Origin of the sequence: Vibrio sp. BS-M-Sm-2, assembly GCF_041504345.1 — a bacterium.
Lineage (GTDB): Bacteria > Pseudomonadota > Gammaproteobacteria > Enterobacterales > Vibrionaceae > Vibrio > Vibrio satsumensis.
Genome location: NZ_CP167894.1, coordinates 1,903,158 through 1,960,828, shown reverse-complemented (window position 1 = coordinate 1,960,828; position 57,671 = coordinate 1,903,158). Strand labels below are relative to the sequence as shown.

The following is a 57,671-nucleotide window of genomic DNA, read 5'->3' as shown; positions in this document are numbered from 1 at the left end:
GGTATCGCCGCCCCAGCGAGTCGACCATACTAGCTTCTCAACTTCTTCTTCAATCGAAGAGCTAACTGAAGAGTTACCGATATTGGCGTTCACTTTCACTAAGAAGTTGCGGCCAATAATCATAGGTTCTGATTCTGGGTGGTTGATGTTCGAAGGGATGATAGCTCGGCCTTCAGCGACCTCTTTACGCACGAACTCAGGGGTAATTTCTTTAGGTAGGTTGGCGCCAAAGTTATGGCCAGGGTGTTGGTGATTAAGTTGTTCGTCAGCAAACTTCTGACGTCCCATGTTCTCGCGTATCGCAATATACTCCATCTCAGGAGTGATAATACCCTGACGAGCATAATGCAGTTGAGTTACACATTGGTCGCCAGTAGCACGACGAATTCTAGGCAGGTTTCCGTAACGAAGGTCGTCTAGGGTTTCATCTTCTAAACGTTCTTTGGTGTAAACAGAGCTTACATCATCGAGCAATTCCGTATCGCCACGCTCTTCAATCCATTGCTCTCGCAACTTAGGAAGGCCGCTATAAAGGTCTATTTCATGCGTAGGATCGGTATAAACACCGGAGGTATCGTAGACATGAATAGGCTCATTAGATTCGAATACAGGCTCTTTTTTGGTGCCACCGACAAGGCTATCTGCGAGTGATATTTCTCGCACAGGGACTTGGATATCTTCTCGAGATCCTTGGATGTAAGCTTTTTTTGAATTTGGATAGGGTTGTACGGATAAAGAATCAATGAAATTCTTCGCTTCCAGTCTTGCTTGTTTACGACTCGACATAGCATTTTTCCTTGGCTTTTAGCCATTATTTATTGGGATAAAAATGCTTGACGGATTAGATGCTACAAGAGGGATCACGGTAAGAAATACAGTTGTGATCTGGAGATAGATCTCTAGAAGGATTCTAGTTAGATATCTACTCTTGTTCCCTTCGCAGGTATTAGCCTGATCAGGTTCAACGGATCCCGAGTTAACGGTCTCAGCCATATGGCACTCCGACAAGTTCGATCGAGTATATAAAAACGGCTTGGATAAACCAAGCCGAGTTGTTAACAAAACGTAAGAAAGTTTTAAGACTTTATCAAAAGTTGGAAGCCGATCCATGCTGCTGAAATACTGAGAACCACGTTGAGCAACACATTAAGCCCCATCTTAAAGAAAGCGCCCTGCTGCATAAGAAGCACGTTATCCATCGAAAATGTAGAGAACGTAGTCAGTGCTCCAAGGAAACCGAGGCCAATGATCTGTCTCCATGGTTCAGTCGCAATCATCTCATTTTCGAATGCGGCGATGAGCAAGCCCATAATCAAAGAGCCGATCACGTTAACGGTCAACGTACCGTAAGGAAAGCCACGCCCTAACATCACTACACATAACTCTGAAATCAAATAGCGCGAACAAGCACCAAATGCGCCACCAATGGCAATAAAACCTAAAATAGATAGCTGACCCATGAATCCTCCCAAATAACAATCCCTATATTCTAGCTTTACCGCCGATAAAAGCGAGGGTAGAAACTAAGAATGCATGCGCAAAAATTAAACGTTACAGGTGTCACTTAACTTCAATATATCCCATTAGTCCCGTTTTCATGTGCTCAATGACATGACAGTGGTACATCCAACGTCCAGAGTTGTCTGCAACAAACGCAGCTTTCGCTCGACCATTTTTCCCAAGTAACACAGTGTCGGTATGGAAAGGTTCTTCAATTTTTTTACCATCAAGTTCCAATACAGTAAATGTATGACCATGAATATGAATCGGGTGATGATATTGAGTGACGTTCTTAAGATCGAATATGTAAGTCTTACCTAACTCTAAAGTCGCCAACGGCTCTGGAATATTGTCTTTGCTCATTCCCTCCCATGCTCGCTTATTAGTAAGCCAAAACTTAGGCATGGACTTACCATCTTTAGATACTGGTGATACCGCCCCTTCCCACTCAAACACAAATTCGATTTCTTCTGCGTTGGCGAGATCTAAGTTAGGCACGGGATTCAGAGGCAATGAAGGAAGTGTTTGGCCTTCTATTAACGTTGAATCTACAACCTCAAACTCACACAAGGAGAACGGAAAACGCCCCTTCATTTGAAGGACACTCACTTGCTCGCCCACCTTAGGAGCAATCAGCCCAAGGTCGACACGCATACCTGGGCCAATTTTATGTTGAGTCAGCTTATAAGGTGTCTTTACAGGGTTACCATCAATGGCAATGACCCATGCTTCTGCCCCTTCAATAGCAATCGGATAGGTAATCGTGTTATCAACATTAGCGATACGGAGCCTAGTCGTTGCATGCTGCTTCAATTGATAGATAGGTTCATGTACTCCATTAACGCTACTCCACTCTCCTGGCGTGCCCATACGAGCGCTGAGGCGGGGAATCATTAAGTCTTTCCACTGACCTTGTTTGTCGATATGCCAATGTTTAAGCATCAGAGCATGCTCTTCATCGAACTGAACTGGCGCGCTCTCTTCAACAATAATAAGGCCGACTAAGCCCATACCCAGTTGTTTAACGCTGTTCATGTGTGGGTGATACCAAAAAGTACCCGCATCTGGTGGGGTAAACTCATAGACAAACGTTTCACCGGGCATAATAGGAGGCTGACTTAAGAAAGGAACCCCGTCCATTTCGATTGGAATTCTCAGTCCATGCCAATGAATTGTCGTCGGTTCTGAAAGCTTGTTGGTAAATCGGATCGTTACCTTTTCGCCTTGTCGACAGCGAATAATCGGCGCTGGAATCTGTCCATTAAAGGATAAAACATTAGTATTAAACCCCTTTACCAACTCAGCAGTTGAGGGCTCAGCAGTTAAGTCATAAACGAACTTTCCTTGCTCATCAACAGACTGCTTCATTGAACAAGCCGGCAGGACGGTTAGTGCAGATATAGCGAGAGATGATTGAATAAACTTACGACGGGAAATATCCATATTTGTTGCCTTTTAGTAATAACGACCAAAATGTAACAAAATATTGAGAATAATTCTCATAAAGAAGTGTGGTTTGTGCTATCGATTGTTTATAAAAGAAGCTGAGATAAGTAAGCACTTACACTTTTAAGGCTAAGTTCTGTTAAAGATACGAATTATCGAATAAATAGAAAGCAAGAAGATTCCAAGTTTTCTGCGGGGACGCGTAGTCTGGAGCCTTAAATATGCCAGGGGCGCCTAGCTATCCCAACATTACTTTTCAGAAGCAACAGACGTAAAAAAGCCCCAGCATTTCTGCTGAGGCTTTAGTATATGGCAAGGATGGAAGTTTAGACTCCCAACACGCGCTATTTTGGTAAGTCGGGGAATCCGCTGCTCCGCTAATAGCGTATATTTGATTCAGAAAATAAAAAGGCTCTAGCATTTCTGCTAGAGCCTTAAATATGGCAGGGGTGGAGAGATTCGAACTCCCAACACGCGGATTTGGAATCCGCTGCTCTGCCAATTGGAGCTACACCCCTAAAACTTTCATTACTTCAGATTCGAAAAAACCTCGCACTAGGCGAGGTTATCGAATAAGTGGCGGAGTGGACGGGACTCGAACCCGCGACCCCCGGCGTGACAGGCCGGTATTCTAACCAACTGAACTACCACTCCGCAGTGGAAGACTTGTCGTCGCTGACAAGTGTTCAAATTTAAAGCCTGGCGATGTCCTACTCTCACATGGGGAAGCCCCACACTACCATCGGCGCTATTGTGTTTCACTTCTGAGTTCGGCATGGAATCAGGTGGGTCCACAATGCTATGGTCGCCAAGCAAATTTTAAAATTCGGAAAGCTGCTTCTCTATTTAATAGAGCTATAAAAGTTATTTCTCTTCAAACTCATTCAAGCGTTTGGTATTTCTTTGAGTCCACAAAACCCCTTGGGTGTTGTATGGTTAAGCCTCACGGGCAATTAGTACAGGTTAGCTCAATGCCTCGCAGCACTTACACACCCTGCCTATCAACGTCGTAGTCTACGACAACCCTTTAGGACACTTATAGCGCCAGGGAAAACTCATCTCAAGGCTCGCTTCCCGCTTAGATGCTTTCAGCGGTTATCGATTCCGAACTTAGCTACCGGGCAATGCCATTGGCATGACAACCCGAACACCAGAGGTTCGTCCACTCCGGTCCTCTCGTACTAGGAGCAGCCCCTTTCAATTTTCCAACGCCCACGGCAGATAGGGACCGAACTGTCTCACGACGTTCTAAACCCAGCTCGCGTACCACTTTAAATGGCGAACAGCCATACCCTTGGGACCGACTTCAGCCCCAGGATGTGATGAGCCGACATCGAGGTGCCAAACACCGCCGTCGATATGAACTCTTGGGCGGTATCAGCCTGTTATCCCCGGAGTACCTTTTATCCGTTGAGCGATGGCCCTTCCATTCAGAACCACCGGATCACTATGACCTGCTTTCGCACCTGCTCGAATTGTCATTCTCGCAGTCAAGCGGGCTTATGCCATTGCACTAACCACACGATGTCCAACCGTGTTTAGCCCACCTTCGTGCTCCTCCGTTACTCTTTGGGAGGAGACCGCCCCAGTCAAACTACCCACCAGGCACTGTCCGTAATCCCGATTCAGGGACCAACGTTAGAACATCAAAACTACAAGGGTGGTATTTCAAGGACGACTCCACCACATCTAGCGACGCGGTTTCAAAGTCTCCCACCTATCCTACACATGTAGGTTCAATGTTCAGTGCCAAGCTGTAGTAAAGGTTCACGGGGTCTTTCCGTCTAGCCGCGGGTACACTGCATCTTCACAGCGATTTCAATTTCACTGAGTCTCGGGTGGAGACAGCGTGGCCATCATTACGCCATTCGTGCAGGTCGGAACTTACCCGACAAGGAATTTCGCTACCTTAGGACCGTTATAGTTACGGCCGCCGTTTACCGGGGCTTCGATCAAGAGCTTCGACCGAAGTCTAACCCCATCAATTAACCTTCCGGCACCGGGCAGGCGTCACACCGTATACGTCATCTTACGATTTTGCACAGTGCTGTGTTTTTAATAAACAGTTGCAGCCACCTGGTATCTGCGACTCTCGTCTGCTCCATCCGCAAGGGACTTCACTGATAAGAGCGTACCTTCTCCCGAAGTTACGGTACCATTTTGCCTAGTTCCTTCACCCGAGTTCTCTCAAGCGCCTTGGTATTCTCTACCCGACCACCTGTGTCGGTTTGGGGTACGATTCCTTACAATCTGAAGCTTAGAGGCTTTTCCTGGAAGCATGGCATCAATGACTTCACTACCGTAGTAGCTCGACATCGTATCTCAGCGTTAGTAGCGGTCCGGATTTACCTAAACCACCCGCCTACGTACTTGAACCTGGACAACCGTCGCCAGGCCCACCTAGCCTTCTCCGTCCCCCCATCGCAATTGTAAGAAGTACGGGAATATTAACCCGTTTCCCATCGACTACGCCTTTCGGCCTCGCCTTAGGAGTCGACTTACCCTGCCCCGATTAACGTTGGACAGGAACCCTTGGTCTTCCGGCGAGGGAGTTTTTCACTCCCTTTATCGTTACTCATGTCAGCATTCGCACTTCTGATACCTCCAGCAGCCCTTACAGACCACCTTCAACGGCTTACAGAACGCTCCCCTACCCCACGCACCCTAAGGTACGTAGCCGCAGCTTCGGTGTATAGCTTAGCCCCGTTACATCTTCCGCGCAGGCCGACTCGACCAGTGAGCTATTACGCTTTCTTTAAATGATGGCTGCTTCTAAGCCAACATCCTGGCTGTCTGAGCCTTCCCACATCGTTTCCCACTTAGCTATACTTTGGGACCTTAGCTGGCGGTCTGGGTTGTTTCCCTCTCCACGACGGACGTTAGCACCCGCCGTGTGTCTCCCGGATAGTACTTACTGGTATTCGGAGTTTGCAAAGGGTTGGTAAGTCGGGATGACCCCCTAGCCTTAACAGTGCTCTACCCCCAGTAGTATTCGTCCGAGGCGCTACCTAAATAGCTTTCGGGGAGAACCAGCTATCTCCAGGTTTGATTGGCCTTTCACCCCTAGCCACAAGTCATCCGCTAATTTTTCAACATTAGTCGGTTCGGTCCTCCAGTTGATGTTACTCAACCTTCAACCTGCCCATGGCTAGATCACCTGGTTTCGGGTCTAATCCTAGCAACTGTACGCCCAGTTAAGACTCGGTTTCCCTACGGCTCCCCTAAACGGTTAACCTTGCTACTAAAATTAAGTCGCTGACCCATTATACAAAAGGTACGCAGTCACACCACGAAGGTGCTCCTACTGCTTGTACGTACACGGTTTCAGGTTCTATTTCACTCCCCTCACAGGGGTTCTTTTCGCCTTTCCCTCACGGTACTGGTTCACTATCGGTCAGTCAGTAGTATTTAGCCTTGGAGGATGGTCCCCCCATATTCAGACAGGATATCACGTGTCCCGCCCTACTCGTTTTCACTGATGATGAGATGTCGATTACGGGGCTATCACCCTTTACTGCGGCACTTTCCAGAGCCTTCATCTGTCTCATTAAAAGCTTAAGGGCTAATCCAATTTCGCTCGCCGCTACTTTCGGAATCTCGGTTGATTTCTCTTCCTCGGGGTACTTAGATGTTTCAGTTCCCCCGGTTTGCCTCCTGTTGCTATGTATTCACAACAGGATACTTACTTATGTAAGTGGGTTTCCCCATTCAGGAATCCCAGACTCAAAAGGTTATTACTACCTAATCTGGGCTTATCGCAAGTTATTACGCCTTTCATCGCCTCTGACTGCCAAGGCATCCACCGTGTACGCTTAGTCACTTAACCATACAACCCGAAAGGGTCTTATGTATGGCAACTAACCAAGGTTTTTGGTTGTCATCAAGAAGGGTTAATTCTTGATGACTGTTTGCCGGACTCAATGTGATTCAAATAAGTTTGAATCGAATACAAGACACTTGAATGTGTTTGTTGTGTTTACCATAAAGATAAACATTGAGAACTTTTAAATTTGATTGAATTACTCGTAAGTAATCAATCAGTCAGCTTTCCAAATTGTTAAAGAGCAAGAGTTTCAAAGTATTAAACTTTTAACCCATTTTTAAACACACTCGTAAGAATGCTTAAAGATGGTGGGCGATACCGGGCTCGAACCAGTGACCCCCTGCTTGTAAGGCAGGTGCTCTCCCAACTGAGCTAATCGCCCATAAAAGTTTCTTTTTGTCTTCACTTTTTAAAAAGTGAAAATAAAAGCCATTCTTATGGAAGGAATGGTGGAGCTATGCGGGATCGAACCGCAGACCTCCTGCGTGCAAGGCAGGCGCTCTCCCAGCTGAGCTATAGCCCCATATTTTTATTTCCTTGGGAGGAAATGGTGGGTCGTGCAGGATTCGAACCTGCGACCAATTGATTAAAAGTCAACTGCTCTACCAACTGAGCTAACGACCCAATGGTATCCCGTAGGGGAGTCGAACCCCTGTTACCGCCGTGAAAGGGCGGTGTCCTAGGCCTCTAGACGAACGGGACACTGCTAATTTATCTCCACTTTAAAAAGTAGAAACAAACTTTGAAGAACTTGGGAGTTCTTCATCTCTTTGCTTTTCTAAACCTAATCAATCTGTGTGGACACTTATCGTGAATATCTTCGTATAAGGAGGTGATCCAGCCCCAGGTTCCCCTAGGGCTACCTTGTTACGACTTCACCCCAGTCATGAACCACAAAGTGGTGAGCGTCCTCCCCGAAAGGTTAAACTACCCACTTCTTTTGCAGCCCACTCCCATGGTGTGACGGGCGGTGTGTACAAGGCCCGGGAACGTATTCACCGTAGCATTCTGATCTACGATTACTAGCGATTCCGACTTCATGGAGTCGAGTTGCAGACTCCAATCCGGACTACGACGCACTTTTTGGGATTCGCTCACTATCGCTAGCTTGCTGCCCTCTGTATGCGCCATTGTAGCACGTGTGTAGCCCTACTCGTAAGGGCCATGATGACTTGACGTCGTCCCCACCTTCCTCCGGTTTATCACCGGCAGTCTCCCTGGAGTTCCCGACATTACTCGCTGGCAAACAAGGATAAGGGTTGCGCTCGTTGCGGGACTTAACCCAACATTTCACAACACGAGCTGACGACAGCCATGCAGCACCTGTCTCAGAGCTCCCGAAGGCACACCTGCGTCTCCGCTGGCTTCTCTGGATGTCAAGAGTAGGTAAGGTTCTTCGCGTTGCATCGAATTAAACCACATGCTCCACCGCTTGTGCGGGCCCCCGTCAATTCATTTGAGTTTTAATCTTGCGACCGTACTCCCCAGGCGGTCTACTTAACGCGTTAGCTCCGAAAGCCACGGCTCAAGGCCACAACCTCCAAGTAGACATCGTTTACGGCGTGGACTACCAGGGTATCTAATCCTGTTTGCTCCCCACGCTTTCGCATCTGAGTGTCAGTATCTGTCCAGGGGGCCGCCTTCGCCACTGGTATTCCTTCAGATCTCTACGCATTTCACCGCTACACCTGAAATTCTACCCCCCTCTACAGTACTCTAGTTCACCAGTTTCAAATGCAGTTCCGAGGTTGAGCCCCGGGCTTTCACATCTGACTTAATGAACCACCTGCATGCGCTTTACGCCCAGTAATTCCGATTAACGCTCGCACCCTCCGTATTACCGCGGCTGCTGGCACGGAGTTAGCCGGTGCTTCTTCTGTTGCTAACGTCAAGAGATAGCGCTATTAACGCTACCCCCTTCCTCACAACTGAAAGTACTTTACAACCCGAAGGCCTTCTTCATACACGCGGCATGGCTGCATCAGGCTTTCGCCCATTGTGCAATATTCCCCACTGCTGCCTCCCGTAGGAGTCTGGACCGTGTCTCAGTTCCAGTGTGGCTGATCATCCTCTCAGACCAGCTAGGGATCGTCGCCTTGGTGAGCCATTACCTCACCAACTAGCTAATCCCACCTAGGCATATCTTGACGCGAGAGGCCCGAAGGTCCCCCTCTTTGGCCCGTAGGCATTATGCGGTATTAGCCATCGTTTCCAATGGTTATCCCCCACATCAAGGCAATTTCCTAGGCATTACTCACCCGTCCGCCGCTCGACGCCCATTAACGCACCCGAAGGATTGTTAGTGTCGTTTCCGCTCGACTTGCATGTGTTAGGCCTGCCGCCAGCGTTCAATCTGAGCCATGATCAAACTCTTCAATTTAAGATTTTGTGACTCAACGAATACTGACTTCAAAACTAATATTCATTCGAAAATGAACATGTAATTCTAAAGCTATTATCATTCCAACAGAATGATAATGAATTGACTGTGCCAAATAACCGAAGTTATTCGTATTGGTCACTCAGTTCATTGAAATCAATTTTGATTCCGAAGAATCTGTTTTATCTAACGATAAAACGTTTTGATATTCATCAACGAGTGCCCACACAGATTGATAGGTTTAAATTGTTAAAGAGCTTTTCCTTTTTGAGCTTCGCTCAAATCGGACGGCCATTTTAGCGATTTAAGTTTTAGTGTCAACCACTATTTTCAAAACTTTTTTCAAGCGCTTAGCTTGGCTAATTTGACCTGCTGATTCGTTTTGGTTTCCTAAGAAGCCATCCCGTGTCAGCGAGGTGGCATTATAGAGATTTCGATCACACTGGCAAGCCCTTTTTGAAGTTTTTCTTACTTTTTTGATTGTTCGAGCGTTTTTTGTTCAAAACGCCCCATTTTCACTAGTATTCCCCTTAATTAAGGGCTTAAGGTGCCTATATAAAGGAGGACTTATGAGTTCAATACGCAGTTATAAAGGAGTATCCCCTCAGATTGGACAAGGTGTCTATATAGATACAAGTTCGGTACTGGTTGGTGATATCAAAATCGGTAACGACTCTAGCGTGTGGCCTTTGGTTGCTGCTCGAGGAGATGTAAACCACATCCATATTGGAAAGAGAACGAATATTCAAGACGGAAGCGTTTTGCACGTCACCCATAAGAATGCAGAAAACCCTGAGGGTTATCCTCTACTAATAGGTAATGATGTCACTATCGGACATAAAGTAATGCTGCATGGTTGCACCATTGAAGATCGTGTACTTGTTGGTATGGGAGCTATCGTGCTTGATGGTGTAATTATTAAAGAAGAAGTGATGATTGGTGCTGGTAGCTTGGTGCCGCCTAATAAGGTACTGGAAAGCGGTTATCTCTATGTAGGAAGCCCAGTAAAACAAGCACGCCCATTAAATGATAAAGAGCGTGCCTTTTTACAGAAGTCAGCTGACAACTATGTTCAGAATAAAAACGACTATCTAGACTCTGTGTTGCCAGTCTAAAACACTTTGATCTGAATCCGATTAGAGGAGTCATACTCCTCTTCTTCTATTAACTCTTCCGCTAACTCTTCAATATCGAAACGTAACCCTGAAAAGATAACTAAAGCTTGATCGCCTTCTTTTATATATCTACCTGCCAATCGTGATAATTCTTCAATAGACATGACACATTCGATCAATGCACCCGACTGTTGTGCTGGGAAGGTGATTGTTCGGCTCTCTTCATCCCAATCTTGGATATCAGGAAATAGAATTGATTGATTCATTTTTATAAATACCCCATTACATCTCTAGGTTTTTACGTAATTCTCTTAAAATCTGTTTTGTTCCCGGACGAAGGCCACGCCAAAGCATAAAGCTCTCTGCTGCCTGTCCCACTAGCATCCCCAAACCATCATAAACAGCATGAACACCACTATCTAATGCCCATTGATTGAATCCCGTGGTTCCCGATCCGTAAACCATGTCATAAACGGCGCTATTAGAGTTGAAAATAACCTCAGACACTTCAGGAAGCTGCCCGCTTAGACCAGATGAGGTAGAGTTAATAATGACATCAAAGCCTTCATTAACATCACTTAGCCCCATCCCCTTGATGTTGCCATGCGACGAAAACATCTCAGCCAGAAGTTCAGCCTTGGAGCTAGTTCGATTAGCTACCACCAGTTGTAGTGGCTTTTGGTCGAGAAGAGGTTGAATCACTCCTCTTGCAGCACCACCAGCGCCAAGAAGAAGAACACGTGCTCCTTTTAGTGTGACTTGATGTTGAAGCAGGTCTTGAACTAAACCCTCACCATCGGTGTTATCACCAATAATCTCTCCGTCATCTAACTTCTTAAGGGTATTTACGGCACCAGCTAGTTCAGCCCTCTCAGTTAGGCGATTGGCAAACTGATAGGCATCTTCTTTAAAAGGCGCTGTGACATTACATCCTCGACCACCTTCACTGAAAAAGGCTTTGGCAGCAGTGATAAATTCACCATGCTCTGGCTGTAATGCTGTATAGGTAAGTTGTTGGCTGGTTTGGCGAGCAAATAATGTGTGAATGAATGGCGATTTGCTTTGCCCAATAGGGTTACCGAAAACGGCATAACGATCTACTTGCTGTGTCATATCCTTACCTAACAGAAATAAAAAAGGGTCATCTATATAGATGACCCTATCACTATCCCTATAAGGAAGAAAGAACTACCAAACTCGAGGTTTTAGGTAGTCGCTATAAAGCAGAGCTTCTGGTGAGCCCGCTTGTGGTTCATAGCGATATTCCCAACGAGCCAACGGTGGCATAGACATCAATATTGATTCTGTACGCCCGCCACTTTGCAGGCCAAATAGGGTGCCACGGTCATACACTAAGTTAAATTCAACATAGCGACCACGACGATAAAGTTGGAAGTCACGCTCGCGCTCACCGTAAGACGTCTCTTTGCGTCGTTCTACAATCGGTAGATATGCGACTGCAAAGCCTTCACCGACCGCCTGCATATAAGCAAAGCTCTTTTCAAAGCCCCACTCGTTTAAGTCATCAAAGAACAAGCCACCAACACCACGCGTTTCATCGCGGTGAGGTAGATAGAAGTACTTATCGCACCACTCTTTGTGCTCTTGATACACGTTATCACCAAATGGCGCACACAGATCTTTAGCAGTTTGATGCCAAGACTGGCAATCTTCATCGAAAGGATAGAATGGCGTTAAATCGAAACCACCACCGAACCACCAGATAGGGTCTTCGCCTTCTTTTTCGGCAATAAAGAATCGAACGTTAGCATGAGAGGTTGGGATATAAGGGTTTTTAGGGTGGATAACTAACGATACGCCCATTGCCTCAAACTTACGCCCGGCTAATTCAGGGCGATGAGCAGTAGCTGAGGCAGGCATTGCATTACCCGCTACGTGAGAGAAGTTAACCCCACCTTGCTCAAATACCGTACCGTTGGTCATAACACGAGTTCGACCACCGCCACCAAGGCGATCGCCAGGTTCGCGTTCCCATGCATCTTCTTTAAATAGTGCGCTACCATCAGCTTGTTCAAGCTGTTGGCAAATCGAATCTTGTAGGCTCAGTAAAAACTGTTTTACTGCTTCTTTATCAATTGCTGACATCTTTCTTCCTCTGCAGGGTTTAACCCTGTCTTAATATTTTCGACGTTTTTGCATCTCTAATTTCGCTTGGCTTGTCACGACCACCCGTTTGACCTTCTAAAATAGCCACCAAATGTTGACCCAGTTGCTGTTGAACTTCTTCAGTCGTCATACAAGGCGGTTCACCTGTCAGGTTAGCACTGGTCGAGGTTAACGGCTTACCGAATTCATTACACATTCTTTGAACTAAAGGGTGATCCGTCACTCGTACTGCAATGGAATCAAATTGGCCGCTGACCCAGTCAGTCACTTTGCTGCTGGTTGGCATGATCCAAGTAACAGGGCCAGGCCACGTTGCTTTTACGGTCGCTAACTGCGCTTCCGTCAACTGGCTTTCATCAATATAAGGCAACAACTGCTCATAACTAGCAGCAATTAGGATCAACCCTTTCTCCATCGGTCGCTGTTTTAAATCGAGCAACTTCTTGATGGCTTGTGGATTATCGGGATCACAACCGACCCCAAAAACGCCTTCGGTAGGGTAAGCAATGACTTCACCTTGCTGTAATGCCTGCAATGTATGTTGAAAGTTATCCACGGGTTACCTCGTTAATTCAGTTATCAAACTCGCTAAGTGTACAAATTATCATTCACTGTGACTAAAGCTATTTGTTTATAAAATGTATCAATTAACAACTTAGACTGACGCAAACGTTTTCCTTAAGCAATTTTACCCGTATAATGCGCGCAAAATATCTAATCACTAATTAAATCGTACCTGAAGGAGTTTGAGATGACTGTCGGTATTATCATGGGTTCTAAATCTGATTGGCCAACAATGAAGCTAGCTGCAGAAATGTTGGATCAGTTTGGCGTGGCGTACGAAACAAAAGTGGTTTCTGCTCACCGCACACCTCAGTTGCTTGCAGACTACGCAACCAGTGCGAAAGAGCGCGGTATTAAAGTGATTATTGCGGGTGCTGGCGGCGCTGCACACCTACCAGGCATGGCGGCTGCTTTCACAAGCGTCCCTGTACTTGGTGTTCCTGTTCAGTCTAAAGCACTGAAAGGCATGGACTCGCTACTTTCTATCGTACAGATGCCAAAAGGTATCGCGGTAGGTACTCTGGCTATCGGTGAAGCTGGTGCTGCTAACGCTGGCATCCTAGCCGCTCAAATCATTGGTACACACAATGAAGAAGTGATGGCGAAAGTAGAAGCGTTCCGCTCTGAGCAAACAGAAACTGTTCTGGCTAATCCAAACCCTGCAGAGGACTAATTCCCATGCATGTTCTTGTGTTAGGCGCGGGCCAACTTGCTCGCATGATGTCCCTAGCTGGGGCACCGCTGAATATTGAAATTTCTGCTTTTGATGTTGGCAGCAAAAATATTGTTCACCCATTAACGCAAGCGATTCTAGGCAACGGCTTAGAAAATGCGATTGAGCGTGCGGACGTCATTACTGCAGAGTTCGAACACATCCCTCACGATGTACTTGAGGTATGTGAGCGCAGCGGTAAGTTCTTACCGACAACAGAAGCAATCAAAGCTGGCGGTGACCGTCGTCTTGAAAAAGCCCTGTTAGACGAAGCAAACGTGAAAAACGCTAAGTACTACGAGATTAACTCTCGCGAAGACTTTGACGCTGCGATCGCTCACGTTGGCTTACCAATGGTATTGAAGAGCACACTTGGCGGCTACGATGGCAAAGGTCAATGGCGCTTAAAGACATTAGACAATGTTGACGCGACTTGGGCAGAAATGGCTGAGTGCATCGCCGCAACAGACAACCAAGCAATTGTGGCTGAAGAGTTCGTTCCGTTTGATCGCGAAGTATCACTGGTGGGTGCTCGTGGCGCCAATGGTGAGATTCAAGTGTACCCACTGGCTGAAAATGTTCACACCGATGGCGTGTTGAGCTTATCGACAGCGATTGATGACATTGAACTGCAAGAGCAAGCTAAAGCCATGTTCACTGCCATTGCTGAGCGTTTAGATTACGTTGGCGTGCTAGCACTTGAGTTCTTTGATGTTAAAGGTTCACTGCTGGTTAACGAGATTGCACCACGTGTTCATAACTCTGGCCACTGGACACAGCAAGGCGCAGAGACTTGTCAGTTTGAGAACCATCTACGTGCCGTGTGTGGTATGCCACTAGGCAACACCAAACTGATTCGCCCGACTGCAATGATCAACATCCTTGGTGAAGATACCCTACCTGAAGCAATTCTTGCTCAAAGTGGTTGCCATGTTCATTGGTATGGTAAAGAGAAGCGTGCAGGTCGTAAGATGGGCCACATTAACGTGAGCGCTGACTACAACGCAGAGCTGCAAAGAGCGTTATGCTCACTGGCAGACATTCTCGATAAGCAAGCCTACCCTGCTGTGCATGAATTTGCTGAGCAGATGAAGTCAGTCTACATTGCTTGATGAATATAGAACGTTTATTGGATATAGAAACGGCGCTCATTGAGCGCCGTTTTTTTATTTCTGGTCATTCACTTACTGCAATTAGCATCACTACTGAGATTGAATGTGATGACACTTGCGGTCCGCACATTGCTTTTTCATCCCGTGAGCTGTTTTCTTCTCAAGTAACAACGGGAACTGGCACTCTTCACAACGACCTATAACTGGTGGCTGATTAACGGCGAACTTACACTTAGGGTAGTTATCACAAGCATAAAAGATTTTGCCATAGCGAGATTTACGCTCAACCAGATGACCTCGGCCACACTCAGGACAGGCAACAAGTGGCTGCTCTTCAGGTTGTTCTTTCGGTTGATCTAAAGATTCGATGTGATTACACGTTGGGTAGCTACTACAACCAATGAACATCCCAAAGCGACCTTGCCTTAATACCAACTCGTTTTGGCATTTAGGGCACGGTACGCCCAGCTCTTTCACCACATGACCATCATTTTGATGAAGAGGCTTGATGTAATCACAGCTCGGATACTGCTTACAGCCTAAAAATGGGCCGTGCTTACCATGGCGAAGCTGAAGCTCCCCACCACACTGTGGACAAGGTTCATGCTCTAACGCATGTTCATGTGCTGAAAAAAGCTGATTATCAATCTTACTACTCATGACAAGCCTGTATTAATGCAAGATACCTTGCTCTTTGGTGTACAACAGCTCTTCCATTTGCGTGTAAGCACTTTCATTACCCGGTACATTGAATAGCACCATTAAGATAATCCATTTCAGATCATCCAATTCAAATTCGTTGGTCTCAAGCCCCATTACACGATCAATCACCATTTCACGAATCTCTGTCGTGAGCACGTTGATCTGCTCTAGGAATAGTAGGAAACCTCGACACTCCATATTAATACGTGAAATCTCTCGACTGGTATAAACACGCATCGAGGTATTGGAGCACATAGTAATCGCCGCTTGGTTGTCGGTATCTTGCAGTGCCGCAAGATCTTCTAACCAATGGAGGGCCTTATAAATATCGTCTTGGTGAAACCCTGCTCGAAGAAGCTCATCTTCCAGCTCGTCTTGATCCACCTGCAATTCAGAATCGCTATGGATGTAGGTTTCAAACAAGTACATCAGTATGTCCATCATCATAGCTTAGCCTCTCCCCTTTCGAATATAGCCACCGGAAACTGCAACAACATGCCCTGAGAGCTCAAGCTCTAAAAGCTGCATCATGACTTCATGCACAGGTATATGGGTTCTCTGTGCCAAAATATCAACGGGTGTCGCCTCTAATCCTACGTTAGCTAACAGCTGTGGAAATGGCAATTGTTCATTTTCACCCTTATTCTGCGTAGGTTCGAATAAGCTCGGCTGCTGATCTATAGACCAGTTTAACAGACTCTTTATTTCAATCAGAACATCTTGAGCATTTTGCACTAAACATGCTCCAGCTTTGATGAGACTGTTACCTCCGCGGCTGGTTGGGCTATGAATAGAACCGGGAAGCGCAAACACTTCTCGACCTTGCTCCATCGCATAACGAGCCGTAATCAAAGAACCACTCTTTTCTGCCGCTTCAACAACGAGAGTTCCCAAAGACAAGCCACTTATAATACGGTTACGACGGGGGAAATGTTCAGGTCTCGGTTTAGCACTTGGGCGAAACTCTGAAATCAGCGCGCCATTCTCACAGATCCTCTCCGCTAGATTTCGGTGGCGGGCAGGATAAATGGAGTCCAAGCCAGAACCCAACACTGCAAAAGTTTCCCCTCCTTTATCCAGAGCACCATCATGAGCATAGCCATCGATACCTAAAGCTAAGCCACTGGTGACAATCAAACCGTTTTGGACAAACTCTTTGGCGAAGGACTTCGCTGTCTGCAGCCCTTCAAGACTGGCATTGCGACTGCCGACCATAGCGATTTGAGGTTCAATCAGCTTTTCGACGTGACCTTTAACGAAAAGAACACTGGGCGCAGAGGCAATCTCATTGAGCAGTTTGGGATAATATGAGCAATTCGGGGTAATAATGTGATGGTTAGGCTGTTTTGCTTGCCATGATAAGCAAGCCTCCACTTCTCTTGGGGCTTGCTCTCTTAGATAGGATATTTGCTTAGCTGACAAACCCATCGCTTGCAGCTGCTGACTTGAGTAGCCAACAATGTTCGAAGGGGAATCGATACTCAGCAGGCGAGAAAGGCGTTTGCCACCCCATTGCGGAACAAAACTTAGAGTTAACCAAGCACTCAGTTGTTGCTCATTCACTCGGTACCCTTAATCTCTTCCGTCAAAGCAAGGTCCAAAGGCGATACCGCCAGAATATCATTACTAACAGGCTTAGAGCTCTGAGTAATCAACGCGAGGCTAAAATATTGATAGGGACGAATAACCATCAAGCTACCCAGCGAGGTACTTGGCAATTGCACCTTATCGCTCGCCGCCGACTCTTTATAGCTGTATTCACCTTGCTTACCAAACACCACTGCACCGCTTTCGCTGAGGGTAAACATAGAGCCTTGGCGAAGGTTATCCTGTGAACCTTTGTTGATCACTACCACCTGATTCTTCGCGCTGTATTGGCTGCCATCTAACGAACCCAAGATATTAGCAAACTGACCCGCCGCACTAGGTGCAGGGTAAAACGTGGTAGAGAGCTTCACCTGATCAACACCAAGTTCAGGGAGCACCAGGTCGTTAAGCAATACCTCTTGCAATTGAGTGTCTATCTGCAAGCTACTGAACTCAGCATCCACTTCTTTTAAGCGCGCAGTGGCAACCAAGCGCAACGAGGTAATAGTCGCTTGGGGTTGCTGCCGTTGGTAAGTTTCAACGGCGCGGTAGATACCCCATTTTTGATGCTGCTGGTTACCTGAGATAAATAACCGGTCTGCACCCGATAAGAATCTCTTTCCATCACTGGTTCCTAATACCCGTTGCGCCGATTCGATATCTTGCTGCTCTACCAAGCGATCAGACTGTAAATACGGCAAAACTAGCCCCTCATTGACGGTAGGTACTGCTTTCTTCTCAGAGACACGAATCTTAGGGCTCAGCTTGATAACAGGCTTGAGGCTCAATACAGGCTCGCCATTAATCCAAACCAAAGACAGTTTATCTCCGGGGTAAATAAGATGAGGGTTTTCAATCTCTGGATTCACCTGCCATAACCTTGGCCACAACCATGGATTATCGAGATACATCGCAGAAATATCCCACAAGGTATCACCCTTAACCACCACATACGCCTCAGGTGCGCCCTGTTTAATGGTTAAAGGTTGCTCACTATTTTCCGCCGTAGCGGCGAACGAAATCGAGGCACAAACAAGAGATAAAGCAGGGAATAAATGACGCATGACCTAGGTTCCTTGGTCTGAATATATGACATCTGATTGGAGAATTACCTTCAGGATGCTGTCATTTGGCCTCTAAAATGTCTAGAATTGAGCCAACAAGGTTTAAGCTGTTTCGGCACAGTTCAATATTTCGAGTGTATATGTCTGTATTACAAGTATTAACATTACCAGATGATCGTCTACGTACCGTGGCGAAACCGGTAAAAGAAGTTACCCCAGAGATTCAAAAGTTCGTTGATGACATGATTGAAACCATGTACGACGAAGAAGGTATCGGCCTTGCGGCAACGCAAGTAGATTTCCACCAGCGCATCGTTGTTATCGATATTTCAGAGACGCGTGATGAGCCTATGGTTCTGATCAACCCTGAAATCACTGAAAAGCGCGGCGAAGATGGTATCGAAGAAGGCTGTCTATCTGTACCTGGCGCTCGAGCTCTAGTACCTCGCGCTGCAGAAGTAACGGTTAAAGCATTAGACCGTGACGGCAACGAATTCACATTCGACGCTGATGACCTTCTGGCTATCTGTGTTCAGCACGAACTTGACCACCTAGAAGGCAAGTTGTTTGTTGATTACCTATCGCCATTAAAGCGTAAACGTATCCAAGATAAGCTAGCGAAGATTAAACGTTTCAACGAGAAACAAGGTTAATCACCGCTGCTATTACTAAATTAGAAGGAAGCCTACCTTGAGTCAGTCTTTAAGAATTGTCTTCGCAGGTACTCCGGATTTCGCCGCCCGTCACTTGGCGGCGTTGTTGTCTTCGGAGCATGAAGTTATTGCTGTTTACACACAGCCAGATCGTCCAGCAGGCCGCGGTAAAAAACTGACTGCGAGCCCAGTAAAAAACATCGCACTTGAAAACAATATTCCGGTTTACCAACCTGAAAACTTCAAGTCAGATGAAGCTAAGCAAGAGCTAGCGGATTTGAATGCTGACATCATGGTTGTTGTAGCGTACGGCTTATTGCTTCCACAAGTGGTTTTAGATACGCCTCGCTTAGGTTGTATCAACGTGCATGGCTCTATCCTGCCGCGCTGGCGTGGTGCTGCTCCTATCCAACGCTCTATTTGGGCGGGTGATAAAGAGACAGGCGTGACGATCATGCAGATGGATATCGGCCTAGATACGGGTGACATGCTCAGTATCGCAACACTACCAATTGAAGCGACTGATACCAGTGCTTCAATGTACGAAAAGCTAGCTGGTCTTGGCCCTGATGCGCTTGTTGAGTGTTTGTCTGACATCGCTTCTGGTAAAGCGGTGGCTGAAAAACAAGACGACGAACTTTCTAACTACGCGAAGAAGCTAAGTAAAGAAGAAGCGCGTATCAACTGGAGTGATGACGCAGCTCATATTGAGCGCTGCGTTCGTGCTTTCAACCCATGGCCAATGAGCCACTTTGAAGCTGCGGAAAACAGCATCAAAGTATGGCAAAGCCGTGTAGCAGAGCAAACCTCTGATAAGCCTGCAGGTACTATTCTGCAAGCCGATAAAACGGGTATCTACGTAGCAACAGGACAAGGTGTACTTGTTCTTGAACAGCTGCAAGTGCCTGGTAAAAAAGCCATGTCAGTTCAGGATATCTTGAACTCTCGTGCAAGCTGGTTTGAAGTTGGAACTCAACTTTCTTAACCGCTTTTAAAGCTGCCATAAGCGCAGCTTAGAAAACCTTTACGAGGGCAGAGATGCCCTCATGTATTCAAATAAATATTCGGTACCCCTCATGAATGTTCGCGCTGCTGCTGCAAATGTCCTATTTCAAGTTGTCGATAAAGGCCACTCTCTTTCACACGCTCTCCCTGCGGCTCAAAAAACGATCCGCCCGCGAGACCATGCTCTACTGCAAGAGATTTGCTACGGCGCACTTCGTTACCTGCCTCGTTTAGAGTCAATCGCTAACGAACTAATGGAAAACCCGCTTAAAGGTAAAAAGCGTGTATTCCACCACCTAATCTTGGTGGGCATTTACCAACTGAGCTTCATGCGTATCCCTTCGCATGCTGCCGTTGCGGAAACAGTTGAGGGCACTAAAACACTGCGCGGTCCAAGCCTAAGTGGTTTGATCAACGCGGTATTACGTAGCTACCTACGTGACCAAGAAGAACTAGACGAGAAAGCCGTTAGCCACAATGCAGGCAAATATGGCCACCCAAGCTGGATCCTAAAAATGCTTCAAGAGAGCTACCCAGTTCAATGGGAGCAACTGGTTGAAGCAAACAACAGCAAGGCACCAATGTGGCTGCGCGTTAACCGCCAACACCACACTCGTGACGAGTATGTTGAACTGCTTAAAAACGAAAACATTGAATACACATTGCACCCTGAAGCAGCAGATGCCATAAAATTAGCTGCACCTTGTGATGTTACTTTACTTCCAGGCTTCGACAGAGGTTGGGTATCAGTACAAGACGCTGCCGCTCAGCTTTCAGTTGATTATCTAACACCAAAAGATGGTGAGCTAATCCTAGATTGTTGTGCTGCGCCAGGTGGTAAAACGGCACACATTCTTGAACATACCAATGACACTGAAGTGGTTGCGATTGACTGCGACATTAAACGCCTAGACCGTGTTTACGATAACCTTGAACGTCTACAACTGCGTGCCGACGTAATTTGTGGTGATGCTCGCTACCCTGAAGAGTGGTGGATGGGTGATAAGTTCGACCGTATCCTACTTGATGCACCTTGTTCAGCGACCGGCGTAATTCGCCGTCATCCTGACATCAAGTGGCTACGTCGTGCATCTGACATTGATGCGCTGGCTGAACTGCAAAGCGAAATTATGGATGCCATGTGGCGTCAGCTGAAAGAAGGCGGCACCATGGTTTATGCGACATGTTCTATCACGCCGCAAGAAAACGTGCTGCAAGTGAAAGCATTCCTAGAGCGTACTGAGAACGCAACGCTGGTTGGGTCTGATATCGAAAATCCGGGTCGTCAAATACTACCTGGAGAAGAAGATATGGATGGCTTCTACTATGCAGTTCTAGTAAAACAGGCATAACAACTAACAGCGGCTAAGAATTTATTTCTTAGCCGCTGTTTCTTTCTAGTGCATTATCAAAACAAAGTTAGATAACTAGAATTACCACGGTAAAGAAAAGAGAAAGGCTATGAAGATCATTATCCTAGGTGCTGGACAAGTTGGCGGTACCCTTGCTGAAAACCTGGTTGGTGAAAACAATGACATCACCATTGTCGACCGTAATGCTGACCGACTGCGTGAACTTCAGGATAAGTACGACCTTAGGGTTGTAAACGGTTATGCCAGCCACCCAAACACACTACGTGAAGCGGGTGCGCAAGATGCCGACATGTTGGTTGCAGTAACCAACATGGATGAAACCAACATGGCTGCATGTCAGGTTGCCTTCTCTCTTTTCAATACACCGAACCGAATTGCCCGTATTCGTTCTCCAGAATATCTGGAAGAGAAAGAAGCGCTATTCAAATCAGGCGCGATCCCAGTCGATCACCTTATCGCACCCGAAGAGTTAGTGACCAGCTACATTGAGCGCTTGATTCAATACCCAGGCGCACTACAGGTTGTGAGCTTTGCTGAACAGAAGGTTAGCCTAGTCGCAGTAAAAGCTTACTACGGTGGACCATTGGTTGGTAACGCACTGTCTGCTTTGCGTGAGCACATGCCGCACATTGATACTCGTGTTGCCGCTATCTTCCGTCAAGGTCGCCCTATTCGCCCACAAGGTACTACCATCATTGAAGCCGATGATGAGGTTTTCTTTGTCGCGGCGAGTAACCATATCCGCTCAGTAATGAGTGAACTGCAACGCCTAGAGAAACCGTATCGTCGCATCATGATTGTTGGCGGTGGTAACATTGGTGCAAGCTTGGCAAAACGCCTTGAGCAAAGCTACAGCATAAAGCTTATCGAGCGCAGCTACACTCGCGCCGAGAAGCTGTCTGAAGAATTAGAAAACACCATCGTATTCTGTGGTGATGCAGCCGACCAAGAACTGCTGACTGAAGAGAACATCGATCAGGTCGACGTGTTCATTGCCCTAACCAATGAAGATGAAACCAACATCATGTCAGCCATGCTGGCTAAGCGAATGGGTGCCAAGAAGGTAATGGTACTGATTCAGCGCGGTGCTTACGTAGACCTTGTTCAGGGTGGTGTGATTGATATTGCGATCTCTCCACAGCAAGCGACCATTTCTGCGCTGCTTACTCACGTTCGTCGTGCTGATATTGTAAACGTATCATCTCTACGTCGCGGCGCTGCAGAGGCGATCGAAGCGATTGCTCACGGTGACGAAACCACATCTAAAGTCGTTGGCCGAGCGATTGGCGACATCAAACTACCACCGGGCACCACTATTGGTGCGATTGTTCGAGGAGAAGAGGTACTTATCGCGCACGATAGAACTGTAATCGAACAAGATGACCACGTAGTAATGTTCCTAGTGGACAAGAAATACGTGCCTGATGTTGAGTCTCTTTTCCAACCGAGTCCGTTCTTCTTATAGCCTTGTTCTCGTAAGCTTCTTCTCACAACCTTCTTCGTTGTGAGAACGACGCTCCGGCACAAAGCGATGGTCTATTAAGCTATGGTCAACTTTCGTCCGATATTATTAGTGATAGGGTTAGTGTTATCAAAACTGGCCCTGTTCATGTACATCCCTACATTGGTTGCATTTTTCACAGGCACCGGTGGCTTCCTCGAGTTTGGTCAGTCGGTAGTGATCACGCACATAGTGGCGTTCATCTGCTTGAGCTTAGGCCGTTCAGCTAAGTTCCGGCTTGGTGTGCGGGACATGTTCCTGATCACCTCTCTGGTATGGACTATAGCCAGTGCCTTTGCTGCACTGCCGTTTGTCTTCATCAACCACATCAGCTTCACCGACGCCTATTTTGAAACCATGTCTGGTATCACCACGACAGGCTCAACCGTATTAAGCGGCTTAGACAGCATGGCACCAAGCATTCTGTTGTGGCGTTCCATACTGCAATGGTTAGGTGGCATCGGCTTCATCGTTATGGCGGTAGCGGTTCTGCCAATGCTCAACGTCGGTGGTATGCGCCTGTTCCAAACCGAATCATCCGATTGGTCAGATAAAAGCAGCCCACGAGCGAAAACGGTCGCGAAGAACATCGTGGCGGTTTATCTGGTTCTGACTGGCTTGTGCATTATTAGCTACCTGTTTGCAGGCATGGGCATCTTTGACGCGATCAATCACGCCTTCACAACACTGTCGACGGGGGGATACTCAACATCCGATGGCTCGATGAACCACTTCTCTAACAGTGCTCACTGGGTGGGAACGCTGTTCATGTTCCTTGGCGGCCTGCCTTTCCTATTGTTCGTTAGCGCACTGCGTGGTAGAAAACTCTCAATCCTCTACAAAGATGCGCAAGTGAGAGGTTTCACGTATCTATTTTTGGTCACCAGTGCCGTAATATCGACATGGTTGGTGGTTAGAGATGGCTACACAGTCATGGATGCGATGCGTGTTTCGATGTTCAACATAGTGTCAGTCGTCACCACAACCGGTTTTGGCTTAGAAGACTTCACCGCGTGGGGCGCACTACCAACCACTTTATTTGCGTTTCTAATGATGGCGGGCGCTTGCTCAGGTTCAACCTCTGGCGGTATCAAAATCTTCCGTTTCCAGATCGCGATGACCATGCTTCATAAACAAATGATGAAGCTGATTCACCCGTCGGGTGTCTTTGTTCAACGCTATAACCAACGACCAGTAAATGACGACATTGTGCGTTCACTGGTCGCATTTGGTTTGATGTTCTTTATTACGATTATCTTAATTGCAGGTGGCTTGAGCACGATGGGACTTGATCCCGTGACCAGTATATCTGGCGCTATCACAGCCGTTGCCAACGTTGGTCCAGGCATGGGCAGTGTGATCGGTCCAACGGGGAACTTTGCGCCGCTGCCAGACGCTGCTAAATGGCTATTAAGTTTAGGAATGCTGATGGGGCGACTCGAGATACTGACGCTGATCGTTCTATTTTTCCCAGCCTTTTGGCGACGCTAACCAAGCACAAAATCAAGGAAACAGAGATGAAATCATACGTACTTCTCGCAGGCGCATTGCTTAGCAGTTCTGCATTCGCCGACCAGTTGGTGACTCTACCTGATGGTAAAGAAATTTTACTGAAAGACGATTTCACATGGCAATATCATAGTAAGACCTCATCTGACGGAGAGCCTGCACTAAAAAGTATTCCGATAGCCAAAAGTACGCGCGGGACTACAATCACGATTGGTGATACAAAACCAAGCTTACAGGTTTCTAAATCAGGTGTGGATGTTTTGATTGGGGCTGGACTCTACGAAAATGCGCAGTTGATTCTACCGATTTCTATTACTAACCAGAGCACGCAAGCAGTAGTGTTAGTAACCTTAAAAGTTACGGTCTATTCACCAACGGGTGAGCTACTTCATCAAGAAAGCATTAATACATGGCAATCTATCAAACGTATGGCAGACACTTACCTTCGTCCACAAACTTCTGCCGAAGGTAAGTATTTAGCAATTGATGTTGATAAGTACCCGGAATATAAAATCGATGTCGATATTACCGACGTTTCAACACGTTAGAAGTCTATCGTAGTAACGCTAAACCGGAGTCACGTACAAATAAATAGCGAAGAAATGGCAAGCGCAGCCCGCCAAAACAAACAAGTGCCAGATGGCGTGGTTGTACGGGATGCGTTTTGTCACATAGAAAATAACACCCAACGAGTAGATCACGCCACCGAGCGCCAATAACACCAAGCCGCCTATTTCGATATTCATCGCCAGTTGATACACCACAATCAACGACAGCCAGCCCATAGCTAAATAAATGAACAACGATAAGCGCTTAAATCGGTAGACGAAGGCAATCTTCATGGTGATACCGACCAGCGCAATTCCCCAAATAACCGCCATCAAGCCCATCGCCAGTGGGGTTCTTAAACCAACCAATAAAAACGGGGTGTAGCTACCTGCGATCAGTAAATAAATCGCACAGTGATCGAGGGTTTTCAATAAACGCTTGGTCTTCTCTGTGGTGATCGAGTGATAGAGCGTGGAAGCAAGAAAGAGCAGGATAATGCTGCTGCCATAGATTGCCATACTAGCAACAGTCAACATGTCGGCTTGGTAATCAAACGCGCGAACCAGCAACAAGATCAGACCAACCACGCCAAGCACGACGCCCAAGCCATGGGTTATCGCATTAGCGCGTTCTTCGATGTCGCTGTATTCGCTGGCTGATGATGCAGACATGAGTATCCTACTAGAGTATATGTTCAATTGACCTAGTATTGCACATTAAGCTTACACGTGTAAGCTTAAATTTTTATGACATCTTTTATGACATTCATAACGCCTAAACTGTGTGATGAGGCTCGGCTCTCTAAAGCTAAATAACCAAAGAGCTGACTAAGAGGCGCTATCTAGATACTCAAGCACCATCTTGCCGGCATCTTCTGGTGAGGTATCAAGCGGGACGCTCAATTGGCGTTGTAACTGACCAATACCAAGCAAGCTCGCTAACATGCCTTTGGCACCATCGCGATTTCTATCGATCTCAAACCACAGCTTGAGCTCTGTTTCATCGTGGTATGCAACCACCTCCAATTCACGCCAGCGGCCATGATAAGGGCCAGTCGTAGGAACAAATTCGAACTCTTGCACAAATGGTAACTCAAAACCTTCCACCGCTTCACACTCGACTTGGCGAATGCGCAGGCCTTGGGCTTCAAGTTCGTTAAAAATACCATCGAGGAGTGCATCAGGACGAACCGTTAAGATATCTTTATCCGATGGATCAATCGCCATCGCAATGTCCAGCCCGGTTTCAAGCCACACCTTTGAGTCACCAATCGTGACCGGTGTATTCAGCGGGACATCAAACTCACATTCAAAATCACGGGTTTCACCCGGTTGAATAACAAAGGCATACGGCAGACTCCATTTTGCTAATGAATAGGTCTGGTGCATACGGCGTGTTTGACCGCCCTCTTGCCTTTGTGAGTTCATGGTGACTTCTTTTACGTAACGACAACACAGATTAAGATCGATATTGTCGATCTCCTGTGGCTGAGCGCCACCATACACATGCACAATAATGCTCGCCTTCTGCCCTGGATACAGCACTTCCTGTTGCAACACAGAATCGACCTTGGCCGACCCAATACCAAAACTTGCTAACGTTTTCTTTAAGAACGACATATGCACCTCCTTTAAAGCATCATCTTAAGCCTGAAAGAGGTTCAAACTCAAATATACTGCTCACACTATTTTAGCTCTAATATCGTTTAATTATCACTCAGACGTCGATCGATAACTTAGATAGTGATAATCTAAGCCTTGATATGCATGCATGTCATTATCCTGATTTATTCTTCGGATTGGCGAAAGCCAGACGAGTGACGCTTCAAGCAATTGAGGTAGAGCTCATGGTAAATCAGGCCATTAGATTGGCAATGGATATGCCTGACCGTTAGGTAAATTAATGCGCCCAACAGCTGTCAGGTTCTCGCACACCAACCGTAGTGCGATGCGTCGTCGTAGTGGCTTTGCTGCTGCTCCAACGGCTAAGAAATTGGCTCCTACAATGACTCTAGTTGAGAAGACTGCTTTATTAGCACCGACTACAACAAAAGTGATTAGAGCCGCTTAACAAAAAGCGCAGTTTTTACTGCGCTTTTTTCTTGCCCAGACCCGCCTTGAAATGTGTTTACACATTGGTATTCCCTATCCGATTTGATACCTTAACCACAAATCATTATAAAATTTGTGGAGAAGTAAAGTATGAAGTGTCACCGCATTGAAGAACTGCTTGAACTGATGGAGCCTGAATGGCAAAAAGATCAAGAGCTTAACCTATTAGAGTTCATCATTAAGCTATCAAAAGAAGCAGGCTACCAAGGCAAACTTGAAGAACTGACTGATGATGTTCTTATCTACCATCTTAAAATGCGTAACAGCGAAAAAGATGAAATGATCCCGGGTCTGAAAAAAGACCAAGAAGATGATTTCAAAACCGCAATTCTAAAAGCGCGTGGCCTTCTTTAGTCGCCGATTTGTTTAGAACTCAATTGCTGTTATAGATAAAACACTCAATTTTAAAAAGCGACCACTCGGTCGCTTTTTTGTTTCTGTTCGCTATTTTTTCGTCACAACTGTTATGACTTTTGTTGTTAAAGGTTGATAGCGTTAAAGAAATGAGAACAAGATTGTCGCTATAATCGCCATCCATAAGAATCTTCTAAAATAATAAGAGTGAGTGCGATAACAACAAATGCACCAAGCTCTATTTCAACAGGTTCTCTAAACCATACTTTCAAGTAATGTCGTCATGCCCAACTTAACCGGGCAAACAAGCCACAAAAAGGATAGTCCATGAGTCAGGATAAAATCGATATCAAAGATGTGACTCCTAAAACCTTTAACCCGAAAACACATAAAGGTAATGGAGATCGATTTAACCCAAGTAACCGAATCTATGTTCGAGAAAGCAAAGGTAAATTCCAACAACTGCGTCGCTATGGCGGTTGGTTCTTACTTTTACTTTTTGCGCTTATCCCATGGATTCCATTTGGTGAACGCCAAGCGATCTTGCTCGATATCGGCAGCCAACAGTTCAACTTCTTTGGCACCACCTTATACCCACAAGATCTGACCCTACTCGCGATCCTATTTATGATTGCCGCGTTTGGCTTATTCTTCATAACCACCTTCTTAGGCCGTGTCTGGTGTGGCTATTTATGTCCGCAAACCGTCTGGACCTTCATGTACATTTGGTTCGAAGAGAAACTAGAAGGGGCTGCCAATAAGCGAAGAAAACAAGACTTAGGCAAACTGACAACCAATTTAATCCTCAGAAAAACTGTCAAACACATTGCGTGGTGGGCGATTGCCATTGCGACGGGTTTAACTTTTGTTGGTTACTTCATCCCGATCAAAGAGTTAGTGGTTGGTTTCTTTACCTTTAATTCATCGTTCTGGCCAGTGTTTTGGGTACTGTTCTTTGCAGGCTGCACCTATGCTAATGCAGGTTGGATGCGTTCAATTGTTTGTCTGCACATGTGTCCTTACGCGCGTTTCCAATCGGCAATGTTCGATAAAGACACCTTCATTGTGGGCTACGATACAGAACGCGGTGAAAGCCGTGGCCCCCGATCTCGCAAGGCTGATCCAAAAGAGCTTGGTCTAGGCGATTGTATTGACTGTAATTTATGCGTTCAAGTGTGCCCAACGGGTATCGATATCCGTGACGGTCTACAATACGAATGCATTAACTGTGGCGCGTGTATTGATGCCTGTGACAACACCATGGAACGAATGGGCTATGAAAAAGGCCTGATCAACTACACCACCGAGCACAGACTTGAAGGCCACTCAACCAAGGTAATGCGTCCTAAGCTGTTGGGCTATGGAGCCATCTTAATCGTGATGCTGGGCCTATTCTTCGTGCAAATCGCGAGTGTTGATCCTGCTGGCCTAAGTGTTCTACGTGACAGAAATCAGCTGTTTAGGGTCAATAGCCTAGGGTTGGTTGAAAACACCTACACCTTGAAAGTGATCAACAAGACTCAACAAGAGCAAGAGTACAAACTCGATGTTAGCGGACTGCCCGATTCGATCTGGTATGGCAAACAGAAGATTACTGTCGATCCAGGCGAGGTTTTGAACCTACCTATCAGTTTAGGCGCCGACCCAGAAAAACTGAGCTCACCAGTTTCGACAATTCAGTTTATACTCTCGGATAATGAAGAGTTTACGATGGAAGTCGAAAGCCGCTTTATCAAGAAGCTCTGATACCTGCACCTTAGTGCTTGGTATAACAACCCAATAAATGGAAAAAGGCTCAGTAATGAGCCTTTTTTATTCTATGACGATGCAAGCCTTTAACTTTGATAACCTGACTCCTGACTTCATGTGGTACGCACTGGAGAGCATCGGAGTTCGCGCTGAATCCGGGCTTCTCGCTCTCAACAGTTACGAAAACCGTGTATATCAGTTCACCGATGAAGATCGTAAGCGCTACGTCGTTAAGTTTTATCGTCCGCAACACTGGAACAAAGCACAGATCCAAGAAGAGCATGACTTCGCACTCGAGCTTATCGAACAAGAGATGCCAATTGCACCTCCAATGCGAATCAACGGTGCAACCTTACATGAATACCAAGGCTACCTATTTGCCTTGTTTGAAAGTGTCGGCGGCAGACAGTATGAAGTGGATAACCTAGACCAACTGGAAGGCGTAGGCCGTTTTCTTGGTCGTATTCATAAAGCCAGCGCGGGAAGAACATTCCAGCATCGCCCGACAATCAGCTTAGATGAATACCTTTATCAGCCACGTAAGATTCTAGAGAATTCTCAGTTTATCCCGACGCACCTAGAAAACGCGTTCTTCAATGACGTTGACCTTCTGATAAAAGAGCTAGAGAGCCAGTGGCCGAGCAACATTGAGAATATCCGCCTGCACGGTGACTGCCACCCTGGCAATATTTTGTGGCGCGATGGGCCAATGTTCGTCGATCTTGATGACGCACGTAACGGCCCTGCGATACAAGATCTGTGGATGCTGCTCAATGGCGAGCGCCAAGATAAGCTGATGCAACTGGATATTCTGCTAGAGAGTTATCAAGAGTTTTGCGATTTTAATACCGCACAACTGAAACTAATCGAGCCGCTACGCGGTCTACGTATGGTGCATTACATGGCATGGTTGGCGAAACGATGGCACGATCCAGCGTTTCCTCTCGCCTTCCCATGGTTTAATGATCCGAAATATTGGGAGCAACAAGTACTTGCTTGTAAAGAGCAAATTGCTACCCTGCAAGAGCCACCACTTTCGTTAATGCCTCAGTGGTAACCGCAATCGCAACATACAACTAGATAAAAATTCAAACATAATGGAGATTGGATAAATGAAAAAGCTATTCGCATTTTTCTCATTGATCATGTTGAGCCTTTCAGCTCACGCTGCGAAATTTAACGAAGGTGAACACTATAAAGTTCTCAACCTAGAAGCATCAAAAAAACCAATGGTGACAGAATTCTTCTCTTTCTACTGCCCACACTGTAATAGCTTTGAGCCAATCATCCAGCAGCTAAAACAACAGCTACCTAAAGACGCTAAGCTACAAAAGAACCATGTTTCATTCATGGGTGGCAACATGGGTCTGCCAATGAGCAAGGCTTATGCGACGATGATTGCACTGAAAGTTGAAGACAAAATGGTGCCAGTGATGTTTAACCGCATCCACACCATGAACAAGCCACCACGTGATGAAGCAGAACTGCGTCAAATCTTCCTAGACGAAGGTGTTGATGCGAAGAAGTTCGATGCTGCGTATAACGGCTTTGCAGTAGATTCGATGGTTCGTCGCTTCGACAAAGCATTCAAAGACAGCGGCCTTTCTGGTGTACCTGCTGTTGTAGTTAACAACCGTTACTTAGTAGAAGCGCAAGGTATTAACTCTCTCGATGAGTACTTCGAGCTGGTTAACTTCTTGTTAAAGAAGTAAGGTAGTGATTAAAGGAAGCTTCGGCTTCCTTTTTTTCCTAGTTCAAAAATCATCATTGATAAATAATCAGCCATAAAACTCAGAGCTTTACTGGTATTAATAACCCGTCCTAAGAACCGGTGGGCAAGGAGCCCTTAAATGAAAATAAAAATCACACTTCTCGCATTAAGCGTTGTTACTTCGCCAGCCTTTGCCAAACTTGCAGACGAACAAGGTTTCAGTGGTGAAATCTCTATCAATACCGGGGTAACCTCTTCCTCCTCAAATTTTAATACCGATGCTGATAGCACCCTCTCATCAAATAAACAGAAAGCCTCATCTGAAAGCTCATTTCTTGTCGCACCTTTAGGCAGTGTCGCTTACACCTTTGGTGAAAAGCTGAACCATCAGGTTTACACAGGTACCGCGCGTGATGATGTGGCGACGGGTACTGTTGTGCTTGAGGTTGGTTATAAATACCAACTAGAGTCAGGCATGACCATCGATGCTTCGATTCTGCCAACTATTATGTCTGGCGAGACTTGGGCCGATCCGTACAACACGACGTCAGCTCGCAGCAAAACCGACGAGACGGGTAATGCCTTTCGTTTAACACTAGAGAGCATCGCTGGCTCTGCTTTCTCTTTAGACATGGCCTACGCCACCAAAGATGTGAAAGATGATCGAGTTGAAGACGCGCTAAAACGCGACGCCGATACTTTCTACCTGAAAGGTCAATATCGTCAGCCAATCAGTCGTACCATGATGTTAGTACCGTCACTGATCTACCAATCAAGTTCTGCAGATGGCAAAGCTGCCTCTTATGAACAGTTTGGCGGTGAGGTAAGCTTATTTGGCGGCATGGGACGTCATCAATACGCACTAACGGCGGGTTACAAACAACGCTCTTACGATGCGAGCAGCATTACTTTCCAAAAGAAACGCAGTGACGATAACATCAATCTATTCGCCGCGTATGAATATGATCAATTCATGGATTGGGAAAACTGGTCGTTTGTTTCTCTTGCGGGCTACGGTACTAGTGACTCGAACATTACCTTCTATGATGAGTCTCAATACATCGTCTCACTCGGCCTGAACTACAAGTTCTAACTCCAGCCAGCGCCAATAAATTATCAAACTAAAGCCTGCACACTGAACTGACCCCCAATAGTTGGACACCAATTATTGGGGGTCTTTTTATGTCCAAATATAGCCGAGAGCTAAAATGTATCATTGCTAAGCAATACTTAGATGGCACGTCATCTCTCTACTTAGCAAAACAATATTCAATTTCTTCAAGACAGATACGGTATTGGGCTCAAGTCTTTGCCATCCATGGTACTGATTCATTTTTACCAACTAACCATGCGGCTACTGCTCAGACAAAACGAAAAGCATTGAATTTAATGTGGACGAATGAATGGTCTCTCACGCACACTAGCGCAGTATTAAACCTCTCATCCCCTGGGATACTCTCAGTCTGGCTCAAACGATTTAATGAGCTCGGTATCAAAGGGCTCAAAATGCGCCAGAAAGGAAGACCCTCAATGAAACAGCAACCTCAACGTACCACTAAGCCTGATAATGAAATGACGCTTGAGGAGCTAAAAGAGGAGTTGGTTTACTTACGAACCGAGAATGCCGTTCTAAAAAAGTTGGAAGAGTTGGAGCAGGAAAAAAACCGTCGAACAAAGAAAAAGCGGTCATAGCTCTAACTCTTAAAGGCAAGTACCCGTTGAAGCACTTACTGCACACTCTACAGCTGGCAAAAAGTGTCTTTTATTATCAGGCTCAAACGAGCAAGCGCCCAAATAGCTACGAACGTGAGCTGCGGTTGATAAAGTCAATTTATCATGAGCATAAGGGCCGATACGGCTACCGCCGTATTCACTTGGAATTAAAAAATCAGGGGTTCGTGCTTAACCACAAAACGGTTCAAAGGCTTATGGCTCAGCTCAACCTTAAATCGACGGTCAGGATTAAAAAGTATCGTTCATACCGAGGAGAGTCTGGAACAGCTGCTCCTAACGTGCTTGAAAGAGATTTTAGTGCGACTCAACCCGACGAAAAGTGGGTAACTGATGTCACGGAGTTCAAAGTCAAAGAGCAGAAAGTATACTTGTCTCCCGTTGTCGACTTGTTTACTCAGGAAGTGGTTGCTTATAGAGTGGCCAAAAGTGCCTGCTTGCCGCTAGTCACGGATATGCTGACGGAAGCCATATCAAAGCTTAAACCCAACTCAAAGCCAATTATACATAGCGATCAAGGTTGGCAATATCGCCATCGACAGTATCAAAAAAAGGTAGCGGAGAGTGGGTTAACACAAAGCATGTCGAGAAAAGGTAACTGCTTGGATAATGCGGTTGCTGAAAACTTTTTTGCTTTACTCAAAACAGAGATGTATCACAACCAAAGCTTTGAAGATGCAGATGCTCTGATAGAGCAAATTAAAGAATACATCGAGTACTACAATACCAAACGTATAAAAGTGAAACTAAAAGGCCTGACTCCGATAGAATATCGAACTCAGGCCTTGAAAGCCGCTTAACAGAAATGTCCAACTTTACGGGGTCACTTCACACAAGCAGGCTTTCTATTTACTACTACACAGCTTGAGCCGTGAGTTGCTTCAACAATCGGTCCATCGCTCGATAGCCCAGCGCTTCCGATAGGTGTTTCTTTTCTATCTGCTCGTTACCGTCAAGGTCAGCAATGGTTCGCGCTACCTTAATGATTCGGTGATAGGCACGAATCGACAGCCCCAATCGATGGAGTGCTGTCTCAAGAAACTCCGCATCTTCACGTCGCAGTGGGCAATACTTCTCAATTTCTCGACTGCCGAGTAAAGCATTTGATTTATGGTTGCGAGATAACATGGTTTGACGAGCCTGTTTGACCCTGTGCTTTACGACTTGGGTGGTTTCACCTCGGTCACCTCCTTCGGCCAACATTCCCTTGGGCAATAGAGGTATCTCCAATGACATATCGAACCTATCTAGCAAGGGGCCAGATAAGCGGTTGAGATAGCGCAAGATTATCTGTGGGTTAGCCCGCGCTTGATTACCTTCGTAGTAACCTGTTGGACTTGGGTTGAGTGCACCGACCAACTGAAAGCGCGCAGGGAAACGCGTCTTGCCCGCTGCACGGGAGATAATAATCTCGCCCGACTCTAGTGGCTCACGTAATGAATCGAGCACCTTACGCTCAAACTCTGGCATCTCATCCAAGAACAATAAGCCGTTATGCGCCAAAGAGATCTCTCCGGGGCGAGGCACTGAGCCTCCTCCCACCAATGCCGCCATTGAGCTTGAATGGTGAGGGGATCGAAAAGGTCGTTGCTTCCAGTTGTACTGATTGATCTCTTGCTGCGTTAACGAAGCGACCGATGCAGTTTCCATCGCCTCGTCATCACTCATTTCAGGTAACAAATCACGCAGACGAGACGCCAACATAGTCTTGCCAGTTCCTGGAGGGCCAAGGAAAAGTAAGTTGTGATTTCCAGCGGCTGCTATCTCCAGAGCTCGCTTACCTTGTTGTTGGCCGATAATATCTTGTAGGTCGCGAAGCACTGAAACATCAGCCTGATGATGTTCCGTTCTATATAGGCCAAGCTGAGTCTGTCCACACATGTCAGCACAAACCTCCAACAAGGTTTGCGCAGATTTATGGGCTCCCTTGCCCACTAGCGCAGCCTGATCACCGTTATGGTGTGGAACAACTAAGCATCGTTCGACGCTATCGGCAGCTAACGTCGCAGGCAACACGCCCTTTACTGAACGCAGCTCTCCAGACAGCGCCAACTCACCGATGAATTCATGCTGTGCGATCTTTGATGTCGGAAGCTGATCAGATGCCACTAAAATCCCAAGCGCGATTGGCAAATCGAAACGACCTCCTTCTTTGGGTAAATCGGCAGGAGCGAGGTTGACCGTGATTCTTTTTGATGGAAATTCAAAGCGAGAATTGATGATCGCACTTCTTACTCGATCTTTAGATTCCTTAACCGTTGTTTCAGGTAGACCCACTAACGTAAAGCCAGGCATTCCATTGCTTATATGCACCTCAACAGTCACTTCTGGCGCCTCTACACCAACACTAGCTCGACTATGAATTATCGCGAGTCCCATAACTTTCCTTTGTCTTTGATTTAAAAGTATTCGCTCTGGATATTCGTTGCTCACCAAAGCTATAAGGTTGTTATATAGCTTGATGGAATGGTGTTTTAATGTGAAAAAAGAATGACATTTTCCTTGTCATGCGGCAGATTTGTGTGATAACACTAGAGATATAGACTTTTACTGAAGACAATAAACGAGAAAACTCGAATATTATGATTTTTAACGCTCGCATTTACGCACTGATTAACCTGATTATCGTAGTCATTATTAAGACTGCGCGGGGGCGAGTGGGAAGAAAGTAACCACGAATTAGAAAAAACCCCCGCACTGACAAGTCCGGGGGTTTTTTCTAATTTAAACATTCGATTTTTATATTTTTGAGCATTTTCGGCTTTGCCGATTTACAGGAAGAATGGGAGCACAAGATGTGCAGAGACAAAGGAAACAGTTACCAAAATAAAGGTAATACGGGAGAATTCCGATGAAAGGCGCAGAACTAGTCGTATCCGCACTCAAGCAACAAGGAATTGAGACCGTATTTGGTTACCCAGGCGGTGCCATCATGCCAATCTACGATGCACTTTATGATGGCGGGGTTGAGCATATCCTATGTCGTCATGAGCAAGGCGCTGCAATGGCCGCGATCGGTATGGCTCGTGCAACACAAGATGTCGCTGTTTGTATGGCAACCTCGGGACCAGGTGCAACGAACCTAGTCACTGGCCTTGCAGATGCCTTTATGGATTCAATCCCATTGGTTGCTATCACAGGTCAGGTTGCAAGTTCCCACATTGGTACCGATGCATTCCAAGAGATGGATGTGATTGGTATGTCTCTGTCATGTACCAAGCACAGTTACCTAGTTACCGACATTGAAGAATTGGCTCCAACCCTAGCTGAAGCCTTTGTAGTAGCGAAGTCTGGCCGCCCAGGTCCAGTTATCGTCGATATTGCTAAAGATGTTCAACTAGCAGAAGCTCCTGTTAAAACTCTCCCAGAATTTACTCCACCAGCGATTCCTGTTGCAACAACCGATGCTATTGAGCAGGCACAGTACTTTTTGTCTCAAGCTACCCGCCCTGTTTTATACGTAGGTGGTGGTGTTCAACTCGCTAAAGCGACCGATGCTGTTCGTGAGTTCTTACGCCTTAACCCGATGCCTGCAGTAAGTACATTGAAAGGCTTGGGTACTATCGAACGTGACGACCCACACTACCTTGGCATGTTGGGCATGCACGGCACCAAAGCCGCTAACCTAGTGGTTCAAGAGAGTGACCTGCTGATTGTTGTTGGCGCTCGTTTCGATGACCGAGTAACCGGTAAGCTTGATACCTTTGCACCACACGCGAAAGTTATCCATATCGATATTGATGCCGCTGAGTTCAGCAAACTGCGTCTTGCTAATGCGCCAATTCGTGGTGACATCAACAAGATCATGCCTCAGTTGGAACTAAGCCAAGACATCTCATCTTGGGTTCACCACTCTGAAGGGCTTCGTAGCTCATTCAAATGGCGCTACGACCACCCAGGTGATCTGATCTTTGCTCCGCTACTGTTGAAGCAACTGTCAGACATGATGCCAGCAAGCTCTATTGTTTCGACCGATGTTGGCCAACACCAAATGTGGGCAGCTCAACACATTCAACCTCGCGATCCACAGAACTTCATCACCTCTGCCGGTTTAGGCACCATGGGCTTTGGCTTACCAGCCGCTATGGGTGCGTCGGTTGGGCGTCCTGATGACCAATCTATACTTATCTCTGGTGATGGGTCGTTCATGATGAACGTGCAAGAACTTGGCACGCTGAAACGCCGCCAAATCCCAGTGAAGATGGTGCTTCTAAATAACTCTCGCTTGGGTATGGTTCGCCAATGGCAATCATTGTTCTTCGATGGCCGCCACAGTGAAACCATCCTAGATGACAACCCAGACTTCGTGATGCTAGCGAAAGCCTTCGATATCCCGGGTAAAACCATCACGCGTAAAGAAGAAGTAGAACCAGCATTGAAAGAGATGCTTGAGAGCAAAACCGCTTACCTACTTCATGTTCTTATCGATGAAGAAGAGAACGTATGGCCACTAGTACCGCCAGGTGCTTCAAACAGTGAGATGTTGGAGAACACATAACATGAAAAGATACCTATTAGACATCAAAGCCGATGATAAGCCTGTACTACTAGAGCGTGTTCTTCGTGTTATCCGCCACCGTGGCTTTATTGTTAAGCAAGTCGCAGGCACTCAAAACCACGAAAGCAAAGTGGCGAGTGTTGAGATCATTGTCGACAGTGACCGTCCGATCTCTTTCTTGGTCAATCAAATCGAAAAGCTGTGGGATGTGCGTACCGTTGACGTTATCTCTATCAGTCGTAATGAATTGCCAAACAATAACTTACAACAAAAGATAAACGCATAAGGAACCGCAAACATGACAGCTAAAACGGCAGACTATATTTGGTTTAACGGTGAGATGGTTCCTTGGGCAGAGGCGAACGTTCACGTCCTGACTCACGCAATGCACTACGGTACTTCTGTGTTTGAAGGTGTTCGTTGCTACAACACACCAAAGGGTCCGGTGATTTTCCGTCACCCTGAACACGCTAAGCGCCTAAAAGACTCAGCAAAAATCTACCGCTTCCCGATTCCTTACACTGAGGAAGAAATTATGGAAGCGACTCGCGAAACGCTACGTCAAAATAAGCTAGAGTCAGCGTACATCCGCCCTCTCGGCTTTGTCGGGAACGTTGGTTTAGGTGTATGTCCACCAGAAAACACTGAGATGGAACTGATCATCGCTGCTTTCCCTTGGGGCTCTTACCTAGGTGAAGAAGCTCTAGAAAATGGCGTAGACGCGATGATCTCTAGCTGGAACCGTGCGGCACCAAACACCATCCCAACCGCTGCTAAAGCGGGTGGTAACTACCTATCTTCACTACTGGTTGGTGGTGAAGCACGTCGTCATGGTTACGATGAAGGTATCGCGCTAAGTGTTGATGGTTACCTTTCTGAAGGCGCTGGTGAAAACATCTTTGTAGTACGCAATGGCGTACTATCTACACCACCAGCGACCAGTGCAATTCTGCCGGGCATCACTCGTGATTCGATCATGACACTAGCAAAAGACATGGGTTATGAGATCCGTGAAGAGAACATTGCTCGCGAAGCGCTATATCTTGCCGATGAAGTATTCATGACAGGCACAGCTGCAGAGATCGTTCCGGTTCGCAGTGTAGACAAAATTACAGTAGGTGAAGGCAAACGCGGCCCTATCACTGAAAAGGTTCAAGCGGCTTACTTTGGTCTATTCAATGGAACCACTGAAGATAAGTGGGGCTGGTTAGACTATGTGTACCCAGCATACCAAACTTCAGAAAACCAAACACAAACAACTAAGTAAGCAACAGCCAAATATTTTATAAGGATTTAAGCAATGCCAATCTATCGTTCAGCAACGACTACCCACGGACGCAACATGGCTGGTGCGCGCGCTTTATGGCGTGCAACTGGTGTTAAAGATGATGACTTCGGTAAGCCAATCATCGCAGTTGTAAACTCTTTCACTCAATTCGTTCCAGGCCACGTTCACCTTAAAGACATGGGTCAATTGGTTGCGGGTGAAATCGAGAAAGCGGGCGGTATCGCTAAAGAATTCAACACCATCGCAGTTGATGATGGTATCGCAATGGGTCACGGCGGCATGCTGTACTCACTGCCATCACGTGAGCTTATCGCAGACTCAGTAGAGTACATGGTCAATGCACACTGTGCAGATGCGATGGTATGTATCTCGAACTGTGACAAAATCACTCCGGGAATGATGATGGCTGCAATGCGCCTCAACATCCCTGTGATCTTTGTATCAGGCGGCCCAATGGAAGCAGGTAAAACCAAGCTTTCAGATCAGATCATCAAGCTCGACCTTGTTGATGCAATGATCCAAGGTGCCGATCCAACGATTTCAGATGAGCAAAGCGAACAAGTAGAGCGTTCTGCATGTCCAACCTGTGGTTCATGTTCAGGTATGTTCACAGCCAACTCAATGAACTGCCTAACAGAAGCACTTGGCCTATCTCAGCCAGGTAACGGCTCTATGCTGGCGACGCACGCAGACCGTGAAGAGCTGTTCATCAATGCCGGTAAGCGCATCGTTGATCTAACCAAGCGTTACTACGAGCAAGACGACGAGTCAGCACTGCCACGCAACATCGCAAACCGCGCTGCCTTTGATAATGCAATGGCGTTAGATATCGCGATGGGTGGTTCAAGTAACACCGTTCTTCACCTTTTAGCGGCAGCTCAAGAAGGTGAAATTGACTTTGATATGGGTGATATCGACGAGATGTCTCGCCGTGTTCCACACCTATGTAAAGTGGCTCCTTCAACACCGAAATATCACATGGAAGACGTTCACCGCGCTGGTGGTGTAATGGCTATCCTAGGTGAACTAGACCGTGCTGGCCTACTGAACAACCAAACTCGTACAGTACTTGGCCTGAGCATGCAAGAGCAGCTTGCTCAATACGACATCATGCAGACAGAAGACGAAGCGGTACTTAAGTTCTTCCGCGCTGGTCCAGCAGGCATTCGTACTACTAAAGCCTTCTCGCAAGATTGCCGTTGGGATCGTCTTGATGACGACCGCAAAGAAGGTTGTATCCGTACTAAAGAGAATGCATTTAGCCAAGAAGGTGGCCTAGCGGTACTTTCAGGTAACATCGCGGTTGATGGTTGTATCGTTAAGACCGCGGGTGTTGATGAAGAAAACCTTAAATTCCAAGGCCCTGCTATCGTATTTGAAAGCCAAGATAGTGCTGTTGATGGCATCTTAGGTGGCAAAGTGAAAGCGGGCGAAGTAGTTGTTATTCGTTACGAAGGACCTAAGGGTGGTCCGGGTATGCAAGAAATGCTTTACCCAACCACTTACCTAAAATCTATGGGTCTAGGTAAGTCTTGTGCTCTTCTAACTGACGGACGTTTCTCTGGTGGTACATCAGGTCTATCTATCGGTCACGCTTCTCCAGAAGCAGCAAGTGGCGGTGTGATTGGTCTAGTAAACACTGGCGACATCATCACTATCGATATCCCTAGCCGCTCAATCACACTTGATGTGCCAGAAGCAGAGCTAGAAGCGCGTCGTGTTAAACAAGATGCACTAGGCTGGAAACCAGAAAACCGTCAGCGTGAAGTATCTTTCGCACTGAAAGCTTACGCAAGCATGGCGACCAGTGCCGACAAAGGCGCAGTGCGCGATAAGTCTAAACTTGAGGGCTAACTATGAGTGATGACACCTCCAGTCCCCAAAAACAAACTGGCGCAGATTATCTGCGTCAGATCCTGAGAGCGCCGGTTTACGAAGCGGCAATCGTGACACCTCTACAGGATATGCCACGTTTAAGCGCGCGCATTGGAAATCAGGTGCAGCTTAAGCGAGAAGACCGCCAGCCGGTGCACTCGTTCAAGCTACGTGGCGCCTACAACATGGTATCAAGCCTTTCTGAGCAGCAAAAAGCCGCAGGTGTGATTGCTGCATCGGCGGGTAATCATGCTCAAGGTATGGCGCTGTCCGGTTCAAAGCTTGGTATTCAAACCACAATTGTGATGCCAAAAACCACACCAGACATCAAGGTTGATGCGGTGCGTGGCTTTGGTGGTAACGTGGTTCTACATGGCAGCAACTTTGATGAAGCGAAAGCCGAAGCAGAACGACTTTCCGCTGAGCACGGCTATACCTTTGTTCCTCCCTTCGATCACCCATTGGTGATCGCAGGGCAAGGTACGATGGGCATGGAGATGCTGCAGCAAAACGGTCACATGGATTATATCTTTGTACCTGTTGGTGGTGGTGGCTTAGCGGCAGGTGTTGCTGTGTTAGTAAAACAGCTGATGCCAGAGATTAAAGTCATTGCAGTAGAACCAGAAGATTCGGCTTGCTTGAAGGCAGCTCTCGATGCTGGTGAACCAGTAGTACTGGATCAGGTCAGCATGTTTGCTGATGGTGTTGCGGTTAAACGTATTGGCGAAGAGACCTTCCGTCTTTGCCAGCAGTACATCGATGGTCACATTGCTGTGTCTAGCGATGAGATCTGCTCGGCGGTGAAAGACATCTTTGAAGACACTCGTGCAATTGCCGAACCTTCAGGGGCGCTTGCTCTGGCTGGTTTGAAGAAGTTTGCTGAACAAAACAAACTGCAAGATAAGCAATTGGCGACGGTACTGTCTGGTGCTAATACCAACTTCCACGGTCTGCGTTATGTATCTGAGCGTTGTGAGTTAGGTGAGAAGCGAGAAGGTCTACTTGCGGTTACGATTCCAGAGCGACAAGGGGCATTCCTAGAGTTCTGTAATATTATTGGTGGTCGTGCGGTGACTGAGTTTAACTACCGCCACAATGACGAAAGTCTAGCGAATATCTTCGTTGGTGTACGTCTACAAGGTGGACAAGAAGAACTCGAGCACATCATCAATGACCTACGTGACGGTGGCTACCCGGTTGTCGATCTGTCTGATGATGAGATGGCAAAACTGCACATTCGCTACATGATTGGCGGTAAACCATCGAAACCACTGAAAGAACGTCTGTACAGCTTCGAGTTTCCAGAATACCCAGGTGCATTGATTAAATTCCTTGATACCTTAGGTACTCACTGGAATATCAGCCTGTTCAACTATCGTAACCACGGTGCCGATTACGGTCGCGTATTGTGTGGTTTTGAGCTTGGTGATGATGATTTGGCTCAGTTCTCAACACATCTACGAGAGCTTGGCTATCAGTGTAAAGATGAAACCGATAACCCTTCCTACAAGTTCTTCTTGTCTTAAGAGTTAACGACCGAATCAAAAAGAGCGAGTATTTACTCGCTCTTTTTGTGGATGAAGATTCAGCTCAAACTTGAAAAGGATCTTCTCGCTAAGATCATTAGATCGCCTTGCGATGATCCAGCCAATCTTGATGAAGTTGTTCACTCGATCCTAGGTACTTGACCATCCATTCGATCAGCTTATGGTTATCGTCTTTTCGCCACACCAAACAACAATGACTCTGCGGGCTCGGTTCAGGCAGTATTTTCTCCACCAGCAAGCCTTGCTCGATAATAGGTGCAGCAATGTGTCTTGGCATATAACCCACCCCTACTCCATTTTTAAGACATTCAATCGCGCTATACCAGTTGGGTAACAACAGGCGTCTTTGATTTGAGTAGTGGCCAGTGTGTCGCTTAGGGAGCACACTAGAGGTATCGTCCAAACATATCGCGGGATATTGGCTAACAAACTCTTCATTGAGGTTTTGCTCTCGCACACACGGATGACTTGGCGACATTACAAACGCCCAATCTAACCGTCCCATATCTTTAACCTCAAAGTCGCCACCAACCGGAATCGCAGAGGTTGCGCCAATCACGATATCCGCTCTGCCCTGTGCTATCGCTTCCCAAGAGCCGTTGAACACCTCCATGTTGATCTGGAGCTCTGCAAACTCAAAGGTTTGGTAGAACTCTTCAATCATCGGCTTCATCTTATCGAGCTTAACCACGTTATCGAGCGTTAGGCGCAAGGTTTTCTTCCAACCACGAGCCGCGCGGCGAGTCTGGGCACTGACCTCTTCCATCTGTCTCAACAACGCACGAGCCTCTTCAATGAACAACTCACCAGCAGGTGTCAGCTCAACCTTTCTCGGTAACCGTCTGAAAAGTAGAACATCCAGTTCTTGCTCAACCTGTCTAACACCGTAGCTGATCGCAGACGGTACTTTGTGCAACTGTTCAGCAGCTGCGGTAAAACTACCCAAGCGAGCGACAGTATCGAGCATTTCTAAAGAGGATTTAGAGAACATAAGCCTTCAAATTTTTTGATTGATAACTACATATTTTAGCGTTTTATTTTATCAGGTCTGAAAAATAGAATGTCAGCATAAATAAACAGGGGCTTTAACTTCTGTATATCAAACAATTTTTTTGATGATAAAAACATCACTACCTTTAGCTTAATGGCATCTTATGAATATTTCTAAATTTCAATTGGTCTACCTTGCAGTTCTTTCAATGCTTGGCTTTATTGCGACCGATATGTACCTTCCTGCATTTAAGGCAATGGAAGTTGATTTCGCAACCGGCCCGGAGCAGATTGCTCTATCTCTAACCGTATTCCTTGGCGGTATGGCAATGGGTCAGCTTCTTTGGGGTCTGGCAAGTGACAAGTATGGTCACCGCAATACGCTGGCGGTTGGTCTTGTAATCTTTACGGCAGCTTCATTCGGCTTAGCATTCAGCACCGAGGTATGGCACCTACTGACACTACGATTCATTCAAGCAATCGGTGTATGTGCTCCGGCGGTAATCTGGCAAGCCATGGTTATCAAGCGTTACTCACAAAGCAGTAGCCAGCAAATTTTTGCAACCATCATGCCTTTGGTCGCACTATCTCCTGCACTAGCACCTCAGCTAGGTGTTTTACTTGCGGATAGCTTTGGCTGGCATAGTATCTTCATCACATTAACCTTGATGGGTGCACTGCTAGTGGCGACAACAATGGCTCAGCCAAAAGAAGCGCCTGAAGTAAAGCAGACATCGATTAAGACAGACATCAAGATGTTGCTTAAATCAAAACCTTACATGGGTAATGTTTTAATGTTTGCTTCGGCATCTGCAGCGTTCTTCGCTTACCTAACGGGTATGCCAGAGATCATGGCTCAACTAGGTTATGAAGCAAAAGACATCGGCCTAAGTTTCATCCCACAAACAATCGCATTCATGGCGGGTGGTTACTTCGGTAAGCAAGCGGTGAAGAAGTATGGCGATAGTATTGTACTAAGAAACCTTATTGGTTTGTTCAGCGTAGCAGCGATGCTTATCTTTATCGCATCACAGTGGGAACTGACTTCCATCTGGCCTCTACTTGCGCCTTTCTGTTTGATTGCTGTAGCAAATGGTGCACTTTACCCAATCGTAGTTAACCGTGCCCTATCAAGCGCTAAACAGAGCCCAGCAACAGCTGCTGGTCTACAAAACAGCCTGCAAATCAGCATCAGTGGCTTATCAAGTGCATTGGTAGCGGCAATGGCTAGCCAAGCATTAAGCGCTACAGGTATCGCAGTTGTGATTTGTTTGGGTGCATTGTGGGTTGGCTACATTGTTTCGAACAAAGAGCTTTCAGAACACTTCGCTACGCCAGACAACTCTCGAGTAGTAGCAGACGAGAAACAAGACTAGTTCCTCGTTTAACGAAAACAAAAAAGAGCGAGATTACTCGCTCTTTTTTTATATCTAAATTCAGTCTCAGTTTAAGACAATTTCGAAGCAGCTTCACCGTCGACAATTTCTAACGCTGGCGCTTTATGGCGGCTATATTCATCATAGTTAACCACTCGGTTGCGGCCCATGTCTTTCGCCATGTACAAAGCGTTATCGGCCATCTTAACCAAAGACTCGGTATCAGATGCTGGCTTAGGGTAAGTAGCTACACCTATCGAAACACCCAACTGACCTAATGACAAACCTTTATGTTCAAGGTGCATCGAACGCACAGCATCACACAAGGTTTGACCAAACTCAGTCGCTTCTTGCATTGAATAATGTGGAAGCAGTACCGCCAACTCCTCACCACCTAATCGGCAAGCAATCTCATCTTCACTGACGCTCTGTTTAAGTAACGCACTGATCTCTTTTAATACGAAATCACCTGCATCATGACCAAAGTTGTCATTAAAACGTTTGAAGTGATCCAAATCGAGCATCAATAGCGATAATGGCTGTTCGCTGGTGGCCGAATTCATTGAGTGCTCTTCCAGTTTCTGCTCAAAGAAACGACGGTTGAATAAGCCAGTAAGAGGGTCGCTCAATGCTTGTGAGCGAAGCTTCTCTTGTAAGCTCAAGTTAGCTAATGCTAAGCCTAAATGCTCTGAAACACTGAAGGCTAATTGCTCGGTAATGGGATCAATCTTGATGTCACCAACACCGAAATAAAGGTGCATGATGCCGATGGTGTTGCCATGTGCCGTCAACGGAATACACAAGGTTTGGTTGTTTTCCATCTCATGCATGTGACCACAGGTTAACGAGTGGAAATCATCATTCGATTGATGTGCACGTCCTTTACGTAGTGACCAACACTCTTCTGGAGCAAAGCTCGCGCTTCCCGGCCAAGTCTCTCCCCAATCGAGCTGAGTGATCAACTGGTTACGCGATGCACGCATCAAAGAAACACTGCCGTTCACGTTACCGAGAATTCGCGGCAAGATATCCGAAACGATCTGTTGTGCCTCGACCATGTTATTACATGCAGCAAGCATATTCGCCAGGCGGTGCATCAACTCGATTTCATGGGTTCGTTGGCGAATGCGCTCGTCTTGCTTTTTCTGTTCTTCTTCCACTCGATGAACAATTTGGCGATTACTCACGTAAGAGGTGCCAATCAAGAAGCTCAAACTCAACACAACCATACCAACCAGAATCCCCATCAATTGGAAGTTCATCTGTTTCAGTTGATGCATCGGTGAAGAGATAACGATAACGAAACTGCTACCGTTCATGGATTCTTTATGGGAGTAATAGATACGATCAACCGAAGTGACCGTACTAAAACGCACGTCACTGCCGAAGCCTGTTTTTAGAGCTTGTTGAAATTCAGGTCGATCGCTGTGGTTTTCAACGCCTGCAAGCGCATGATCAGAAAGGTCCGTATCCCCAATCACAACACCATCAGGATTAATAACCTGAATTCTTAATCGTGTACTAGCTTGGGTAAGATTACCAATATAATCATCAACATCTACACCTTCCGAGAATAAACGACTATCTTCACGGACCTCGAACACGACATCTGACATCAAAGAGACAAGATGATCACGCTCATTTTCAACAACCAACTTTTCCAGCGTTACATAAAAGCCATAGAGACCTATTAACATTGAAAAAGACAAAATAATGATCGGCAATGTTTGCCATTTCTTTTCAACCAATATCACCGTACATCAACCTATTTATACCGAACCACAGCCCGAATATTAACAATCTATTAAAAAAATACAATTGCCAAATTGATTATTTTGTTAGCAGTGAGTGGCCGATACAAAAAAGCCAGTAGCGATGCTACTGGCTTTCATAAAAATATATTTTGAACGTTAGAGTTTACTTCTTAGTTGGACGTTTCCAATCAGCAATCTTACGTTCTTTCGCACGGCTGATAACCAACTCATTTTCAGAAACATCACGTGTTACTGTAGAGCCAGCACCAACAGTTGCACCATTACCAATCGTAACAGGCGCGATTAATTGACTATCTGAACCAACGAATACGTCGTCGCCAATGATGGTCTTAAACTTATTCGCACCATCGTAGTTACAAGTAATTGCACCCGCACCCACGTTTACACGCTGACCAATTTCAGCATCGCCTAAATACGTTAAATGATTCGCTTTAGAACCTTCACCAAGGCGAGTGTTCTTTACTTCAACAAAGTTACCAACGTGCGAATCGTTACGCATGTCTGCACCTGGACGTAGGCGAGTAAATGGACCAACCGTACAGTCTTCACCGACCGTTGCGCCTTCAATTACGCTGTATGGGCGAATGATGGTGTTATCATCAATCTCACAGTCTTTCAACACGCAGCCGGTACCGATAACCACGTTATCACCAATGCTTACGCTGCCTTCGATGATAACGTTGGTGTCGATTTCAACGTCCATACCACATTGCAGTTCGCCACGTAGATCAAAGCGGCTAGGATCGCGTAACATAACGCCCTGCTTCAATAATTTGTCAGCTTGTTCTGCTTGGTAAGCACGCTCTAGACGAGCCAGTTGAGAGCGGTCGTTAACACCTTCTACTTCAATTGGGCTTACTGGGTGCACAGCTTCAACCGCACGACCTTCATCGTGAGCGGCTGCGATAACGTCAGTCAGGTAATATTCACCCTGTGCGTTGTCGTTGCTTAAACCAGACAACCAACGCTTCAGATCACCACCAGTCGCCACCATAACGCCAGTATTGATCTCTTTGATAAGCTTCTGCTCATCCGTTGCATCTTTCTGCTCAACGATAGCCACAACAGGTCCATTACGACGAATAATGCGACCGTATCCCATTGGGTTGTCTAGCACGACCGTAAGTAGCGCGATACCACCGTTTGGTTGAGCGTCTAATAGGTTTTCAATGGTTTCAGGTGAAATCAGTGGAACATCACCGTATAGCACCAATACTTTTTCATCATCAGCGAAATGTGCAGATGCTTGATCCACAGCGTGGCCTGTACCCAGCTGCTCAGCTTGCAGTGCCCAATTTACAGATTCTTCAGCTAGAGTAGCCTTCATCTGATCACCACCGTGGCCGTAAACCAGGTTGATATTTTGAGCGCCTAAACCATTACATGTATCGATAACATGCTTCACCATTGGCTTACCTGCAAGCGTATGCAGAACCTTTGGTGTGTTTGAATACATGCGAGTGCCTTTGCCCGCCGCGAGAATTACCGCGCTAAACTTCATTGTAAACCTATCCAACGTTATTTTTATTAAGCCGATATTGTAACCGTTTTTGGCCAAAAAATTAAATCGCAATAACCATTTAACCAGTAGTGATACGTAAAAGAGGCATTTTTGAGAATCTAGAAATGCAAAAAGGCGACCCTTAGGTCGCCTTTATCTCAGAGTCTATAATCTTATAAAAGATTAGCGACGCTGTTTTGTCAGTTCGATAACTCGTAACTGAGCAATGGCTTTAGCCAGTTCACCGGCCGCTTGTGCGAAGTCTATGTCGCCATGCTGATTTTGGATATTCTCCACAGCCTTGCGTTTAGCTTCTTCCGCCTTTGCTGCGTCTAGCTCTTCACCACGGATAGCTGTATCAGCCAGTACAGTCGCTGTACCAGGCTGAACTTCTACCATACCACCAGAAACATAAATGATTTCTTCGTGGCCGTGCTGCTTAACAATACGCACCATACCAGGCTTGATAGCGGTCAGCAGTGGAGTATGACCATGGAAAATACCAAGCTCACCCTCACTACCGGTCACCTGAAACGTCTCAACAAGGCCTGAGAAAATTTGTTTCTCTGCACTTACAACGTCTAGGTGAAAGGTTATTGCTGCCATATCGCCTCCTAGTTAGCCTTATAGCTTCTTAGCATTCTCGATAGCTTCGTCAATTGCACCACAGTACATGAACGCTTGCTCTGGAATGTCATCGTATTCACCAGATAGAAGACCTTGGAAGCCACGTAGAGTCTCTTTAAGAGGTACGTAAACGCCTGGGTCACCTGTAAATACTTCCGCTACGTGGTAAGGCTGAGTTAGGAACTTCTCAATCTTACGAGCACGAGATACAACTTGCTTATCTTCTTCAGATAGCTCGTCCATACCTAGGATAGCAATGATATCTTTCAGCTCTTTATAGCGCTGAAGAGTAGACTGAACGCCACGAGCGATGTCGTAGTGCTCTTGTCCAACTACCAATGGATCCAGTTGACGTGAAGTAGAATCTAGCGGGTCGATCGCTGGGTATAGACCCATAGATGCGATGTTACGGTTAAGTACAACCGTTGCATCCAAGTGAGCGAACGTTGTTGCTGGAGACGGGTCAGTCAAGTCATCCGCTGGTACGTATACCGCCTGTACAGACGTGATAGAACCAGATTTAGTTGACGTGATACGCTCTTGTAGAACACCCATTTCTTCAGCTAGTGTAGGTTGGTAACCTACCGCAGAAGGCATACGACCTAGAAGTGCTGATACTTCAGTACCTGCTAGTGTGTAACGGTAGATGTTATCAACGAACAGTAGAACGTCACGACCTTCGTCACGGAAGCGCTCTGCCATTGTTAGACCAGTCAGTGCAACACGTAGACGGTTACCTGGTGGCTCGTTCATCTGACCGTAAACCATCGCTACTTTTGATTCTTCAGGTTTTTCGATGTTTACAACACCTGCTTCCTGCATCTCAAAGTAGAAATCGTTACCTTCACGAGTACGCTCACCTACACCTGCAAATACAGATAGGCCTGAGTGTTGAAGTGCGATGTTGTTGATAAGTTCCATCATGTTAACGGTCTTACCTACACCAGCACCACCGAATAGACCGATTTTACCACCCTTAGCGAATGGACAAATTAAGTCGATTACTTTAACACCAGTTTCTAGAAGAGCTGTCTCGTTAGACTGCTCTTCGTAGCTTGGAGCTTCACGGTGAATGGCGTAATGCTCTTCAGCACCAATCTCGCCACACTCATCAATCGCGTCACCTAGGACGTTCATGATACGACCCAATGTCTTAGTACCTACTGGTACTGAGATTGGAGCGCCAGTATTTTCAACTGTCAAACCACGACGTAAACCATCAGAGCTACCCATTACGATTGCGCGAACTACGCCACCGCCAAGTTGTTGCTGAACTTCAAGAACGAGACGTTCTTGTACTTCATTAACATTCAGAGCGTCGTATACACGAGGTACTTCACCCTGTGGGAACTCTACGTCGACTACCGCACCGATGATCTGTACGATCTTACCTGTAGCCATCGTTAATCCTCTAACTATTTAGTTTTACCTAAGCTTAAACCGCAGCTGCGCCTGAAACGATCTCAGAAAGTTCTTGTGTAATCGCCGCTTGACGCGCTTTGTTATACACAAGTTCTAAGTCATCAATAATGTCACCAGCGTTATCTGTTGCTGATTTCATTGCAATCATTCGAGCCGCTTGCTCACAAGCAAGGTTCTCAACCACACCTTGGTACACTTGAGATTCGACATAGCGAACCAATAGTGCATCTAGTAGTGGTTTTGGCTCGGGCTCATAAATGTAGTCCCAAGAATGACTGCGTTTCATTTCTTCGCTGTCTGATTTAGGCAAAGGAAGTAATTGATCGATCGTTGGTTCTTGAACCATAGTGTTTTCAAACTTGTTGAACACTACGAACAGGCGATCTAATTCGCCTTCATCATATTTCTTCAGCATAACGCTTACAGAGCCAATCAAGTCTTCAAGGCTTGGACGATCGCCCAGACCAGAAACTTGAGCTGCTACTTTCGCGCCGCTGTTGTTGAAAAATGCTGTCGCTTTTGAACCTACAATTGCAAGTTCAACGTCAGCACCTTTCTCAGACCAATCTTTCATGTCGTTCATGGCTTTTTTGAACAAGTTAATGTTCAAACCACCACAAAGACCACGGTCTGTAGAAACGATGATGTAACCAACACGTTTGGCTTCACGTTCCTCAAGATAAGGATGCTTATACTCGAGGCTACCATTAGCCAAATGACCGATCACTTTACGCATTGTTTCTGCATATGGACGAGTAGCTTCCATTGCGTCTTGAGAACGACGCATTTTTGAAGCTGCTACCATTTCCATTGCTTTCGTAATCTTCTGTGTGCTTTTAACACTACCGATTTTATTACGTATCTCTTTTGCGCCGGCCATCGTTACTCTCCGTTAATGGTATGAGGTGGCCCTAAGACCACCTACCAATTACCAGGTCTGGGTTGCCTTGAAATCGTCAACAAGCTTCTTCAGCTCAGCTTCGATTTCTTTATTGAAAGCACCCGTTGTGTCGATCTGTGTTGCTAGATCGGCATATTGACCACGAGCAAACGACAGTAAAGCAGCTTCAAAATCTAGAACTTTAGAAAGTTCAACATCTTGAAGGTATCCACGCTCTGCAGCGAAGATTACTAGAGCTTGGTCAAATACAGACATAGGAGCGTACTGCTTCTGCTTCATCAGTTCTGTAACTTTCTGACCGTGGTCTAGCTGCTTCTTAGTCGCTTCATCAAGATCCGAAGAGAACTGAGCAAATGCTGCAAGTTCACGGTATTGAGCTAGAGCAGTACGGATACCGCCAGATAGCTTCTTGATGATTTTAGTCTGCGCCGAACCACCTACACGAGAAACTGAGATACCAGGGTCAACAGCTGGACGTACGCCTGCGTTGAATAGTTCAGTTTGTAGGAAGATCTGACCATCAGTAATCGAGATTACGTTCGTTGGTACGAATGCAGATACGTCACCAGCTTGCGTTTCGATGATAGGAAGAGCAGTTAAAGAACCAGTCTTGCCTTTCACTTCACCGTTAGTGAACTTCTCTACGTATACTTCGCTTACACGAGCAGCACGCTCTAGTAGACGAGAGTGAAGGTAGAAAACATCACCTGGGAACGCTTCACGACCTGGTGGACGCTTAAGTAGTAGCGAGATTTGACGGTAAGCGACAGCTTGCTTAGATAGATCATCATAAACAATCAGTGCATCTTCACCGCGATCACGGAAGTATTCGCCCATCGCACAACCAGCATACGGTGCAAGGTATTGCAGCGCTGCAGATTCAGAAGCCGATGCAACAACAACAACAGTGTTTGCTAGTGCGCCGTGCTCTTCTAGTTTGCGAACTACGTTAGCAATAGTCGACGCTTTTTGGCCGATAGCTACGTAGATAGAGAAAATACCAGAATCTTTTTGGTTAATAATCGCATCGATCGCCATTGCTGTTTTACCAGTCTGACGGTCACCGATTACTAGTTCACGCTGACCACGACCGATAGGGATCATTGAGTCAACTGACTTGTAACCAGTTTGAACAGGTTGATCTACCGATTTACGGTCGATTACACCTGGTGCGATAATTTCTACAGGCGAAGTTAGTTTCGCTTCGATAGGACCTTTACCATCAATTGGCTCACCTAGCGTGTTTACAACACGACCAAGCATTTCAGGACCTACTGGTACTTCTAGAATACGACCAGTACCTGTAACTTTCATGCCTTCCTGTAGGTCAGCATACGGGCCCATTACAACAGCACCAACCGAATCACGGTTCAAGTTTAGTGCTAGAGCGTAACGGCCACCCGGTAGTTCGATCATTTCACCTTGCATCACGTCCGCTAGGCCGTGGATGCTAAGGATGCCATCGCTTACAGAAACGATAGTACCTTCATTGCGAGCTTCACTAACAACGTCGAAAGATTCAATACGTTGTTTAATTAGATCGCTAATTTCAGTGGAATTAAGTTGCATGCTCCAATCCCCATTAAGACTGCAATGCATCGCTCAGGCGGTCTAAACGACTGCGCGCTGAGTTATCGATGACTAGGTCTCCGGCTCGAATAATAACTCCACTAAGTAGAGTCTCATCTATACTGCAATTCAGCTGAACTTTGCGCGCTAAGCGCTGTTCCAATTTGCTGCTGATCTCTGCGCGTTGTTCTTCAGAAAGTTCTACCGCTGAAGTTACTTCAACGTCGATCTCTTTCTCATACTCTTGTTTGAGCAATAAGAACTGTTTACAAACATCAGGAAAAGCCATCAAGCGGCCGTTCTCTGCCATCACTTTAATCAAGTTCTGACCGAATTCATCAAATTGTTCGCCACAAATTACAATGAATACTTCAGCTAATTTTTCAGCAGTCATAGAACCGCTTAATAAATTATGAACATCATCATTTTGTGCCACTTCGGCAGCAAAAGTAAGCATCTGACCCCATTGGTCTAGCTCACCTTTATCTACCGCAAAGTCAAACGCTGCTTTAGCATAGGGGCGTGCGATTGTAGTCAAATCAGACATATACAGCCCCTTGCTTTAAAGTTTTGCAGTAATGTTGTTAAGAAGATCATCGTGTACATCTTTATCGATTGTACGCTCAAGGATTTTCTCAGCACCAGCTATAGCCAGAGTTGCGACTTGTTTGCGCAGGTCATCACGGGCACGTGTACGCTCTGCTTCAATTTCTGCTTCAGCTTGCGCTAAGATTTTCTGGCGTTCTGCCTGAGCTTCTTCGCGAGCTTCATCAATAATTTGAGCTTTACGTTTGTTTGCCTGATCAATAACCTCAGTTGCAGTGCGCTTTGCTTCTTTCATTTGCTCAGAAGCGTTGGCTTGTGCCAGGTTCAAGTCTTTAGCAGCGCGTTCAGCGGCTACTAGACCGTCAGCAATTTTTTTCTGACGTTCTTCAATTGCTTGCATGATTGGTGGCCATACATATTTCATGCAGAACCAAACAAACAATGAAAAAGCAATTGCTTGACCTAACAGAGTTGCGTTCATATTCACAACAGCTACCCCTCGTTAAGAATCAACTACAAAAATTTAATTAACTATTAAGAGTTAATTAGCCTGCTAGTTGACCAACAAATGGGTTAGCAAACGTGAATAGTAGTGCGATTACGATACCGATCATTGGAACAGCATCCAGTAGACCAGCGATGATGAACATCTTAACTTGTAGCATTGGAGCCATTTCAGGTTGACGCGCAGCGCCTTCTAGGAATTTACCACCAAGAATAGCAAAACCAATTGCAGTACCTACGGCACAAAGACCAACAATAATAGCAACAGCGATTGCTGAAAAACTTAGTACAGTTTCCATTTACGTTCTCCGATTAACATTAATAGTTAGAATAAAGCTTAAAATTTTTTTTAGTGATCACTATCTTCATGAGCCATTGATAAGTAAACGATTGTCAACATCATGAAAACAAACGCTTGAATCAAAATAACCAAGATATGGAAGATAGCCCAAGGTAGTGCACCTACCCATTGTAAATACCACGGTAGCATTGCCGCGATAAGAATAAACACCACCTCACCCGCAAACATATTACCAAATAAACGCATACCTAGAGATAGTGGCTTCGCTAGTAACGAAATTACCTCAAGTACCAAGTTAAATGGAATCATGATTGGGTGATTAAATGGATGCAGTGCCAATTCTTTAGCAAATCCGCCTAGACCTTTTACTTTGATGCTGTAGTAGATCATCAGAGCAAAAACACCTAAAGCCATTGCCATTGTTATATTAACATCAGCAGTAGGAACCACTTTCAAGTAAGGGATACCTAGCCAATGCTCTGCAGGATATGGTAAGAAATCAATAGGCACTAAGTCCATCAAGTTCATAATGATAATCCAGCAGAATATAGTCAGTGCTAGTGGGGCAATCAGAGGGTTGCGGCCATGGAAAGTTTCTTTAACGTTGTCACCAACGAATTCCACTACCATTTCAACAAAACACTGAAGCTTACCAGGTACACCTACTGTTGCTTTCTTAGCGACTGAGCGAAAAACCCAAAGGAATAACATCCCTGTCAACACCGAAAAAAACAGACTGTCTATATGTACGTTCCAGAAACTTGTCTCCTCTACAAGACCAAACTTAGCTAAAGAAAGGTTTTGTAAATGGTGTTCAATGTATCCGGATGCTGTTGGCGCAGCCATAACTCATCCTATTTTTTATTGTTAATGAAAAGCACTGGCGCAAAGATATTAATACCTAGAACCAGTAAATAGGTCAGTTTGAGGGGAATTAATTCCACCTGCATATACATGTAGACAATAGAGAATAGTAGAACTGTGATTAGAATTTTTAGCGCTTCGCCTGCATAGAACGACGCCGCAACTAACTTAGTTGCGCGAGCTCCACAAAATAGGAAAGCACACACACAAAAAACTACATTCGCGATGACAAAAATACCGCCACCGATTAATGCAGCAAAACCCCAATCAGGATTAACAGCTAAACCTAACCCTACCGCCACTAATATAACCGCGCTAAGCTCGATCAATAACATTTGCTTTGCAAGCACTCGTCCTGGTCTTGCTAACGCCGCTACCATGTATTCGTTCCTCTTTTAAGCCCACTTTACCACTCGCTTAAAAGCGTGCCGAGAAATTGGCGAAAATTATACGTTCAGCCAAATTGATTGCAACAACAACGCAGCAATCATTTACATTTTTGCATACAAACCGACAACTTTTGTACGAAATCACTTTTTTATTACATAATTGACCTAAATCAATTATCTCATTTAGTACTCTAGTTTAGCAATAAGTTGCTCTAATTTGTGAGGCTCATCAAGAGTAATTATTACTTTTGACTTACCGCTAACAGAACGAGTGACTGAAACGTTTGCTTGCAATTTTTCCGTGAGTCTTCGTGAAAGTTCGATAGCTTCTGTGTCTTCAGGCTTCGATTCTGGCTCAACGTCTGGTTTTAAACACTTTTTAACAAGCTGCTCGGTTTGACGCACGGTCATTTTTTTGGTCGCTGCAGTGTTTGCTGCTTCAACCTGGGTATCACCTTCAAGCGCAAGCAATGCTCGAGCATGCCCCATTTCCAGTTGTTTATTTGAAACTAAACCTTTTACTTCATTTTCTAATTGATTTAGACGTAATAAGTTACTAACCGTCGCTCTCGATTTACCAATCACTTCAGCGACTTGTTGGTGTGTCAGTTCAAATTCGTTCTGTAAGCGCTCTAGCGCTTGTGCTTCTTCGATGACATTCAGGTCTTCACGCTGAATATTCTCAATCAATGCCATCGCGATCGCAGCCTTGTCTTCGACTCTCTTGATCAGACATGGCACTTGTTTAAGGCCAGCTTGACGAGCCGCTCTCCAACGACGTTCACCTGCAATAATCTCGAACTGGTCGTGCGCCAATGGGCGAACAACGATAGGTTGGATAATGCCTTGAGATTGAATTGATGCAGCCAGCTCTTCTAGCGCTTCAGGCGCAATATCCTTACGCGGTTGATATACACCAGGCTTCAAGCAACCAACAGCCAGTTCGATAAGCTCACCATCAGCCGACAACGCCTGACTATGAGAAGCAACTTGCTGTTTTTCACGAGCCAATGAGCTAGTTGCAAGCAATGCATCTAGCCCTTTTCCTAAACCACGCTTAGACATTGAGCGAATTCCTTTGATTGGACCTATACTGGGACTTCTTCACGACGCAACATTTCGCCTGCAAGAGCAAGATAAGCCTTAGCTCCTGCGGAATATTTGTCGTAGTACATTGCTGGCTTGCCGTGACTTGGGGCTTCTGCCAGACGCACATTTCTAGGGATCACAGTTCGGTAGACTTTGCTACCAAAGTGTTTTTTGAGTTGATCAGATACTTCGTTCGATAAGCGGTTGCGAGGATCGTACATAGTACGCAGAAGACCTTCGATCTTCAGGTTCTCGTTTACAACAGCCGCTAGCTTACTGATGGTATCCATCAATGCAGTCAAACCTTCCAAAGCAAAGTATTCACATTGCATAGGAACCAATACGGAGTCGGCCGCAGCCATCGCGTTGATTGTAAGAAGGTTTAATGATGGTGGGCAATCAATAAAGATGAAATCATAGTTATTGCGAATGGATTCGAGTGCATTTTTTAAACGAACTTCACGAGCAAACACTTCCATCAACTTGATTTCTGCTGCAGTAACATCACCGTTCGCGGCGATGAGGTCATAATTGCCAGACGTACTTCGGCAAACTACTTCATCAAATGGGGTGTCTTCAACCAACAAATCGTAAGCAGTTGCTTCAACTTGATACTTGTCGACACCGCTCGCCATAGTGGCATTACCTTGAGGATCGAGGTCAACAACCAATATCTTGCGTTTTGTTGCCGCCATTGATGCTGCTAAATTAATGCAAGTTGTTGTTTTTCCTACGCCACCCTTTTGGTTGGCAATTGCTACGATTCTACCCACTATGGCCTCGCTGATTATCCCTGACGCGATAAAGTAACTAGATGACGCTCTCCATCAAGCTCTGGCACTTGCAAAGCTTTAATGTCTGTCACTGAACACCATTCAGGTAACAGGTCGATTTCATCTCTAGGATGTTGTCCCTTAAGAGCCAAAAATACACCGGATTGCTCTTTAGGTAAATGGTGACACCACTCTACCATATCTGTCATTGACGCAAATGCGCGACTGAGCACTGCATCAAACTTTTCTTCTGGTTGAAACTCCTCAACGCGACTTTGAACCGGTACCACGTTGTCGATACCCAATTCATGAATCACCTGTTTGATAAAACGAATACGCTTACCTAGGCTGTCTAGCAAGTAAAACTCGCAGTCTGGATTCATGATTGAGAGCGGAATCCCAGGAAGACCAGGTCCCGTGCCAACGTCGATAAAGCGCTTACCTTGTAAGTGAGTGCTAACAATGATGCTATCTAAGATATGTTTCACCATCATTTCTTGCGGGTCACGAACAGATGTTAGGTTATAAGCTTTGTTCCACTTGTTCAGTAACTCAACGTAGCCAACCAATTGGCCACGTTGTTTTTCAGATACTTCAAGTTCAGTCTGGCCAATCAGGTGATCCAGTTTTTCGCGTAATGCGTTCATTATGCTTCCTCACCCTTTTTCAACAGGCCGTGTTTTTTCAAGTAGACCAACAGAATTGAGATTGCTGCAGGTGTAATGCCTGAAATTCGCGAAGCAATACCAATTGAGTCAGGCTTAGCTGTCGTTAGTTTAAGAACCACTTCGTTAGAAAGTCCTTTCACCTTGCTGTAATCGATATCAGCAGGCAGTTTGGTGTTTTCATGACGCAGTGATTTTTCAATTTCGTCTTGTTGACGCTGAATATAACCATCGTACTTCACTTGGATCTCAACTTGCTCAGACGCTTGTTGATCTTCCAATGCAGGACCAAAACGATCCAGTGCGGTTAGCTGTGAATAAGTCATTTCCGGGCGACGAAGAAGATCTTCACCACTCGCTTCACGAGACATTGGTGTTTTCAGAATTTGGTTCAGTTGATCAATATCTTCAGATTTTGGATTAATCCATGTTTCTTTCAGACGTTGACGCTCCTTCTCCATGTTTTCCATCTTCTCGTTGAAACGAGACCAACGAGCGTCATCGACAAGGCCAAGTTCACGCGACTTTTCAGTCAAACGGATATCAGCATTGTCTTCACGAAGCAGCAAACGGTATTCCGCACGAGACGTAAACATGCGGTAAGGTTCTTTGGTACCCATGGTCGATAGGTCGTCAATAAGCACGCCCATGTAAGCTTGGTCACGACGCGGACTCCAGCCTTCTTTGCCTTGAGTAAACAAACTCGCGTTCAGACCCGCCATTAAGCCTTGTGCAGCTGCTTCTTCGTAGCCAGTGGTACCGTTGATTTGACCCGCAAAGAATAGACCTTTGA

At 46.0% G+C, this 57,671-nt stretch carries 53 protein-coding genes, 6 tRNA genes, 3 rRNA genes and 1 riboswitch (2 of these 63 cut by a window edge); of the genes, 23 read left to right on the top strand and 39 right to left on the bottom strand.

The features are described from left to right. The 12 genes from thiC to AB8613_RS08835 all read right to left on the bottom strand — a co-directional run. On the bottom strand, positions 1–786 hold the 5' end (the start) of the coding sequence (gene thiC / locus AB8613_RS08890; RefSeq protein WP_285955195.1) for a phosphomethylpyrimidine synthase ThiC. It extends 1,164 nt beyond the left edge of the window; only the first 786 of its 1,950 coding nucleotides appear in the window; it begins with the start codon at positions 784–786; its stop codon lies off the left edge, out of view. A 129-nt stretch (positions 787–915) separates the two neighbouring features. Beyond that, positions 916–1,014: riboswitch (TPP riboswitch) on the bottom strand. A gap of 62 nt (positions 1,015–1,076) precedes the next feature. Further along, positions 1,077–1,460 (bottom strand): fluoride efflux transporter CrcB, encoded by a 384-nt coding sequence (gene crcB, locus AB8613_RS08885; protein WP_017069597.1) that lies wholly within the window; start codon positions 1,458–1,460, stop codon positions 1,077–1,079. A gap of 100 nt (positions 1,461–1,560) precedes the next feature. After that, positions 1,561–2,943: a multicopper oxidase family protein gene (locus AB8613_RS08880; protein WP_372383738.1), complete on the bottom strand. Its 1,383-nt coding sequence runs from the start codon at positions 2,941–2,943 to the stop codon at positions 1,561–1,563. A 444-nt stretch (positions 2,944–3,387) separates the two neighbouring features. Beyond that, a tRNA-Trp gene (locus tag AB8613_RS08875) sits at positions 3,388–3,464 on the bottom strand. Positions 3,465–3,523: 59 nt separating this feature from the next. Beyond that, positions 3,524–3,600 (bottom strand) — tRNA-Asp (locus AB8613_RS08870). A 43-nt stretch (positions 3,601–3,643) separates the two neighbouring features. After that, a 5S ribosomal RNA gene (gene rrf / locus AB8613_RS08865) occupies positions 3,644–3,759 on the bottom strand. A 119-nt stretch (positions 3,760–3,878) separates the two neighbouring features. Then, positions 3,879–6,772: ribosomal RNA gene (locus AB8613_RS08860) — 23S ribosomal RNA — on the bottom strand. Positions 6,773–7,075: 303 nt separating this feature from the next. Next, positions 7,076–7,151 (bottom strand) — tRNA-Val (locus AB8613_RS08855). Between the two features lie 65 nt (positions 7,152–7,216). Next, positions 7,217–7,292, bottom strand: a tRNA-Ala gene (locus AB8613_RS08850). A 25-nt stretch (positions 7,293–7,317) separates the two neighbouring features. Beyond that, positions 7,318–7,393: transfer RNA gene (locus AB8613_RS08845), tRNA-Lys, on the bottom strand. A 2-nt stretch (positions 7,394–7,395) separates the two neighbouring features. After that, positions 7,396–7,471, bottom strand: a tRNA-Glu gene (locus tag AB8613_RS08840). 123 nt (positions 7,472–7,594) lie between these two features. Beyond that, positions 7,595–9,149: ribosomal RNA gene (locus tag AB8613_RS08835) — 16S ribosomal RNA — on the bottom strand. The 16S, 23S and 5S rRNA genes sit together here with 6 tRNA genes alongside, the layout of an rRNA operon. Before the next feature lie 569 nt (positions 9,150–9,718). Here AB8613_RS08835 and AB8613_RS08830 point away from each other — a divergent pair. Beyond that, positions 9,719–10,264, top strand: a complete 546-nt coding sequence (locus AB8613_RS08830; RefSeq protein ID WP_146492770.1) for a gamma carbonic anhydrase family protein — start codon at positions 9,719–9,721, stop codon at positions 10,262–10,264. On the opposite strand, the gene AB8613_RS08825 is transcribed toward AB8613_RS08830, so the two are convergent. From AB8613_RS08825 to AB8613_RS08810, 4 genes are all read right to left on the bottom strand, one after another. Beyond that, positions 10,261–10,530 (bottom strand): DUF1488 domain-containing protein, encoded by a 270-nt coding sequence (locus AB8613_RS08825; RefSeq protein ID WP_146492771.1) that lies wholly within the window; start codon positions 10,528–10,530, stop codon positions 10,261–10,263. The two genes, AB8613_RS08830 and AB8613_RS08825, sit on opposite strands and share 4 nt — an antisense overlap. Before the next feature lie 16 nt (positions 10,531–10,546). Beyond that, the gene (gene aroE / locus AB8613_RS08820) at positions 10,547–11,377 is read right to left on the bottom strand and encodes a shikimate dehydrogenase (protein WP_372383737.1); all 831 of its coding nucleotides are present in this window, start codon (positions 11,375–11,377) and stop codon (positions 10,547–10,549) included. A gap of 75 nt (positions 11,378–11,452) precedes the next feature. Next, the gene (hemF, locus tag AB8613_RS08815) at positions 11,453–12,370 is read right to left on the bottom strand and encodes an oxygen-dependent coproporphyrinogen oxidase (RefSeq protein WP_372383736.1); all 918 of its coding nucleotides are present in this window, start codon (positions 12,368–12,370) and stop codon (positions 11,453–11,455) included. A gap of 19 nt (positions 12,371–12,389) precedes the next feature. Next, on the bottom strand, positions 12,390–12,947 hold the full coding sequence (locus AB8613_RS08810; protein ID WP_146492774.1) for an L-threonylcarbamoyladenylate synthase: 558 nt from the start codon (positions 12,945–12,947) through the stop codon (positions 12,390–12,392). Between the two features lie 195 nt (positions 12,948–13,142). Here AB8613_RS08810 and purE point away from each other — a divergent pair, with 195 nt between their 5' ends. Both purE and AB8613_RS08800 read left to right on the top strand, forming a co-directional pair. Continuing rightward, the gene (gene purE / locus AB8613_RS08805) at positions 13,143–13,628 is read left to right on the top strand and encodes a 5-(carboxyamino)imidazole ribonucleotide mutase (protein ID WP_004735777.1); all 486 of its coding nucleotides are present in this window, start codon (positions 13,143–13,145) and stop codon (positions 13,626–13,628) included. A 5-nt stretch (positions 13,629–13,633) separates the two neighbouring features. Then, positions 13,634–14,779 carry a 5-(carboxyamino)imidazole ribonucleotide synthase gene (locus AB8613_RS08800; protein ID WP_146492775.1) on the top strand — a complete coding sequence of 382 codons (1,146 nt, stop codon included), beginning with the start codon at positions 13,634–13,636 and terminating at the stop codon, positions 14,777–14,779. 90 nt (positions 14,780–14,869) lie between these two features. On the opposite strand, the gene AB8613_RS08795 is transcribed toward AB8613_RS08800, so the two are convergent. From AB8613_RS08795 to AB8613_RS08780, 4 genes are read right to left on the bottom strand one after another with little or no spacing between them, the layout of a single operon-like run. Beyond that, a complete protein-coding gene (locus tag AB8613_RS08795) occupies positions 14,870–15,439 on the bottom strand; it encodes a type I DNA topoisomerase (protein ID WP_146492776.1) in 570 nt (189 codons plus the stop codon). A gap of 12 nt (positions 15,440–15,451) precedes the next feature. Next, a complete protein-coding gene (locus AB8613_RS08790) occupies positions 15,452–15,928 on the bottom strand; it encodes a DUF494 family protein (RefSeq protein ID WP_029235873.1) in 477 nt (158 codons plus the stop codon). 3 nt (positions 15,929–15,931) lie between these two features. Next, complete coding sequence (dprA, locus tag AB8613_RS08785) at positions 15,932–17,044, bottom strand: DNA-processing protein DprA (protein ID WP_372383735.1); 1,113 nt, start codon at positions 17,042–17,044, stop codon at positions 15,932–15,934. Then, complete coding sequence (locus AB8613_RS08780; protein WP_372383734.1) at positions 17,041–18,132, bottom strand: LysM peptidoglycan-binding domain-containing protein; 1,092 nt, start codon at positions 18,130–18,132, stop codon at positions 17,041–17,043. The genes dprA and AB8613_RS08780 overlap by 4 nt, the downstream gene beginning before the upstream one ends. Positions 18,133–18,272: 140 nt before the next feature. Here AB8613_RS08780 and def point away from each other — a divergent pair, with 140 nt between their 5' ends. The 6 genes from def to AB8613_RS08750 all read left to right on the top strand — a co-directional run bounded on the left by def (position 18,273) and on the right by AB8613_RS08750 (position 24,721). Continuing rightward, positions 18,273–18,785 carry a peptide deformylase gene (gene def, locus AB8613_RS08775; RefSeq protein WP_017058772.1) on the top strand — a complete coding sequence of 171 codons (513 nt, stop codon included), beginning with the start codon at positions 18,273–18,275 and terminating at the stop codon, positions 18,783–18,785. A 37-nt stretch (positions 18,786–18,822) separates the two neighbouring features. Next, positions 18,823–19,770, top strand: a complete 948-nt coding sequence (gene fmt / locus AB8613_RS08770) for a methionyl-tRNA formyltransferase (protein ID WP_210447656.1) — start codon at positions 18,823–18,825, stop codon at positions 19,768–19,770. Positions 19,771–19,861: 91 nt separating this feature from the next. Beyond that, positions 19,862–21,142 (top strand): 16S rRNA (cytosine(967)-C(5))-methyltransferase RsmB, encoded by a 1,281-nt coding sequence (gene rsmB / locus AB8613_RS08765; RefSeq protein ID WP_372383733.1) that lies wholly within the window; start codon positions 19,862–19,864, stop codon positions 21,140–21,142. A 109-nt stretch (positions 21,143–21,251) separates the two neighbouring features. Continuing rightward, positions 21,252–22,628 carry a Trk system potassium transporter TrkA gene (gene trkA / locus AB8613_RS08760; RefSeq protein WP_004739332.1) on the top strand — a complete coding sequence of 459 codons (1,377 nt, stop codon included), beginning with the start codon at positions 21,252–21,254 and terminating at the stop codon, positions 22,626–22,628. A gap of 81 nt (positions 22,629–22,709) precedes the next feature. Beyond that, complete coding sequence (locus AB8613_RS08755) at positions 22,710–24,155, top strand: TrkH family potassium uptake protein (protein WP_372383732.1); 1,446 nt, start codon at positions 22,710–22,712, stop codon at positions 24,153–24,155. 26 nt (positions 24,156–24,181) lie between these two features. Further along, positions 24,182–24,721 carry a DUF3157 family protein gene (locus tag AB8613_RS08750; RefSeq protein WP_372383731.1) on the top strand — a complete coding sequence of 180 codons (540 nt, stop codon included), beginning with the start codon at positions 24,182–24,184 and terminating at the stop codon, positions 24,719–24,721. An 18-nt stretch (positions 24,722–24,739) separates the two neighbouring features. Here AB8613_RS08750 and AB8613_RS08745 read toward each other — a convergent pair whose 3' ends face one another. Beyond that, on the bottom strand, positions 24,740–25,393 hold the full coding sequence (locus AB8613_RS08745) for a hemolysin III family protein (RefSeq protein ID WP_372383730.1): 654 nt from the start codon (positions 25,391–25,393) through the stop codon (positions 24,740–24,742). A gap of 156 nt (positions 25,394–25,549) precedes the next feature. Next, complete coding sequence (locus AB8613_RS08740; RefSeq protein WP_372383729.1) at positions 25,550–26,341, bottom strand: sporulation protein; 792 nt, start codon at positions 26,339–26,341, stop codon at positions 25,550–25,552. A gap of 283 nt (positions 26,342–26,624) precedes the next feature. Here AB8613_RS08740 and AB8613_RS08735 point away from each other — a divergent pair, with 283 nt between their 5' ends. The 8 genes from AB8613_RS08735 (at position 26,625) to AB8613_RS08700 (ending at position 33,178) form a co-directional block, all read left to right on the top strand. After that, entirely contained in the window at positions 26,625–26,792 is a 168-nt protein-coding gene (locus AB8613_RS08735; protein WP_179946936.1) for a hypothetical protein, read from the top strand. A gap of 131 nt (positions 26,793–26,923) precedes the next feature. After that, on the top strand, positions 26,924–27,187 hold the full coding sequence (locus AB8613_RS08730; RefSeq protein ID WP_009848104.1) for a YihD family protein: 264 nt from the start codon (positions 26,924–26,926) through the stop codon (positions 27,185–27,187). Between the two features lie 327 nt (positions 27,188–27,514). Beyond that, the gene (gene ccoG, locus AB8613_RS08725) at positions 27,515–28,933 is read left to right on the top strand and encodes a cytochrome c oxidase accessory protein CcoG (RefSeq protein WP_372383728.1); all 1,419 of its coding nucleotides are present in this window, start codon (positions 27,515–27,517) and stop codon (positions 28,931–28,933) included. Between the two features lie 73 nt (positions 28,934–29,006). Next, positions 29,007–29,993: a serine/threonine protein kinase gene (locus AB8613_RS08720; RefSeq protein WP_372384810.1), complete on the top strand. Its 987-nt coding sequence runs from the start codon at positions 29,007–29,009 to the stop codon at positions 29,991–29,993. A gap of 55 nt (positions 29,994–30,048) precedes the next feature. Continuing rightward, entirely contained in the window at positions 30,049–30,648 is a 600-nt protein-coding gene (locus AB8613_RS08715) for a thiol:disulfide interchange protein DsbA/DsbL (protein ID WP_372383727.1), read from the top strand. Between the two features lie 138 nt (positions 30,649–30,786). Continuing rightward, complete coding sequence (locus tag AB8613_RS08710; RefSeq protein WP_372383726.1) at positions 30,787–31,740, top strand: DUF2860 domain-containing protein; 954 nt, start codon at positions 30,787–30,789, stop codon at positions 31,738–31,740. Between the two features lie 89 nt (positions 31,741–31,829). Then, entirely contained in the window at positions 31,830–32,339 is a 510-nt protein-coding gene (locus AB8613_RS08705; RefSeq protein ID WP_146492455.1) for a helix-turn-helix domain-containing protein, read from the top strand. After that, the gene (locus AB8613_RS08700; protein ID WP_327784266.1) at positions 32,336–33,178 is read left to right on the top strand and encodes an IS3 family transposase; all 843 of its coding nucleotides are present in this window, start codon (positions 32,336–32,338) and stop codon (positions 33,176–33,178) included. Before AB8613_RS08705 ends, AB8613_RS08700 begins: the two co-directional genes overlap by 4 nt. A 55-nt stretch (positions 33,179–33,233) precedes the next feature. Here AB8613_RS08700 and AB8613_RS08695 read toward each other — a convergent pair whose 3' ends face one another. Continuing rightward, a complete protein-coding gene (locus AB8613_RS08695) occupies positions 33,234–34,757 on the bottom strand; it encodes a YifB family Mg chelatase-like AAA ATPase (RefSeq protein WP_019825526.1) in 1,524 nt (507 codons plus the stop codon). 472 nt (positions 34,758–35,229) lie between these two features. Here AB8613_RS08695 and ilvG point away from each other — a divergent pair, with 472 nt between their 5' ends. The 5 genes from ilvG to ilvA are packed head-to-tail and all read left to right on the top strand — an operon-like array spanning position 35,230 to position 41,565. Continuing rightward, complete coding sequence (gene ilvG / locus AB8613_RS08690) at positions 35,230–36,876, top strand: acetolactate synthase 2 catalytic subunit (protein WP_146492788.1); 1,647 nt, start codon at positions 35,230–35,232, stop codon at positions 36,874–36,876. A gap of 1 nt (position 36,877) precedes the next feature. Next, positions 36,878–37,162 carry an acetolactate synthase 2 small subunit gene (ilvM, locus tag AB8613_RS08685; protein WP_017055442.1) on the top strand — a complete coding sequence of 95 codons (285 nt, stop codon included), beginning with the start codon at positions 36,878–36,880 and terminating at the stop codon, positions 37,160–37,162. 12 nt (positions 37,163–37,174) lie between these two features. After that, positions 37,175–38,143: a branched-chain amino acid transaminase gene (locus AB8613_RS08680; RefSeq protein ID WP_210447661.1), complete on the top strand. Its 969-nt coding sequence runs from the start codon at positions 37,175–37,177 to the stop codon at positions 38,141–38,143. 33 nt (positions 38,144–38,176) lie between these two features. Further along, positions 38,177–40,018 (top strand): dihydroxy-acid dehydratase, encoded by a 1,842-nt coding sequence (ilvD, locus tag AB8613_RS08675; RefSeq protein ID WP_017071778.1) that lies wholly within the window; start codon positions 38,177–38,179, stop codon positions 40,016–40,018. A 2-nt stretch (positions 40,019–40,020) separates the two neighbouring features. Beyond that, positions 40,021–41,565: a threonine ammonia-lyase, biosynthetic gene (gene ilvA, locus AB8613_RS08670; RefSeq protein ID WP_372383725.1), complete on the top strand. Its 1,545-nt coding sequence runs from the start codon at positions 40,021–40,023 to the stop codon at positions 41,563–41,565. 97 nt (positions 41,566–41,662) lie between these two features. On the opposite strand, the gene punR is transcribed toward ilvA, so the two are convergent. After that, positions 41,663–42,577, bottom strand: a complete 915-nt coding sequence (punR, locus tag AB8613_RS08665; protein ID WP_017058788.1) for a DNA-binding transcriptional activator PunR — start codon at positions 42,575–42,577, stop codon at positions 41,663–41,665. 163 nt (positions 42,578–42,740) lie between these two features. Here punR and punC point away from each other — a divergent pair, with 163 nt between their 5' ends. After that, positions 42,741–43,952 carry a purine nucleoside transporter PunC gene (punC, locus tag AB8613_RS08660; RefSeq protein ID WP_146492792.1) on the top strand — a complete coding sequence of 404 codons (1,212 nt, stop codon included), beginning with the start codon at positions 42,741–42,743 and terminating at the stop codon, positions 43,950–43,952. A gap of 71 nt (positions 43,953–44,023) precedes the next feature. Here the strand turns inward: punC and AB8613_RS08655 are convergent, their stop codons facing one another. From AB8613_RS08655 to mnmG, 15 genes are all read right to left on the bottom strand, one after another. After that, positions 44,024–45,649, bottom strand: a complete 1,626-nt coding sequence (locus tag AB8613_RS08655) for a diguanylate cyclase (RefSeq protein WP_372384809.1) — start codon at positions 45,647–45,649, stop codon at positions 44,024–44,026. Between the two features lie 220 nt (positions 45,650–45,869). After that, a complete protein-coding gene (gene glmU, locus AB8613_RS08650) occupies positions 45,870–47,228 on the bottom strand; it encodes a bifunctional UDP-N-acetylglucosamine diphosphorylase/glucosamine-1-phosphate N-acetyltransferase GlmU (RefSeq protein WP_017631548.1) in 1,359 nt (452 codons plus the stop codon). Between the two features lie 183 nt (positions 47,229–47,411). Next, complete coding sequence (locus AB8613_RS08645) at positions 47,412–47,834, bottom strand: F0F1 ATP synthase subunit epsilon (RefSeq protein WP_004735742.1); 423 nt, start codon at positions 47,832–47,834, stop codon at positions 47,412–47,414. A gap of 18 nt (positions 47,835–47,852) precedes the next feature. Then, the gene (atpD, locus tag AB8613_RS08640) at positions 47,853–49,256 is read right to left on the bottom strand and encodes a F0F1 ATP synthase subunit beta (RefSeq protein ID WP_048610850.1); all 1,404 of its coding nucleotides are present in this window, start codon (positions 49,254–49,256) and stop codon (positions 47,853–47,855) included. A 34-nt stretch (positions 49,257–49,290) separates the two neighbouring features. Then, a complete protein-coding gene (atpG, locus tag AB8613_RS08635; RefSeq protein ID WP_016794171.1) occupies positions 49,291–50,157 on the bottom strand; it encodes a F0F1 ATP synthase subunit gamma in 867 nt (288 codons plus the stop codon). Between the two features lie 48 nt (positions 50,158–50,205). Then, positions 50,206–51,747 carry a F0F1 ATP synthase subunit alpha gene (gene atpA / locus AB8613_RS08630; protein WP_017632647.1) on the bottom strand — a complete coding sequence of 514 codons (1,542 nt, stop codon included), beginning with the start codon at positions 51,745–51,747 and terminating at the stop codon, positions 50,206–50,208. Positions 51,748–51,760: 13 nt separating this feature from the next. Next, positions 51,761–52,294: a F0F1 ATP synthase subunit delta gene (gene atpH, locus AB8613_RS08625; protein ID WP_086712399.1), complete on the bottom strand. Its 534-nt coding sequence runs from the start codon at positions 52,292–52,294 to the stop codon at positions 51,761–51,763. A gap of 15 nt (positions 52,295–52,309) precedes the next feature. Next, positions 52,310–52,780: a F0F1 ATP synthase subunit B gene (gene atpF, locus AB8613_RS08620; RefSeq protein WP_010433231.1), complete on the bottom strand. Its 471-nt coding sequence runs from the start codon at positions 52,778–52,780 to the stop codon at positions 52,310–52,312. Between the two features lie 58 nt (positions 52,781–52,838). Then, on the bottom strand, positions 52,839–53,096 hold the full coding sequence (atpE, locus tag AB8613_RS08615) for a F0F1 ATP synthase subunit C (RefSeq protein WP_004411110.1): 258 nt from the start codon (positions 53,094–53,096) through the stop codon (positions 52,839–52,841). Between the two features lie 50 nt (positions 53,097–53,146). Then, positions 53,147–53,944, bottom strand: coding sequence for a F0F1 ATP synthase subunit A (atpB, locus tag AB8613_RS08610; protein WP_009848124.1), 798 nt, complete (start codon positions 53,942–53,944; stop codon positions 53,147–53,149). 8 nt (positions 53,945–53,952) lie between these two features. Further along, positions 53,953–54,342 carry a F0F1 ATP synthase subunit I gene (locus AB8613_RS08605; RefSeq protein ID WP_060983471.1) on the bottom strand — a complete coding sequence of 130 codons (390 nt, stop codon included), beginning with the start codon at positions 54,340–54,342 and terminating at the stop codon, positions 53,953–53,955. A gap of 192 nt (positions 54,343–54,534) precedes the next feature. Beyond that, positions 54,535–55,416, bottom strand: coding sequence for a ParB/RepB/Spo0J family partition protein (locus tag AB8613_RS08600; protein ID WP_146492794.1), 882 nt, complete (start codon positions 55,414–55,416; stop codon positions 54,535–54,537). 23 nt (positions 55,417–55,439) lie between these two features. Then, positions 55,440–56,213, bottom strand: a complete 774-nt coding sequence (locus AB8613_RS08595) for a ParA family protein (RefSeq protein ID WP_019825554.1) — start codon at positions 56,211–56,213, stop codon at positions 55,440–55,442. 14 nt (positions 56,214–56,227) lie between these two features. Continuing rightward, positions 56,228–56,860 carry a 16S rRNA (guanine(527)-N(7))-methyltransferase RsmG gene (rsmG, locus tag AB8613_RS08590; RefSeq protein ID WP_371714296.1) on the bottom strand — a complete coding sequence of 211 codons (633 nt, stop codon included), beginning with the start codon at positions 56,858–56,860 and terminating at the stop codon, positions 56,228–56,230. Beyond that, positions 56,860–57,671, bottom strand: partial view of a tRNA uridine-5-carboxymethylaminomethyl(34) synthesis enzyme MnmG gene (mnmG, locus tag AB8613_RS08585; protein ID WP_372383724.1) — the 3' portion only. Its footprint extends 1,084 nt past the window's final position; the window shows 812 of its 1,896 coding nt (coding positions 1,085–1,896); its start codon lies beyond the right edge, outside the window; it ends in the stop codon at positions 56,860–56,862. The genes rsmG and mnmG overlap by 1 nt, the downstream gene beginning before the upstream one ends.

Excerpts from the sequence above, each read along its gene's own strand:
- AB8613_RS08720 (WP_372384810.1), top strand. The coding sequence starts at position 29,007 with ATGACGATGCAAGCCTTTAACTTTGATAACCTGACTCCTGACTTCATG.
- AB8613_RS08800 (WP_146492775.1), top strand. The coding sequence starts at position 13,634 with ATGCATGTTCTTGTGTTAGGCGCGGGCCAACTTGCTCGCATGATGTCC.
- AB8613_RS08745 (WP_372383730.1), bottom strand. The coding sequence starts at position 25,393 with ATGTCTGCATCATCAGCCAGCGAATACAGCGACATCGAAGAACGCGCT.
- rsmB (WP_372383733.1), top strand. The coding sequence starts at position 19,862 with ATGAATGTTCGCGCTGCTGCTGCAAATGTCCTATTTCAAGTTGTCGAT.
- AB8613_RS08730 (WP_009848104.1), top strand. The coding sequence starts at position 26,924 with ATGAAGTGTCACCGCATTGAAGAACTGCTTGAACTGATGGAGCCTGAA.
- hemF (WP_372383736.1), bottom strand. The coding sequence starts at position 12,370 with ATGTCAGCAATTGATAAAGAAGCAGTAAAACAGTTTTTACTGAGCCTA.
- purE (WP_004735777.1), top strand. The coding sequence starts at position 13,143 with ATGACTGTCGGTATTATCATGGGTTCTAAATCTGATTGGCCAACAATG.
- trkA (WP_004739332.1), top strand. The coding sequence starts at position 21,252 with ATGAAGATCATTATCCTAGGTGCTGGACAAGTTGGCGGTACCCTTGCT.
- AB8613_RS08605 (WP_060983471.1), bottom strand. The coding sequence starts at position 54,342 with ATGGTAGCGGCGTTAGCAAGACCAGGACGAGTGCTTGCAAAGCAAATG.
- AB8613_RS08830 (WP_146492770.1), top strand. The coding sequence starts at position 9,719 with ATGAGTTCAATACGCAGTTATAAAGGAGTATCCCCTCAGATTGGACAA.
- AB8613_RS08780 (WP_372383734.1), bottom strand. The coding sequence starts at position 18,132 with ATGCGTCATTTATTCCCTGCTTTATCTCTTGTTTGTGCCTCGATTTCG.
- punC (WP_146492792.1), top strand. The coding sequence starts at position 42,741 with ATGAATATTTCTAAATTTCAATTGGTCTACCTTGCAGTTCTTTCAATG.
- AB8613_RS08795 (WP_146492776.1), bottom strand. The coding sequence starts at position 15,439 with ATGAGTAGTAAGATTGATAATCAGCTTTTTTCAGCACATGAACATGCG.
- glmU (WP_017631548.1), bottom strand. The coding sequence starts at position 47,228 with ATGAAGTTTAGCGCGGTAATTCTCGCGGCGGGCAAAGGCACTCGCATG.
- ilvG (WP_146492788.1), top strand. The coding sequence starts at position 35,230 with ATGAAAGGCGCAGAACTAGTCGTATCCGCACTCAAGCAACAAGGAATT.
- ilvA (WP_372383725.1), top strand. The coding sequence starts at position 40,021 with ATGAGTGATGACACCTCCAGTCCCCAAAAACAAACTGGCGCAGATTAT.
- AB8613_RS08600 (WP_146492794.1), bottom strand. The coding sequence starts at position 55,416 with ATGTCTAAGCGTGGTTTAGGAAAAGGGCTAGATGCATTGCTTGCAACT.
- atpE (WP_004411110.1), bottom strand. The coding sequence starts at position 53,096 with ATGGAAACTGTACTAAGTTTTTCAGCAATCGCTGTTGCTATTATTGTT.
- AB8613_RS08680 (WP_210447661.1), top strand. The coding sequence starts at position 37,175 with ATGACAGCTAAAACGGCAGACTATATTTGGTTTAACGGTGAGATGGTT.
- ilvD (WP_017071778.1), top strand. The coding sequence starts at position 38,177 with ATGCCAATCTATCGTTCAGCAACGACTACCCACGGACGCAACATGGCT.
- AB8613_RS08710 (WP_372383726.1), top strand. The coding sequence starts at position 30,787 with ATGAAAATAAAAATCACACTTCTCGCATTAAGCGTTGTTACTTCGCCA.
- crcB (WP_017069597.1), bottom strand. The coding sequence starts at position 1,460 with ATGGGTCAGCTATCTATTTTAGGTTTTATTGCCATTGGTGGCGCATTT.
- AB8613_RS08715 (WP_372383727.1), top strand. The coding sequence starts at position 30,049 with ATGAAAAAGCTATTCGCATTTTTCTCATTGATCATGTTGAGCCTTTCA.
- rsmG (WP_371714296.1), bottom strand. The coding sequence starts at position 56,860 with ATGAACGCATTACGCGAAAAACTGGATCACCTGATTGGCCAGACTGAA.
- AB8613_RS08750 (WP_372383731.1), top strand. The coding sequence starts at position 24,182 with ATGAAATCATACGTACTTCTCGCAGGCGCATTGCTTAGCAGTTCTGCA.
- ilvM (WP_017055442.1), top strand. The coding sequence starts at position 36,878 with ATGAAAAGATACCTATTAGACATCAAAGCCGATGATAAGCCTGTACTA.
- AB8613_RS08655 (WP_372384809.1), bottom strand. The coding sequence starts at position 45,649 with ATGTTAATAGGTCTCTATGGCTTTTATGTAACGCTGGAAAAGTTGGTT.
- AB8613_RS08695 (WP_019825526.1), bottom strand. The coding sequence starts at position 34,757 with ATGGGACTCGCGATAATTCATAGTCGAGCTAGTGTTGGTGTAGAGGCG.
- AB8613_RS08755 (WP_372383732.1), top strand. The coding sequence starts at position 22,710 with ATGGTCAACTTTCGTCCGATATTATTAGTGATAGGGTTAGTGTTATCA.
- AB8613_RS08645 (WP_004735742.1), bottom strand. The coding sequence starts at position 47,834 with ATGGCAGCAATAACCTTTCACCTAGACGTTGTAAGTGCAGAGAAACAA.
- AB8613_RS08735 (WP_179946936.1), top strand. The coding sequence starts at position 26,625 with ATGCGCCCAACAGCTGTCAGGTTCTCGCACACCAACCGTAGTGCGATG.
- atpA (WP_017632647.1), bottom strand. The coding sequence starts at position 51,747 with ATGCAACTTAATTCCACTGAAATTAGCGATCTAATTAAACAACGTATT.
- AB8613_RS08880 (WP_372383738.1), bottom strand. The coding sequence starts at position 2,943 with ATGGATATTTCCCGTCGTAAGTTTATTCAATCATCTCTCGCTATATCT.
- atpD (WP_048610850.1), bottom strand. The coding sequence starts at position 49,256 with ATGGCTACAGGTAAGATCGTACAGATCATCGGTGCGGTAGTCGACGTA.
- AB8613_RS08790 (WP_029235873.1), bottom strand. The coding sequence starts at position 15,928 with ATGATGATGGACATACTGATGTACTTGTTTGAAACCTACATCCATAGC.
- AB8613_RS08705 (WP_146492455.1), top strand. The coding sequence starts at position 31,830 with ATGTCCAAATATAGCCGAGAGCTAAAATGTATCATTGCTAAGCAATAC.
- AB8613_RS08740 (WP_372383729.1), bottom strand. The coding sequence starts at position 26,341 with ATGTCGTTCTTAAAGAAAACGTTAGCAAGTTTTGGTATTGGGTCGGCC.
- AB8613_RS08825 (WP_146492771.1), bottom strand. The coding sequence starts at position 10,530 with ATGAATCAATCAATTCTATTTCCTGATATCCAAGATTGGGATGAAGAG.
- atpB (WP_009848124.1), bottom strand. The coding sequence starts at position 53,944 with ATGGCTGCGCCAACAGCATCCGGATACATTGAACACCATTTACAAAAC.
- def (WP_017058772.1), top strand. The coding sequence starts at position 18,273 with ATGTCTGTATTACAAGTATTAACATTACCAGATGATCGTCTACGTACC.
- aroE (WP_372383737.1), bottom strand. The coding sequence starts at position 11,377 with ATGACACAGCAAGTAGATCGTTATGCCGTTTTCGGTAACCCTATTGGG.
- atpH (WP_086712399.1), bottom strand. The coding sequence starts at position 52,294 with ATGTCTGATTTGACTACAATCGCACGCCCCTATGCTAAAGCAGCGTTT.
- atpG (WP_016794171.1), bottom strand. The coding sequence starts at position 50,157 with ATGGCCGGCGCAAAAGAGATACGTAATAAAATCGGTAGTGTTAAAAGC.
- ccoG (WP_372383728.1), top strand. The coding sequence starts at position 27,515 with ATGAGTCAGGATAAAATCGATATCAAAGATGTGACTCCTAAAACCTTT.
- punR (WP_017058788.1), bottom strand. The coding sequence starts at position 42,577 with ATGTTCTCTAAATCCTCTTTAGAAATGCTCGATACTGTCGCTCGCTTG.